This is a genomic window from Microbispora sp. GKU 823 (assembly GCF_002027145.1).
In the GTDB taxonomy this organism is placed as follows: domain Bacteria; phylum Actinomycetota; class Actinomycetes; order Streptosporangiales; family Streptosporangiaceae; genus Microbispora; species Microbispora siamensis.
On the sequence record NZ_MWJN01000015.1, the window covers coordinates 1 to 56,713 of the forward strand.

Sequence of the window (56,713 nt, forward strand, 5' to 3'; positions counted from 1 at the left end):
GACACGCTGTCGGAGAAGATCCTCTACGGCGAGCTGCGGCCCGGCCAGGTCGTCAAGATCGACGTCGAGGGCGAAGGCGACGCCGCGAAGTTCACCTTCGCCGGCGAGGCGAAGAGCCCGGAGGTCCCGGACTCGGCGGCCTCCATCGCCGAGGCGGTCCAGCGCTGATCCGCTCGCGATAACCCGTTCCACCCGAGGGGCGCTCCGTGAGGAGCGCCCCTCGGCGTTTTCCGCCGTACCTCGCTCTTTTCGGCCGTACCTGGGTCACGGTGCGATCACCTTCCGGCCGATAAGGCGAGAACCGGTATCACGCCACCGGACGTAGTACTACACTTTGTAGAGTCCGCTCGCGGTATGCCATGAGCGCGTGCGGACGGGATGTCATCCCTGCGGCGTACCGGACAATCCGCTGCTGGGTGGACGCGTAGGACCGGGCGCACGGGGGAAGCTCGGTCCGCCCGGGAGACATCCCGGTGGTAGGAGGACCGGAGTCCCATGCGGTCGGGACACGCCCTGTGGGCGAAATGGCGGTCCGGAAGTGCACAAGCCTTGGAGGCACCTGATGCGCCTGTTGCACGACGACGGGACGCTGGTTCACCTGGCCTACAACGCGGGCGTACATCCCGCCGAGGATCTGGAGAACCTGATCGCCCATCTCACGCGCTACGCCGTGCCGGTGCGCAGGAAGCTGGGGGTCGACCGGCTGGGCATCGGACTGTGGCTCGCGCCCGCCGTGGCGGACCACCTCATCGCCGATCGCATCGAGCTCGTACGGCTGCGCCGGTCGCTGGAGGAGCGCGGCCTGGAGTGCGTCAGCCTGAACGGCACCGGCGGGCGCAACCAGGAGGTTCCCGGACCCGACTGGGCCAAGCCCGAGCGCTACCGCTACACCATGGCGCTGGCGAAGATCCTCGCGTTCCTGCTCCCCGACGACGTGCAGTCGGGCAGCATCTCCACGATCCCGATCGGCTGGCGCCGCGACTGGCCCGCCGACCTGCACGCCATCGCCTCCCGCCGGCTCGAACGGCTGTCGCGTGAGCTGCGCGGCCTCTACAGCGTGACCGGCAAGACGGTCAGGGTCGGCTTCGAGCCCTGGCCGGGCTGTGTGCTGGAGACCACCGAGCAGGCCCTTGAGCGGGTCTGCGACATCGACTCCGATCACCTCGGCGTCTGCCTGGACGCCTGTCACCTGTCCTGCGGGGCCGAGGAGCCCGACGCGGCGCTGCGCGGGCTGGCCCTCGCCGGGGCGCCCGTGGTCAAGCTCAGCCACGTGCACAACCACAGCCAGGAGATCCCCAGCACCCAGCCGGTGATCGCCGACACGCTCACCGCGATTCTGTCCGGGGCGGTGAACGGCACCGCGCACGTCGAGGTGGAGGCCCACGACCTGACCTCCCCCAAGGCGAAGGGCCCCGCCGCCCTGGTGGCGAAGCTCGCCGACGAGCTCGACTGGACCCGCCGCAACCTCACCGCGCTCGGCCTCAAGCTCGCCGCCTGACCGGCGCCCGAGGCGGGGCGTCAGGAGGGCAACTGGTAGGTGCCGTCGGGGAGGACCTCGGCCAGGCCGTCGTCCAGGAGGCCGTCCAGTGCGCGCTCGCGCTGCACGTGGTCGGCCCAGACGGCGTCCAGCGCCTCCTTGGGGACCGGCCCGTGCGCCTCGCGGAGGACGGCGAGCAGGCGTCCGCGGCACTGCCGGTCGGTCCCCGCGTACGTCTGGCCCTGCCGCGCCGGGCCGTCGTGGGCCGGACGCCCGGCCAGCCGCCAGGCGCACTGCGCGGTGACCGGGCAGCGCTCGCAGCGAGGCGCCCTGGCCGTGCACACCAGCGCGCCCAGCTCCATCACGGCCACGGCCCAGCGAGGCGCGCCCACCGGGGGCACCAGCGACTCCGCGAGCCGCCGCTCGGCCGCTGTGGGCGCCTTCGGCGGGTACTCCTCGCCGCGCACCGCTCTGGCCAGCACCCGCCGCACGTTGGTGTCGAGCACCGCGTGGCTGCCGCCGTACGCGAAGCTGGCCACGGCCGCCGCCGTGTAGTCGCCGATCCCCGGCAGGGCCCGCAGTTCGTCGTACGTGGACGGCACGCGGCCGCCGTGGCCGGCCGTGATGGCCCGGGCGCACGCGTGGAGGTTGAGCGCCCTGCGCGGGTAGCCGAGCCGCCCCCAGTGGCGTACGGCCTCGCCGGGGGACTCCTTCGCGAGCGCCTCAGGGGTGGGCCAGCGCTCCATCCACTCGGTCCAGACGGGCAGCACCCGGGCGACGGGCGTCTGCTGGAGCATGATCTCGCTCACCAGGATGCCCCAGGGGGTCGCGTCGGGTCGCCGCCAGGGCAGGTCGCGGTTGTGCTCGGCGTACCAGTCGAGGATGGGCTCACGCAGGGAGGCGGACACGCCCCGACTGTACCTAGAGCCGCGTCGCCGAGCGTACGGCGCCTGATTGCGCAAAGACCCGGCGAGGCTGTGATCTGGTAAAGGACAAGGTTCAGCGAGGCGTTCCCTCTGACCCGCCAGGGCTCTCCATACTGTCCGTATGGATCCGGACACTTTCCGTGGTGACGTGGGCGTCGAGGGGGCGGACGTCTACTGGCGCCGCCGGGTGTCGGTGCTCACGGGGATGCTCGTCGTGGTGGCGGTCGTGGCATGGGCGTGCAGCAGCGCCTCCGGACGGCCGGACGAGACCGCAGCCGCCGTCAAGGCGACGCCCTCCGACCGGCTGGTCGTCTCGCTGCCCGCCGGCCTTGCTCCGCCGAAGACGCCGGCCGCCTCCGGCGCCGTTCCGGGGCAGCCGTCGCCGTCCGCCTCCGCGGGCGTCTCGCCCTCGCCGGGCAAGCCGCGGCGCCCCGGTGACCCCTGCGACGAGAAGGACCTCGTGCTCGCGCTCCAGTCCGGTCAGGAGGTGTACGGCAAGGGGGTCACGCCGACCTTCCTGCTGACGGTCGTGAGCACGGGCAAGGTCGAGTGCACCGTGGACGTCGGGCCGCGCACGCTGGAGATGCGGGTGCTGTCGGGCGGCGAGCGCGTGTGGTCGACGGCCGACTGCGTGGCGGGCGACGGCGTGGACAGGCAGTTGCTCGAGCGCGGCATCCCCTATGTCCGCTCGATCCGCTGGGACCGCCACCGCTCGGGAAGCACGTGCGCCGGCAAGCGGTCGCCCGCCGACCCCGGCACGTACGTCGCGACCGCGCACTCGGGCAGGCTGAAGAGTCCGAAGATCGTCTTCCACCTGCGCTGACGAGACCTACAGGTAGCGCTCCAGGATGGACGACTCGGCGAGCCGGGACAGGCCCTCGCGAACGCTGCGCGCCCGGGTCTCGCCCACGCCGCCGACGGCCTGGAGGTCGTCGATGCTGGCCGCGAGCAGCTTCTGCAGGCCGCCGAAGTGGCTCACGAGCCGGTCGACGATCGCCCCGGGCAGGCGGGGGACCTTGGTGAGCAGCCGGAAGCCGCGTGGGCTGACCGGCGTGTCGAGCGCGTCGCCGCCGTGATGACCGAGGATCTGGGCCACCTTCGACAGGTCGAGCAGGTCGCCGGAGGACAGCTCGTCCAGCTCCCGCATGGCGTCGGCGTCCCCGTACGGCCGGGCGCCGAGCGTGCCGGGCGCGTAGTCGCGGATGATCTGGACGCGGTCGGTCTCCACGCCCGCGAACAGCTCGTCGAGCTGGAGGGACAGCAGCCGCCCGTCGGTGCCGAGCTCGACGACGTATCCCTCGATCTCGCGGGCGATGCGGCGGACCATCTCCAGGCGCTGGACGACGACGGCCACGTCGCGGACCGTGACGAGATCCTCGATCTCCAGGGCCGACAGGTTGCCGGAGACCTCGTCGAGCCGCTTCTTGTAGCGTTCGAGCGTCGCCAGGGCCTGGTTGGCCTTGGACAGGATCGCGGCCGACTCCTCCAGCACGTAGCGGATGCCGTCGAGGTAGAGCGCGATGATCCGCATCGACTTGCTGATCGCGATGACCGGGAGCGAGGTCTGCCTGGCCACCCGCTGCGCCGTGCGGTGCCGGGTGCCGGACTCGTCGGTGGGGATGGCCGGGTCGGGCACGAGGTGCACGGCGGCCCGCACGATCCTGAGGTGGGCCGTGTCGAGCACGATCGCGCCGTCCATCTTGGCCAGCTCGCGCAGGCGGGTCGCGGAGAACTCCACGTCGAGCGTGAACCCCCCGGTGCAGATGTCCTCGACCGTGCGGTCGTATCCGAGGACGATCAGGCCGCCGGTGTGGCCGCGCAGGATGCGCTCCAGCCCGTCACGCAGCGCCGTCCCCGGGGCGAGCGCGGCGAGCACGGCCCTTCTGCGGTCGTCGATCGCCTTGTCGTTGTCCAGCACATGCACCCCAGTGGGCTCGCCCGGTCGTTATCCGTCAGATCGTCTTCCTACCGATCCCTTGTCGCGGCGAGATCCGCGAGGCGCTCCGCGGACGCCCTGTGAAGCCCCTCGGGGGCGCGGGGGCGAGGCCACGGCCGACGGGGCAGGCAACAGAGTTTACCGGCGTGACGCCGTGCTCACCGGTGTGACGGCCGATCACCTGGCCGATCTCATGAGGTTGAGCGCGTCCCACACGTTCTCCACCTCCGTGACCTCGAAGCCGGGCGCGAACGGCGTCGTACGGCCGGCCGGCGAGCGCAGCGCCACGAGGCGGCCGCGGCTCGCCGACGCCTCCAGGCGTGGGCCCTCCTCCTCCAGGGAGCCCGCGGGCACCAGCGCCCTGGTGAAGCCGAGCCGGGCCGCCTCGGCCAGCCGCCGCCGCACCTCACGCACGGGCCGCAGTTCGCCGGCCAGGCCGACCTCGCCCAGCGCGACGAGCCCGGTGGGCAGGGCCTGGTCGCCGGCCGCGCTGACGACCGACAGCATCAGCGCGAGGTCCACGGCGGGGTCGGTCAGGCGGATCCCGCCCACCGTGGCCGTGAAGACGTCGCACTTGCCGATCTTGGCGTTGAGCCGCCGCTCCATGACGGCGAGCACCATCGCCACCCGGTAGGAGTCGAGGCCGGAGGACGTGCGGCGGGGCTGGGGAGCCTCGGTCGGGCCGACCAGGGCCTGCAACTCGGCCGGGATCGGCCGGGTGCCCTCGATGGTCACGGTGACGCAGGTGCCCGGCACCGGCTCGGGATGGCGGGAGACGAACAGCCCGCTGGGGTCGGTGATCCCGGTGATGCCGCGCTCGTGCAGGTCGAAGCAGCCCACCTCGTCGATCGGGCCGAACCGGTTCTTCACCGCGCGCACCATCCGCAGCCGCGAGTTGCGGTCGCCCTCGAAGTGGAGCACGACGTCCACCAGGTGTTCCAGCACCCGGGGGCCGGCGATCGTGCCGTCCTTGGTCACGTGGCCGACGAGCACCGTGGACATGGCCCGCTCCTTGGCGAGGCGGACCAGGTTGCCGGCGACCTCCCTGACCTGGGTCACACCGCCGGGCACCCCGGTCGCGTCGGCCGAGCCGATCGTCTGGACCGAGTCGACGATGAGCATGCTCGGCTGCACCTTCTCGACGTGCGCCACCAGGGCCGACAGGTCGGTCTCCGCGGCCAGGTAGAGCCTGTCCTCGATCGCGCCGATGCGGTCGGCGCGCATGCGCACCTGGGCGGCCGACTCCTCCCCGGTCACGTAGAGGACGGTCTCGCCCCGCGCGGTGCGGGCGGCGGCCTCCAGCAGCAGGGTCGACTTCCCGATGCCCGGCTCTCCCGCGAGGAGCACGACCGCGCCGGGGACGAGGCCGCCGCCGAGCACGCGGTCGAGTTCGGGGACTCCGGTCGTCCGCGAGCTGACGACCTCGGCCTTCACCTGGCCGATCGGGACGGCGGGGGCGGAGACCGCGCCCGGCTTGACCACGTGGACGCCCTGCCGGGCCCCGGCCTCCTCGACCGTGCCCCACGCCTGGCACTCCCCGCACCTGCCGACCCACTTGACCGTGGTCCAGCCGCACTCGCCGCACCGGTACGCCGGTTTCGCTGCCTTGCTCACGTGCGGGAGGTTACCGGCCGCCGCCGACAATCCCTTCCGGAAAGCGGCGGCAGGGCGGAGAACTAGTCTTGCGGCTTCTCCGGCACGTAGAAGGCGGTGGTGCCGGCGACCGCGGCGGTCACCACGTCGTCCGGCGCGCCGGAGGCCCGGTAGGCGTCGCCCCACAGGTCGCTGCTGAGCCTCATGAGCTCCCGTGCCTCCTCCGACTGCTCCCACGCCGAGGGGTCGTCGATCATCTCGCCGCGCAGGTGCAGCCCGAGCCCGAGCACCGCCAGGTCCCAGCCGACGCCCGTGGCCCCCGGCCCGAACCGGTCCCAGAACTCCGGCGGCACCACGGCGACGTGCTCCAGTTCGAACACGGTGCGTCCGTCGCCCTGCGCGCTCAGCCGCACCTCGACCTCGCTGAAGCCGGGGTTCTCGCCGAACAGCCAGCTCACCCGCAGCAGCCGGGGCGGCTCGCACCGCAGGATCTCCCCGCCCGCGTTGCCCTGGAGCTGGTAGTGCCCGCCGAGCTTCAGTTCGCCGCTCACTGGAAGGAACCAGCGGCTGATCCGTTCGGGGTCGGTGCAGGCGTCCCACACGTCCTCGATGGGGGCGTCGTAGGCACGCCGCAGCAGCACCGTGCGGGCCTCGCCTTCCGCCAGGTCGCGCGTGCCGACCGCGCGGTGAACTCGGTTGATCTGGTCGATGAAGTCGCTCATGGCCGCTCTTCCTCGTCGGTCCGTCCGTCGTGGGCTGCGTGATGGGCAGCGTGATGGGCATCGCCGCCGCCGTGCCGCCGTCCGAGCCGCCGCTCCCGTCTGCCCGCGCCAGTTCGGTGTCGAGCGCGTCGAGCCGCTGCTCCCAGAAGCCGCGGAACCGCGCCAGCCAGGCGTCGACCTCCCGCAGAGGCGCGGGTTCCACGGCGTACAGCCGCCGCGTGCCCTCGGCCCGTACGGACGCCAGCCCGGACTCGCGGAGCACGCGCAGGTGCTGCGAGATGGCCGGCTGTGAGATCCCGAACTCGGCCCGGATGACCGAGGTGAGCGCGCCCGACGTCTGCTCGCCTTGGGAGAGCAGCTCCAGGATCCGGCGTCGCACCGGATCCCCCAGCGCGTCGAATGCGTGCACGCGCCCACTATGCCGAGGGCCGCTTATAAAAGTCAACGCTTATATAAGCGGCCCTCGGTGGACGGACGTGACTAGAAGTGGCCCGCGAGGTCGGCGAGCAGCAGGCGCTTGGGCTTGGCGCCCCTGATCTGCTGGACGATCTCACCGTCCCGATAGAGGTTCAGCGTGGGGAAGCCCAGGACGTTGTAGCGCTGGGCGATCTCGGGATGGTCGTCGGCGTTGATCTTGGCCACGGTGAGGCGGTCGCCGTACTCGGCGGCGATCTCCTCCAGGATCGGGGCGATCATCTTGCACGGCGGGCACCAGTCGGTCCAGAAGTCCACCAGCACGGGCTTGCCGCTGCGCAGCACCTGCTCGTCGAAGTTCTCCGCGGTCAGCGTGATCATGACTCTCCTCGTCGTGTCAGCAGGCAGCCGGGGCAGGCCTCGGCGAACTGGGCGGCCACCTCCGAGCGGCGGGCCAGCAGGTCGCGGATCTGCCGGTCGATGTCGGCGAGCTTGCGCCGGTAGACGGCGACCGACTCGGGGCAGGAGCCCCCGGACGGGTGCCCGGAGCGCAGGCAGTCCACGAACGGGCGGGCGTCCTCCAGCGTGAAGCCGACCGCCATCAGCTCGCGGATCTCGGTGACGATCCGGACGTCCGACTCGTCGTACTCGCGATATCCGTTCGCCGAGCGGCGCGACCGGATGAGCCCCCGCTGCTCGTAGTAGCGCAGCGCCCGGGTGCTCACTCCCGCGCGCCGGGCCAGCTCGCCGATCCGCATCGGCCCCTCCTCGGCTGTCCTGGTCACGACGGTAAAGGTTGACGCCGGTGACAAGGTCAAGCCCGGATTCAGAATTCCCGCCATCTCAGGACGTTCGGGTAGTCGATGTCCAGGCCCTCGACCTCCCGCAGCGCCTCGCCGGCCACCTCGGGCGTGAACTCGATGCGCAGCACCGCCTCCAGGTCGGCCCTGGACCGGAACGTCATCCGCAGGTCCAGGTCCGCGCGCCGCCAGCCCTGCCGCGACCAGAAGCGTTCCACGGCCTCGGGGGAGTACGACGGCAGCGATCGGCGGAACCAGCGGCCGAACGCCCCGCGCGAGGCGTCCACGTCCACCACGAAGGCCACGCCGCCCCGCCGCAGCACCCGTCCCAGCTCGCGCAGGCCGGGCTCGCAGCCGGGCCCGAAGAAGTACGCCCAGCGCGCGATCGCCACGTCGGCCGACGCGTCGGGGAGGGGCAGCGCCTGCGCGGTGCCCGTACGCACCCTGACGTTGGGCAGCGACGCGCAGCGGGCGGCTGCCTGGGAGGCCAGGCCGCCGTGCGGCTCGACGCCCACGACCCGCCCGGCGGACGTGGCGAGCGCGGGCAGGTGGAAGCCGCTGCCGCAGCCGATCTCGACCACGGTCGCGCCGTCCCAGGGCCGTACGGCCCGCATCGCCGCCTCGGCCGCGCCCGCGGGTCCCACCGCGAGGTTCTCCAGCTCGTAGATCTGGGGAGTGTTCCAGATGTTCGGACTGGGTACGGCCCCGCTCACGATCCGTGCCATGCGCCCCACATTAGTTCGCGACCTTGGGTAGTTGATTGTGGCGAAGCGGCGTACGGCGCGGGTGCGGCTTAGGCTGGATCCGTGAACGGGCGCAGGGAGCGAACGGACGGCCACGGCCACGGGACTGGAACGTGCCCGTGGGCCGCAAGGGGAGGCTGGCCTCATGAGTGACATCCGCGTGCCCAGCGGCAAGGTGGCGCTGTCGACGGCGTCGGTGTACCCGGAGCGTACGCCGGACGCCTTCGAACTGGCCGCCAGGCTCGGGTACGACGGCGTAGAGATCATGGTGGGACAGGACCCGGTCAGTCAGGACGTCGAGGTCCTCCAACGGCTGCGCGACCACTACCAGATCCCGATCCTGGCCGTGCACGCGCCCTGCCTGCTGGTGACCCAGCGGGTGTGGGGCCGCGACCCGTGGCTGAAGCTGCGCAGGGCCCGCGAGGCGGCCGAGCGGCTGGGCGCGCAGACCGTCGTCGTCCACCCGCCCTTCCGCTGGCAGCGCGACTACGCCAGGGAGTTCGAGAAGGGCCTGGCCCGGATGCGCGAAGAGACCGACGTCGTCTTCGCGGTGGAGAACATGTTCCCGCTGCGGGCCAGGGGCAACGAGGTCGTGCCGTACGCGCCGGACTGGAACCCCATCGACTACGACTTCCCCGACGTGACGCTCGACCTGTCCCACACGGCGGTGTCCGGGACGGACGCGATGGAGATGGCGACCAAACTGGGCGAGCGGCTGGCCCACCTGCACCTGGCGGACGGGGTGGGCACCACCAACAAGGACGAGCACCTGGTGCCCGGCCGGGGGTCGCAGCCCTGCGCGCCGATCCTGGAGCGCCTGGCCGGCAACGGTTACCAGGGCCTGATCGTCCTGGAGATCAACACACGCAAGGCCACCAGCCGCACCGAGCGGATCGAGGACCTGACCGAGGCGCTCGCCTTCGCCAGGCTGCACTACGCCGCCTCCTCCACGGCCTCATGAACGAGCGGCTCGCGGACAGCCACCGGATCTTCGACCGCGTCTCCCAGGAGTACGACACGGCGAGGCCGCACTACCCGGAGGCCCTCTACCTCGCGCTGGAGACCCTGTCGGGGGTCCGGCTCGCCGGGGCGACCGTGATCGACGCCGGAGCGGGCACGGGCATCTCGACCCGGGGCCTGCTCGACCGCGGCGCCCAGGTCATCGCCGTGGACCGCGGCGAGCGGATGCTGGCCCGCCTGCGCGCCCGTACGGCCTGCCCGGCCCTGCTGGCCGACGGGAACGACCTGCCCTTCCGTGCGGGCGCGGCCGACCTGGTGACGTACGCCCAGTCGTGGCACTGGCTCGACCCGGCGCTGTCGGTGGCCGAGGCCGTACGCGTGACCGGGGACGGCGGCGCGGTCGCGGGCTGGTGGAACACGGTGGACCCCGGCAAGGCCGACTGGCTGGCGGCCAACCAGGTGCGGCTGGCCGAGTCGTGCCCCGGCTACATCGGGCCGGTGCTGCCCGGATGGAGCATGCCGCCGATCGCCGCGGCCATGTCCGACGCGGGCCTCGCCGTGGCCGAGACCTGGGTCGACTGGACCAGGTCGGTGCGGCTGGAGGACTTCCTGACCGACCTGCGCTCCCACTCGTACATGGCGAGGATGGAGGGCGACCTGGTGACGGAACTGCTGGCCCGGGAGCGCGCCGAGCTCGGCCGCGTCTTTCCCGACGGGCGGCTGACCGTCCCCATGCGCGTGTATCTCGCGGCGGGCCGTAAGAGTCGACAGGGAGCGACGTGACAACGGAGGTGCCGGAGGTCTCGGGCGGCAGGCGGCGACCGGGGCGGCGGCCCGGCCGGCGTCCGGGCGCGGCGGACACCCGCGGCGAGATCCTTGCCGCGGCGCGCAGGGTCTTCGCGGAGAAGGGGTTCGACAAGGCGACGATCCGCGGCATCGCCAGGGAGGCCGGTGTCGATCCGGCTCTCGTGCACCACTACTTCGACAGCAAGGAGGGCATGTTCGTCGCGGCCATGCGGCTGCCGTTGGACCCCTCGTCGGCGATTCCGCTCATCCTGTCCGGGCCGCGTGAGGAGGTCGGCGAGCGCCTCGTCCGCTTCATCCTCACGATGACGGCGGACCCGGCGGCCAGGGAGCCGCTGCTGGGGCTGGTGCGGACGGCGATGGTCAACGAGCAGGCGGTCGGCATGATCCGGGAGTTCTTCACGACGGCCGTGCTCGGCCGGGTGGCCGAGGCGCTGGACGTTCCGCCGCTGCGGATGGAGGCCGCCTTCGCGCAGTTGTTCGGCGTGGTGATGACGCGGTACATCCTCAGGTTCGAACCGCTGGCGTCCGCGACGTCGAGGAGATCGTCGCGCTGCTTGGCCCCACCATGCAGCGTTACCTGGCCGGATAGATTACGGGCGCCCCTCTCATATCCCTTTATAGAGCTTTGTTCTAGTATCGTGCCGTCGGCGGGAGACGCAGTGACAAGTGCCACTCGCCGAGCGTGAGCCAGGACAAGTTACTCGCCGGTACCATTCGGGAAGTGTAGGCGTTATCCACAGGGCGGGACTCAACCGCCCGCGCGAGGGCGCCGCGCCCCTACGCTGGCCGCCGACGTTCGATATGGGAGGGACTCGTGCTCTGGGTAGCGATTGTGGGCCTCGTCGCGACCGCCGTGGCGGTCGCACTGGCGGGCCGTCGCGTGCTGTTCCTCTACCGGCTCGCCACCAGCGGCCAGCCGGCCCCGGAGCGGATCGAGTACGCCAAGGAGCACGCCGGCGCCGAGATCAAGGCCCAGCTGGTCGAGGTCTTCGGCCAGCGCAAGCTGTTGAAGTGGACCCCGTCCGGCACCGCCCACTTCTTCGTCATGTGGGCGTTCTTCATCCTGCTGACCGTCTACATCGAGGCGTACGGCGCGATCATTCAGGGTGCGATCACCGGGCACTCGGACTTCCATATCCCGCTCATCGGGACCTGGCCGGTGCTGGGCTTCCTGCAGGACTTCATCGCGCTCGCCTGTCTGGTCGGGCTGGTCGCGTTCACCGCCATCCGGATCAAGAACTCGCCGAAGAAGCTGGGGCGCGGCTCCCGTTTCTCCGGTTCCCACCTGGGCGGGGCCTGGCTGGTCCTGTTCATGATCTTCAACATCATCTGGACGCTGTTCCTCGCCCGGGGCGCCGCGGCCGCCAACGGTAACTTCCCCTACGACTCGGGCCTTCGCCAGCCTGGCCATCGGGAAGATCCTGCCGCACAGCGAGCTGCTGGAGCAGATCGCCCTCCTGCTGCACATCGGCCTCATGCTGGTGTTCCTGGTCATCGTGGTGAACAGCAAGCACCTGCACATCTTCACCGCGCCGCTGAACGTGCTGTTCTCCCGCCGGCCCGACGGGCTGGGCCCGGCCCAGCCGATGCGCAGCAACGGCGCGGTGCTCGACTTCGAGGAGGCCGACCCCGAGGTCGACGTGTTCGGCCGCGGCAAGATCCAGGACACGACCTGGAAGGGTTTCCTCGACTTCTACACCTGCACCGAGTGCGGCCGCTGCCAGTCGCAGTGCCCGGCGTGGAACACCGACAAGCCGCTGTCGCCCAAGATGCTCATCCTCGACCAGCGTGACCACGCCTTCGCGGTCGCGCCGTACCTGCTGGCCGGGGAGAAGGAGAAGGAGAGCTTTTCCGAGGACGTGCTGGCTCTGCTCGACAAGCCGCTCGTCGGCGAGGACGGGGTCATCCACCCCGACGTCCTGTGGTCGTGCACGAACTGCGGCGCCTGCGTCGAGCAGTGCCCGGTCGACATCGAGCACATCGACCACATCCTCGACATGCGCCGCTACCAGGTGATGATCGAGTCGTCGTTCCCGTCCGAGGCGGGCGTGATGCTCAAGAACCTGGAGAACAAGGGCAACCCGTGGGGCATGTCCGAGATGAAGCGCGCCGAGTGGATCGAGGAACTCGATTTCGAGGTCCCGATCATCGACTCGACAATGCCCGAGGACGTCGAGTACCTGTTCTGGGTCGGCTGCGCCGGCGCGCTGGAGGACCGGGCCAAGAAGACCACCAAGGCGGTGGCGGAACTGCTGCACATCGCCGGGGTCAAGTTCGGCGTGCTCGGTCCGATGGAGGCCTGCACCGGCGACCCGGCCCGCCGTCTGGGCATGGAGTTCCTCTTCAACATGCTCGCGCAGCAGAACATCGAGACCCTCAACGAGGCGGGGGTCAAGAAGATCGTGGCGACCTGCCCGCACTGCTTCAACACCCTCGCCAACGAGTATCCGCAGCTCGGCGGCACCTACGAGGTCGTGCACCACACCCAGTTGCTGGCGCACCTGGTCGAGGAGGGCAGGCTCACCCCGATCACCCCGATCGAGGAGAAGATCACCTACCACGACCCGTGCTTCCTCGGCCGGCACAACAAGGTGTACGCCCAGCCGCGCGACATCATGGCCAAGGTGCCGGGCGTCCAGGCCCAGGAGATGCACCGCTGCAAGGAACGCGGATTCTGCTGTGGCGCCGGCGGCGCGCGCATGTGGATGGAGGAGCGCATCGGAAAGCGCATCAACACCGAGCGCGTGGACGAGGCGCTGACCACCGATCCCGACACCGTCTCCACCGCCTGCCCGTTCTGCCTCGTGATGCTCGGCGACGCGATCAACGAGAAGAAGAACGCCGGTCAGGCCAAGGAGTCGCTCGAGGTCGTGGACGTCGCCCAGCTCCTCATCAAATCCATCAAGCAGGGGTAAAGAAATCTTTGCCGCGATCGTGAACTTTTTGTGGAAATCACGAGTCAAGGCGATGGAATGAACTGTGTTTCACAGAAGAGTGACAAAGGCTTTCTCCACATAACAGGAAAATCACGGTAACCTCAACGTTGGCTCAATCGACGGGGAGGGGGCTGGACGGTGGGTGTGGTCGTCATCGACGCGGAGGTCACCCTGGCGGACGTCCTCTCCCTGCGTCTGGCCATCACCGAGCCGCTGGCGGACGGCACCCGCCTGGTCCTGCGGAAACGGGGCGCGGGTGAGGAACGGCGGGTGACGCTCGGGGCCTCCGGCGGCCGTACGAGGGACGCCAGCGTCGCGGTCTCCCTCGCGCCTCTCGACCTCGGTCCGGGGCGCTGGGACGCCTACCTTGAGCACGACGGCGTCCGCGCCCGCATCCAGAGCGCCGATCCGGGATTCTCGCTCGACCGTCTCGACGCGTACGCGCTGGGCCGGCGGACGCTCGCCTACCGGGCCTACCGCACCCGCAACGGATTCCTGGCCCTGAAGATAGACCCGGCGGAGCCGGTCGCCGACGTCCGCGCGGTGTGGTTCCGCGAGGGGCGCTTCGAGGTGACCGGGCTGCTGGCCTACACCGGTCTGGACGACGACGACCAGCACCGCCACGCCACGCTCGCGCTGCGTCACACCGAGCCGGGCCGCGGTGATCGGGTTCACGGCGATCCGGCCGCGACCGTGCGGGTCGCCGCCACCGTCCAAGGGGTCCGGTTCCACGCCGCGCTCTCGCTGTGCGACGTGCTGGCCGCCACCCCCGACTCGCAGGGCTCCTGGGAGCCCTACCTGGAGGTGGACGGCGTCGACCGCGAGCTGCCGCTGGGCGCCAGGCTCGACGACGTCGAGGGCAAACGCCGCCGCGTCCACTATCCCCGCGCGCTGGTGGACGGCGTGCCGATCCGGCCCAGCTTCACTCCGGGCGACGAGTTGCTGCTGGAGGTGGGAGCGTGAGGATCGCGTTCCTGCTCCCCTCGGCGTACGGCATGCGCGGTGACGTGCGGGCGATGCTGAACCTCGCGGGAGGGCTGGCCGCACGGCACGAGGTGGAGGTCGTGAGCGTCCGGCGCACCAGGGAGACGCCGTTCTTCCCGGTCGACCGCCGGGTGACGCTGCGCTGGCTCGTGGACGCCCGGCCCGGTGTCCATCACCTGCTGCCCCGGGGACAGGTGCGCACCGAGGTGGCGCTCTGGCGGATGCTGCGCGGTCTGCGCGCCGATGTCCTGGTCACCACCCGGCCGACGCTGAGCGTGCAGGCCGCCAGGTATGCCCCGCGACATGTCGTCCGCATCGCGCGGGAGTGGGGCAAGCCGTCGGTGCCCGGCCCGGTGCGCCGGTTCTATCCCCGCCTCGACGCCGTGGTGGCGAGCACCGCCGGGCGGCGGGACGAGTGGGTGCGGCTGCTCGATGACGACCTGTCGGTCCACGTCATCCCCGACGCGCTGCCCGGGGCGCCCTGGCCGCGCTCCCGCATGGACAACCGCATCGTCAGCGCCGGGGGCAGGCTGGTGCCGGGCAAGTCGTACGACCAGCTCGTGCGCGCCTTCGCGATCGTCGCCGACAAGCGGCCCGACTGGCGGCTGCGGTTGTACGGCGGGGGACCGGAGGAGCGGCGGCTGCGCGCCCTCGTCCGCGACCTCGACTTGCACAACCACGTGTACTTCATGGGCACCACGCCCGACCTGCCCGGCGAGTTCGCCAAGGCGTCCATCGTCGCGGTGCCGTCGCGGCACGAGGTGCTGGGCATGACCGTCATCGAGGCGCTGAGCTGCGGGGTGCCGGTCGTGGGCTTCGCCGGATCCCGCGGGCCCGCCGAGTTTCTCCGTCCGGGCCGCGACAGCGTGCTGGTCCAGGAGGGGGAGGGCGGCGGCGATGCCGAGTCGCTCGCCTGCGCGCTGCTCACCCTCGTCGACGACGAACGCCGCCGCATGAAGCTGGCGGCCGGGGCGCTGGAGACCGCGTCCGCCCACGCCGCGCCGGCTGTCGCGGTCCGCTGGGAGGAGCTCATGTACGGCCTGCGCTCCCGCCCCTGACCCGTCACATCCGCCAGCGGATCACAACCGGATCACAAGGGCCTGTCGTGATGCTGGGGTCCCGTAGAAACGATGGTGATCGTGGAGATCGGGAGGGAACGGCATGACGAACACGGCTGTGCGTCTGGGACGTCCGGTGGCGGTGACGGCTCTGGCCGTCGGCGTCGCGCTGGGCGGTGCCACGTCCGCGAGCGCGGCGGAGAGCACGTCGGCGAGCGCGGCGGCGAGTGCGGCCACGCGGCTGGGGCCGTACGGCTACGGCGCCGTGAAGCTGGGGATGAGCGCCAAGCAGGCCCAGAAGACCGGAAAGATCGTCAAGAAGCTCGCCGGCGAAGGCTGCTCGGGCTGGGACCTGAAGGCGCACCCGACCGGCAAGGACAGGGTCGGCCTGTTCATCTCGAAGAAACTCGGCGTGGCCGCGATCTTCGGGTTCAAGGGGGTCAGGACTCCGGAGGGCGTCGGGATCGGCTCCACCCTGAAGCAGTTGAAGAAGGTTTACCCTCGCCTCAGGACGGCCGCCAGTGGTTTCCCCGTCGCCGCGGTCCCCGGCAACTCCAAGGCTTCCTACTACTTCCTGCTCCGCCACGGCAAGGTGTACGAGCTGGCCCTGACCCTCAACAACCAGGACTGCTTCAACTAGCGCTTCTCCGGGGGACGCGACTCCGCCGGGCTGATTCAGTCGCCGGGCTCGCTGAGATGCGCGGCGGCGACGGAGACCGAGTCGTGGATCGGCAGCTCCGTGTCGAGGCCGGTGATCCTGAGCATCCGGGCGAATCGCCCGTGGGCGCCGCTGAGCGCCAGGCGCCCGCCGGCCGCCCCGACGGCGGTCAGGGCTCCCATGAGGACGCTCAGCCCGGTCGAGTCGCAGAACTTGAGCCCCTCGGCGTCGATCACGATCCTGGGCGGCGTACGCAGCCCGACCGCCTCGGCCAGGCAGGCGCGCAGCGAGGAGGCGGAACCCAGATCCAGGTCGCCGAACATCCGGATGACGACGACGTCCTCGTCCAGGACGGTGAGCATGGAGAAGGTGTCGGGCTGTCCGTGCCTTCCCGGTTCCACTCGCGCTCGCCCCTGCTCACCTGGCCCTGCCGTCCGGCCGTCGCCTCACGGCCGGCCGGAGCTGTCCGTCAATGATTGCACATGGCAAATGATGCCTGGCCCAGGTCAGGGTCGTTCCCTGCGGACGAGCAGCATGGCGGCGTCGTCAGGGACGGGTCCGCCGACGTGCGCGACCAGGTCGCGTTCCAGCAGGTCGAGGGAATCCTGCGGATCGCCGGCCCGGAGCAGGCGGAGCACCCGATCCTCCAGTGGATAGAAGGCCCCGCTCCGGTCGCGCGCCTCGATCACGCCGTCGGTGTAGAAGAGGATCTGGTCGCCCGCGCGGAACGCGCATCCGTACGGCTCGGGGCCGGTGGAGGAGAGCGCGACCAGGCCGAGCGGCGGCGCCTCCTCGCGCGGTTCGATCCGCTGGACACAGCCGTCGCCCGTGAGCAGCAGAGGCGGCGGGTGGCCGTAGTTGAGCAGGCAGATCTCGTGCTCGCGCACCTCCGCGAGCACGGCGGTGACGAACTTCTCCCCGCCGAGCCGCAGCGCGAGGTGCTCCTCCAGGCGCCGGCCGACATCGGCGAGCGAGGGTTCGTCGTAGGCGGCCTCCCGGAAGGCGCCGAGCACCGAGGCCGCCGTCTCCACCGCGCCCAGGCCCTTGCCCTGCACGTCGCCGACGATCAGCCGGACGCCCCCCGGCGCCCTGGCGATGTCGTACAGGTCCCCGCCGATGCGGGCGTCCACGGCGGCGGACATGTAGGACAGGGCGATGCGCAGGTCGCCCGCGCGGCGGGGCACCGGGTGCAGCAGCACGCGCTGGACCGCCTCGGCGACGAGACGGACGTCCGCGAGCTTCCGCTCGCCCTCGGCCCGGAGCCGGCACGCCAGCATGGCGGCCGCGGTGACACCGACGATCGCGACCAGCGTGACGATGATCTGCGGGCGGCCGAGCAGGTGGTCGTGATAGGCCAGCGGCACGGACAGGACGAGCGCGGCCAGCCCGGCCAGCGCCGTGTGGCGCACTCCCCCCACCACCGCGGCCAGCGCGGGCCCGAGGGTCAGCAACGGCAGCAGGCCCAGGGACGGCCCGGCGAGCAGGTCGAGCACCACCACCGCCGCCATCGCGGCGAGCGGCAGCGTACGGAGGACATCCTGGATTCCCATCCGCGACTCCCGCGCCGCTACGAGCCCGTCCACGCATGCATTCCCGGGACCCCGCCTGCCCTACCTGGAGTATCGGAACGGCGACGCTGAATACCGGTAACGGGTATCGTTGAAGGATGCACGGGTACAGCGGGGACAAGCAGGCCTACCTCACCCGCCTGCGCCGGATCGAGGGACAGATCCGCGGGCTGCAGCGGATGGTGGACGAGGAGGCCTACTGCATCGACATCCTCACTCAGGTCTCGGCGGCCACCCGCGCCCTCCAGGCGGTGGCGCTCGGCCTGCTGGAGGACCACATCGCCCACTGCGTCGCCGACGCGGTCAAGAGCGGAGGCCCGGAGGCCGGCGAGAAGGTGAAGGAGGCCTCTGCGGCCATCGCCCGGCTCGTCAGGTCGTGACCCCGGTTCGTCACCGCCTGTTCGTCACCGCCATTTCGTGACGACCCGTTCGTGACGGCCTGGTGACGATCGCCCGCCAGGGCGGCCGGACGGATCATCCCGGGTGAGCAACCGTCCCGGGCCACCAGATGCCCGGGACGGTCCGTGCTCTCAGTGTCTTCAGCGGCTCGCCGAAGTCCGCAATCCGAGCGCGTTGTCGAGCTCTTCCAAGGTCAGTCGGTTCTCCGTGATGTTCACGGCCTCCAGCACCTCGGCGTAGAGCGCGATTTCGTCCAACGCGACACGGTCGTGGACCCGAGAGTCCAGGTCGTCGTGCCCCACCGCGTCGTCCTTCCTTCCGCAGCCCACACCCATCACGAGGTTACGTCCGGGTACCTTGCCGCGACATGGCCCATCGTGACCATTCCGACCCGCACCCCTCGTCCCTCCGGGACCATTTCCCCGATACCGAGATCACAATTCGATGAAAAAGACGGTCATGGGGGGAAGGGATTGCTAAAGCGGAGGTAAGGACGAAATATCCGAATTGGATGTTTCGAACAGCCACCCACCGGACTCGTCCAGGTCGGGCTTGCGCCGCTCCGCCACCTCCTGCGGGCGCGGGTCGTCCCGCTGGTGGATCAGGCACTTGACGGCCGCGGAGCATACCGCGAACCCCTCGGGCGGCGCGGGCGTGCCGGTCAGGGCGCACCAGGCCAGGCCGGTCGCGTACGCGGAGCCGAGCAGGGCGGCGGCCGCCCCGCGGTCGGGCGGGACCAGCCCGGGCGGCAGTTCCCCACCGGCCGGCCAGCAGCCCCGCAGCGGGTGGGCGGGCTCGGCGAGCGCGAGATAGAGGGCCTGCCGGAGTTCGTCGTCCATCCACGGATAGAGCGCGGTGACCACCTGCGCGGTGCGTGAGCTGCCCGGCGCCGCCCAGGCGGGCTCGGACACGCCGCACACGCCCGCCACGTCGGCGGCGAGCAGCGAGGCCGCCACGGCTCGCGGATCCATCCCGCGCGCGGCCGTGTAGCCCAGGGCCTCGACCAGGTCGTACAGGGTGTGCCGGAAGTGCTCGCCCGGCGCCCATTCGGGGAGCGTGGCCGGGACGAGGTGCGGCGGGCAGCGCGCCAGCCAGGCCTGCCGTACGGCGCCGCCGGGCATGGCGTGCTGGTCCAGCCAGGGGCTGCCGAGCAGCGGCTCGGCCATCGCGATCAGCGCGTCGGCGCGCGGCCGGAACCGGGGGTCGGCGCGCAGCACGGTGGCGGCCTCGGCCATCAGCCCGGCCAGGCGCAGGCCCGCCTCCCGCGCACCGGAGCGCATCCGCTCGGCGTACAGGGCCACGAGCGCGTCGAGCGAACCCATGGGCAGCCAGCGCACCCAGTCGTCCCCGGGCAGGGGCCGGGCCAGGAACTCGCCGAACATCGACAGCATGACCTCGTTGCCGTCGAAGGCGGGCGCGTAGGCGCACCACATGATCGTGCCCCACACGGCGGCCACCGTGGAGGCCACGTCGCGGGCGAAGACCTGCTGGTAGACGCTGCCGCCGAGGGGGAAGTCCTCCCGGCGCAGCCCGCGGTGGGCGAGCAGCAGCGCGCGGAGCCGTTCGGTGATCTCGTGCGGGACGTCCGGGCCGACGAACGCCTGCGTGGACCCGCGGTCGTACGCGAAGTCGGGACCCGCGGGGATCAGCGCGGGCGGGATCGCCACGCCCGGAGGGCTCGGCCGTGCGCCGGAGCGGACGGCCGGATGCAGCGGGGGCGCCGACAGGTGCCAGCGGCCGTCGACGCGGTCGAGGCGATACCAGCGGGCGTGCGCGCCGAACAGCCACCGAGCGCCGTCCGGCGTGACCAGCGCCCGCTGGGCCAGGGTGTGCGCCCGGGTGACCGGGGGGAGCAGCGTCCACCGGGGGTCGCCGACGACGGCGCGCACGTCGCGCTCCATCGTCGTGAACCCGTCCCAGTACACGCGGCAGTGACTCCTCCGGCCTCCTGAGAGGACGGCTTCTCGCTCATCCCGGTCGAGGCGACCGGAGTGGACGGCGGCCAGGCACTGACCGATGCCCCTCCGGGGCACACGTATGCCGGGACGAACTCCGGTGGTCCCCTCGCTGGATCCGATGGTAGCTCGCCGGTCCCGGAGGCGGCGGGAGCGCCCGGCACGCAGGCATGGTGCGGTGAGACCGTTGGTGAAAGTTTCACGCGTCGCGTGGCGCTGAGCAGTGCATATGCGTATTTCTCCGGGTTGGGGGGTATCTCGGGACGCGCCGGCCACTTGGCACGGGCTGCCGTGGCGTATTCCATAGGTGCTCGTGACGGAGATCCAGCAGGCCGGGGCCGCCCGCGAGCGGGGTGCGGACGAGGCATCGGAGAAGATGGCGCCCGTGGACACCTCTGGCGACACGGCGAGCGGCGAGCAGACGGAGCCGCACTCGGGCCGGAGCCGCTGGGCGGTGTGGTGGCTCGGCCATTCGCCCGACCGCACGGCCCTGCTCATCTGGTTCTTCTGGCAGGTCGCCTCGTACGTCTACCTGATCCTCGCGGCGCCCGGCCGTACGGAGGACGCGATCCTCGACCGGTTCAACCGGTACGACTCGTACAACTTCATGGACATCGCGCGGTACGGCTACGACGGCCGGCCGGACGACCCGGACGCGCCGCGGCTCGTCGCGTTCTTCCCGGGCCTGCCGCTGCTGCTGCGCGCCCTGCACCTGTTCATCCCGGACATGAGGCTCGCCCTCGTCCTGATCTCCTTCGTCGCGAGCGCCGTCGTGGCGGTGGCGCTGTCGCGGCTGAGCGAGTCGTACCGGGAGGGCAGCGGCCCCTGGGCCGTGCTGGCGTTCTTCCTCAGCCCGTTCGCGGTGTTCCTGCTCGCCGGGTACACGGAGGCGCTGTTCCTCGCGCTGGCCATCCCCGCGTGGCTGCTGGCGCGCCGGGGCCGGTGGGAGTCCGCCGCCGTGTGCGCCGCCTTCGCGTCGTCCATCCGCATCTCCGGGCTCTTCCTCGCCCTCGGCCTGGTCGTGCAGTTCCTCGTCTCGCGCGACGGGCTGCGTGCTCCGAGGGGATGGCGGAACGCCCCGTGGCTGGTGCTGCCGGGCGTGCCGGTGCTGGCCTACATGATCTACCTCTGGCACCGTACGGGTGACCTGATGGCCTGGAAGGCGGCGGAGGCGCAGTACTGGGGCCGCTACCCCGAGGCGCCCTGGAACGTGTTCATCAACACCTGGAACCGGTCACTCAACGAGCCCGTCCTGGCGACGTCGTACCGCGAGGAGATCCTCTCGGCGATCGTGCTGGTCCTGGTGATCGTCGCGCGGCTGGTCCGGCGCAACTGGGCCGACGTCGCCTATCTGGCGCCGCAGGCGGTGGCGCTGCTGGCGATGTCGTCGTTCTACATGTCGGTCGGCCGGGCCTCGCTGCTGTGGTGGCCGCTCTACATCTCCGTGGGCGTCGTCGGCAGCCGAAGGCCCTGGGTCCTGATGGCCTACCTCGCGGTCGCCGCGCCGGTGTGGGCAATCAATGTCGGAAATTTCACCACAGGTGCCTGGGTGGGTTGATCGTCCTCTGACTAGCTTCTCCATGTATGGGGGCATTTGTCGCAGGAGTGGCGGTTGTTGCGCTTGCGGTGGCCGGTCTGCCGTCGGCGGCCGACACCTACCGGGTGAACGTCCTCACCTACAACGTCTGCGCGGCGGGCAACAGCGCCGGCACCTGCGTACGGGACCTCACGGCCCAGCGCCGCAGGACCTGGGCGGTCAGGTCTCCGCGCTGATCCGGTCGAGGGACGTGGACGTCGCCTCGTTCACCGAGATGTGCTACGCCCAGGTGGGCCTGCTCCGGCGTGAGCTGCCCGGCTATCGCCTGGTCTGGTACGGCTACGCCAAGGGCGGCGGGCCGGGTCGCGAGGACCGCTGCCGCACGCTGTGGAGCGACCTCACCCCGGACACGGCCCCGCCGGACGGCAAGACCTTCGGCATGGCGCTGGCGTTGAAGAACGGCGCCGAAGGCCCGCCGCTGCGGCGGCTGTTGCGCGCCGACCACGCCCCGGCCGTGCCCGGCGAGACGATCCACCCGCGCGGCCTGCTGTGCGCCACCGGCCGGGTCGGCCCGCGCCGCTCGGTCTGCTGCGTGACCCACATCTCCGACACCGAGACCCCGCGGCAGGTCACCGGGCTGGTGTCGGCGTACGCCCGGAACGCCCCCGTGATCCTCACCGGCGACTTCAACCGCGAGCCCGGCCACGACCAGCTCACCGACGTGTACGGCATGGGCCTGGGCGACGGCGGCTACACCGAGGTCGACGCCGAATCGTGCGGGGTCGCGCGGCGGGGCGGCGAGCCCACCACGCGCGGCGGCCGGAAGATCGACTACATCTTCGCGACCGAGGCCGACTACCGCCCGGGCGGAGCCGAGGTCATCAGGACCGACCCGGAGCTGTCGGACCACCTGGCGCTGGCCGGCACGCTCATCGGGACCGAACCGAGGCCGCGGCGTGACGGCGGGCCTTGGCGAGGTAGTTGTCCGGCGTACGCGCGAAGGAGGCGCGGTCGTCGTCGGTGAGCTCACGGACGACCTTCCCCGGCACGCCCGCGACCAGCACGCCCGCCGGGACGCGACGGCCGGGCGGCACGACGGCCCCGGCCGCGATCAGGGACCCGGCCCCGACGACCGCCCCGCCGAGCACGACCGCCCCGATGCCCACGAGGGCGCCGGTCTCGACGTGCGCGCCGTGCACCATCGCCCGGTGGCCGAGGCTCACCCGGTCTTCCAGGATCGCCGGCTCGCCGGGATCGGCGTGCAGGCAGCACAGGTCCTGGATGTTGACCTCGTCGCCGACCTCGATGCGCTCGTCGTCGCCGCGCAGCACGGAGCCGTACCAGACGTTCGCGCCGCGTCCGAGCCGCACCCTCCCGACGACCACCGCCCCCGGGGCCACCCATGCCTCGGGATGGATGATCGGCGTGGCGTCGTCGTCCAGGTCGGCGATGTACGGCATGGCACCATGATCCCATGAGCCCCGTGCCGGGCTCGGCGCGGCCTCCGGTTTCGCCGGCCGCCTGACGCGTTCAGGTTGCGATGTGCGACGGATAGCAGGAAAGTCGTGTCCTGGCTGCGTTACCGTCGTTATCTCCAACCCCAGGGTTTCTCATGACGAATCAGACCGACAACTTCCCCGACCTGATGAGTGACGACTCCTTCGAAGTCGTGATGCGTGGGTACAGCCGCAGGCAGGTCCACGACTACATGGTCCGGACCCGCAACCAGATCCGGGACCTGGAGGAACGGCTCGCACGCACGATCGACCAGGCGGAGCAGAGCCGCCTGGAGCTGGCCGAGGCGCGGCGGAGGATGGCGGAGTCGCCGCAGAACCCCGACGAGCTGGGGGAGCGGCTGAGCCAGATACTCAAGCTGGCGCAGGAGGAGGCGGCGGCCAACAAGGAGGCGTCCGAGGCGGAGGCCAGGATGCTGCGCGAGACCTCGGCGGCCGAGGCCGAACGGCTGGTGACCTCGGCGCGTGAGCAGGCCGACGCGATCAGGGCCGCCGCCCAGGAGGAGGCCGAGCGCCGCGTCGCCGACGCCACCGCCACGGCGGAGCGGCTGCTGGCGCAGGCGGGCGCGGACGCGGAGGAGACGCTGGGCACGGCCCGCGCGGAGGCGGAGGAGACCCTGCGCTCCGCCCGCGCCGAGGGGGAGCGGCAGCTCACCGTCGCCCGGATGGAGGCGGAGCGGCTGCTCGTCGAGGCGCGCGGGCAGGCCGAGGCCATGCTCGCGGCGGCGCAGCAGCGGGTGAACGCTCTCGACGAGCACACCGGCCGCCGGGTGGCCTACCTCACCGACACCCACGCGGAGGTCGTACGCAGGCTCAACGAGATCGGCTCGGTGCTCGGCGACCTGATGCACCGAGAGGCCGCGGCCGGCCCGCTGATCGACGAGGCCGCAGTGCTGCCGCCCGCACCGCAGGTGCACGCCATCGCCGCGGGCGCGCCGGACCAGCAGCACGGCCAGCAGCACGATCTGCAGCACGACCAGCAGCACGGTCTGCCGCACGAGCCGGTCGAGGAGGACCCGAGGCAGGCCTTGGAGGCCGCGCCGTCCGGGCACGAGGCGCATGACGCCGTGGGCCAGGGGCGGATCGAGGGCGAGGAGGACGACGCGGTCCTGATCGTGGACGACGGACGCCACGAGAACGGCCACGACGCGACGCCGTCGCCCGAGGACACCGACGTCAACCTCGGCCGCGTGCGGCGTGCCCTGCCGGACGGGGAGTCCGTGGCCAACAACTGAGCCCGGCGTGGTGCTTCACGCGCGGGGTGCCGCGCCGGGGTGCCGGGCCGGTGCGAGGCTTCGAGATCGCACTGCTTCGCCCTCAGACTGGCCCGCCTTCGGACGGAGCGGGTGAGGACTGGTAGCGGAAGCCCCCGCCCCCGATCGGGTCGGGGGCTTCCGCGCTCATGGATCGGCGGCGCGGGCCTCCTGCTCGCGCAACAGCTCACGCAGTCCGTCGGGTTCGTCGGCGTCGATGGTCATCGCGCATCCCGCCGTCCGCTGCGCCGAGGTGAGCGGGTGGTGCCGGGTCGCCCACCACCGGCCCGCGTCACTCCGCCAGATCGTCCACTCCGGGAACTCCCGGGCGATCTCGGCGAGGCGTCGGTCCAAGGACATCCGTACACCTTCCCTCGCCGTATGCCCGGTGTTCTTGACGTCTCCTCCTCAAGGTGCGGGACATCTCTAGAGAAATCAATGATCGGGACAGTCAGGTCAACGTTGCCTCTTGACCTAGGCGTCGAAGTCGTACTGGAGTACATACGACGCCGCGTCCAGGATCATCTCGTTGACCTCGACCGGCACGCCCCCTTCCGCGAAGGCCACCCGGGTGACGGAGATCACCGGCGTGCCGGCCGGAAGGTTCAGCGACTCGGCCTCCCCGGGCAGCGGCATCCGCGCCCGCACCTCCTCGCTGAAGTGGACGGGAGGCCGGCCGAGCTCGCCCAGCCGGGCGTACACCCCGCCGGGACCTGTGTCGGGCAGGACGACCGCCGTGCCCTCCACGAGATCGGCGGGAAAGTGGGAGGCCGCGAGCTGCACCGGACGGCCGTCCACCGAGTAGCGGCGCCGGCGCACCCATACCTCGCCGGTGCCCAGCACGCGGGCGACCTGCTCGCTCGCCGGCTCGCGCAGGATGGTCACCTCGTCCACGACGTACGACCGCCCCCGGGTGTCGGAGTCCCAGATGGCCAGGCCCTGGGCCCACTGCTCCCGGGAGAGCCGGCGGGATCCGTGGCGGCGGATGGGGCGAAACAGGCGCACGTACACGCCCGATCCGCGCTTCGGCACGGCCAGCCCTTCGTTGATCAGCACGGCGAGCGCCTGCCGTGCCGTGGCCCGTGCGACGCCGTGCTCTTTCATGAGCGCGTTTTCGCCCGGTAGCCGGTCCCCATCACCGAGCGCTCCGGACAGGATCTGATCGCGCAGCCGATCGGCGATGCGGCGATAGATCGGGGACTCGTGATGCACCGGGCTTTCCGTCACGTTTGATCACCCTCTGTCACCAACGGGGGTTTGGCGTCTCCAGAGAACTTGCCCCGTCTTGTCCACGATCGCACAGAGTCTTGGGTGCGTCTTGTGCTTACTTTGAGCTGATCGTGCCGGTGTGGCGATCTCTGGGGGTTATAGCCGTCCGCTACCGTGGAACGGTCCCCTCCGGTATTGCCGGCACCGGGAACGCTCCGTCATCGCCATCACGACAAGATCGGATATTTCGGTACATAATGCGGTGACGAAGGAGTTGCCGATGGTTCTCAGCCGTGCCGAATGCCAGGACCTCGACGCCAAGGACCCGCTCGGGGGGTTCCGGGACGAGTTCTCGCTGCCTCCGGGGGTCGTCTACCTGCTGGGCAACTCGCTCGGCGCGCTGCCCAGGCGTACGCCGGAACGGGTGGCCCACACGGTCGAGACCGAATGGGGGGTGCATCTCGGGGCGAGCTGGAACACCGCCGGCTGGTGGGACATGCCGCAGAGCACCGGCGACCGCATCGCGCCGCTGATCGGCGCACGCCCCGGCGACGTGCTGGCCGGCGACTCCACCTCGGTGAACATCTTCAAGGTGGTGACCGCCGCCCTTCCGCTGCGGCCCGGCCGCCGTGTGATCGTCTCCGATCTCGACAACTTCCCCACGGACCGGTACGTCGTGGAGGGCGCCGCCCGGGCGCTCGGCGCGTACGAGATCCGGGACATCGGCGAGACCGGCCGTTCGCTGGAGGACGCCCTCGGCGAGGACGTCGCGCTCGTGCTGCTGTCGCACGTGGACTACCGGACCGGCGCGGCCAGGGACATGGCGGCGGTGACGGAGCTGGTCCGGGCGGCCGGCGCCCTCATGGTCTGGGACCTGTGCCACAGCGCCGGTGCGCTGCCCGTGCGGGTCGGCGAGGCGGACTTCGCCGTCGGCTGCACCTACAAGTACCTGAACGGCGGGCCCGGCGCCCCCGCCTACCTGTACGTCGCGCCGCGCCACCAGGACGCCGTCCACAACGTGCTGTCGGGCTGGCACGGCCACGCCGCGCCCTTCGACTTCGAACCGCACTACCGCCCCGCGCCCGGTGTGCGCCGATTCGCCACGGGCAGCCCGCCCATCCTGTCGTACGCCGCGCTGAACGCGTCCCTCGACATATGGGAGCGGGTGGACCTGAGCGAGGTCAGAGCCAAGAGCGTGGCCCTGACCTCGCTGTTCATCGATCTGCTCGACGATCTCGTCGATCCCGGGCTCGGGCTGACCCTGGCCACCCCGCGCGACCCGGAGCGGCGGGGAAGCCAGGTCAGCTACCTTCACCCGCAGGGTTACCCCGTGGTGCGCGCGCTCGCGGACCGGGGGGTGGTGGGCGACTACCGCGAGCCGGACTTCGTCCGGTTCGGCTTCGCCCCGCTGTACCTGCGCTACGTCGACGTGTACGACGCGGCGACGGCGCTGGCCGAGGTGCTCGGCAAGGAGCTGTGGCGGGACGAGCGCTACGCGCGGCGGCTCACCGTCACCTGACCTGCGTCAACGGCCGCGGCGGGCCAGCCCGGCGACGATGTCTCCGGCCAGTGCCACGCAGCGGTCGCAGATGCGCCCGGCCTCGCCGTGGACCATGTGGACGCGAGGGCCCGGCGGCCTGCGGCAGAAAGAGCAGGCGGCGTCGCGCTTCATGCGGCGGTTGACCAGGTGCCGGTGGGCGAAGGCGGGCGTGAAACGCCTGCGCGTGCTCCGCCTGATGTACCAGAACCGCTCACCGATGGCGGTCCAGGACGTGCCGGCCTCACGGGCCCGGCACACCGCGAGGTCGAGCAGGGCGTCCACCTCGCCGCCCGGTTCGCCGGGCAGTTCCCGGCACAGGGCGATCGCGGCGGACAGGACTTCGAGGGGGTCTTCGGGGTCGGATGCGCGCGAGCGGGCTCGCTCGAGTAACTCAGATGCCTCCATGGCGGACACCATAGGCCGCCGTACAAAGACGATCAAGCGCGCCCGGGGCGCGACCGGGGGCTCACGCTGCGTAGGCTGGGCCGGTGAGAATGCCCGAGGGGCGGGCGCGGGAGCTGTTCGAGGCGGCCCGGGTGGCCCGCCTCGCGACGGCGGGAGCCGAGGGCGCGCCGCGGCTCGTCCCCGTCACGTTCGCCGTGCTGCCGGACGGCGAGAAGGGCACCGTGGTGACGGCGGTGGACCACAAGCCGAAGGCCACCACCGACCTGCGGCGGCTGCGCGACATCCGCGATAATCCCCGCGTCTGCCTGCTGGCCGACCACTACGAGGACGACTGGGAACGGCTGTGGTGGGTGCGCGCCGACGGGCACGCCCACGTCGTGGAGGGCGGCGACGAGCGTGAGCGGGCCGTGGCGTGGCTGGTGCGCAAGTACGCCCAGTATCGCGAGCGTCCCCCGGCCGGGCCCGCGATCCTCGTCCGGGTCGATCGCTGGTCGGGCTGGTCGTACGGCGAGGTATAGCCAGGAAAGGCCTGGTCAGGCGGCCGGGAAGGGGTCGTCTCCCCGGGCGATCGTGTCGAGCATGCGGGCCGTGAACGCCTGGGCGGCGCGGTGGATGCCGGGACCGAAGCTGACCCTGGCGACGCCGAGGGCCGCGAGGTCGCGGATGGCCGGCACACCGGGCCGGAACAGCACGTTGATCGGGCCGCCGATCTCCCGGGCGAGCGTGCCGATCACCTCGGGGTCGCTCGCGAGGATCGGGTAGACGCAGTCGGCGCCCGCCTTGAGGTAGCGGCCGCCCCGGTCGAGCGCCTCCGCGAGCCTCTCGCCTGGGGTCCCCGAGCCGTGGATGAAGGTGTCCACGCGGGCGTTGATCACGAGGCCGGTTCCGGCCTCGGCCGCCGCCGCCCGTACGGCGGCCAGGAAGTCCGCCTGCTCACCGGGGTCGATCAGCGCTCCGGTCGCCGGGTCGGAGTCCTCCAGGTTGCAGCCCACGGCGCCCGCGGCGGCGAGCCGTTCGACGAGCTCGGCGGGCTCAAGGCCGTAGCCGCGCTCGACGTCGGCGGTGACGGGGACCGTCACGGTCCGGGTGATGCGGGCCACGGCCGCGAACATCTCGTCCACCGGCGTGTCGTGCCCGTCCTCGTAGCCCAGGACGGCGGCGACGGCGGCGCTTCCGGTGGCGACGGCGGGGAATCCCGCCGCCTCGACGGCGCGCGCCGACGCGGCGTCCCAGGCGTTGGGCAGCACGACGGGGTCGCCGGGCACGTGGAGCGCCCGCAGGGCCGCCGCCTTCTCGTGGATGTCAGCCATATGGACACACTAGAGAGCCCGGCAGGCAGGAACGCCACCGGTTGCCCGGTAATCAGGGGAAACCGCCGGTGGTTTGAGGGGTCGAGTCCGGTGTCGTGGCCCTCCTGCCATTGGATACGCTCGCGAAACCGGCCCCCCGATCCCCCGACCCCATCTCGTCAGGAGAGTTTCATGAGCGACATCGACAGCGCCGCCGACCAGGCCGGGGCGGACAGCCGTCCCCGAGTGGACTTCTACTTCGACCCCGTCTGCCCCTTCGCCTGGGTCACCTCGCGGTGGATCCTGGAGGTCGAGAAGCAGCGCGACATCGACCTGCGGTTCCGGGTGATGAGCCTTTCCGTGCTGAACGAGAACAAGAAGGACCTGTCCGACTTCTACCGCGAGGCGGTGCCCAGGTGGCGCGGCCCGGTCCGGGTGTGCATCGCCGCCGCGCAGCACCACGGCGAGGGCGTGCTGCGCGACCTGTACACCGCGATGGGCACCCGCATCCACAACCAGGACAACAAGGACTACGGGGTGGTGGCCAAGGAGGCGCTCGCCGAGGTCGGGCTGCCGGTCGAACTGGCCGACGCCGCCGGCACCGACGAGTACGACGAGGCCCTGCGCCGGATGCACCACGAGGGCATGGACCCGGTCGGCGACGAGGTGGGCACGCCCACGATCCACATCGACGGCGTGGCGTTCTTCGGCCCGGTGATGACCCGCATCCCGCGGGGCGAGGAGGCCGCCCGCATCTTCGACGGCGCCGTCGCCATGGCGAAGTTCCCCTACTTCTACGAGATCAAGCGCAGCCGTAACACCGACCCCGAATTCGACTGACACACTCGCGGCCGGGCGGCGCCCGTCACCTCGGCGGCTCCTCCTCCGGGGGCCGCCGGGGCGCCGCCTTGCCCGTGCTCCTGAACAGCGAACGCATGGTCGCCAGCGCGGGGGACCTGTCGTCGGACCGCCTGGCCAGGCTGATCGTCCGGTGCAGGCCCGGCGGGGCGAGGCGCCGTACGCCGAGGGGGTTCTCCGCCAGCTCGGCCACGGTCCTCGGCACGAGGGCGAGGCCCATCCCCCCGCTGGCCAGGGCGCACGACATGCCGTAGTTGCCCGTCTCGTACGCCACGACGGGCGGCGTCAGCCCCTCGCGGCGGAACAGCGCCTCCAGCGCCTCCCGGTTGGCCAGCCCGCGCGAGCCGCTGATCAGCGGCCGGCCGGCGAGCTCCGGCCACGGCAGCGGCTCGGCCGGATCGGTGAGCGCGTGCCCGGGGGCGGCCACCAGTACCAGCTCCTCCACCAGCAGCGCCTCGACGGTGACCCCCGAGGGCAACGCGGGGGCGGGCTGATGTTCGTAGGTGTGCGTGAGCACGAGATCCGCCTCGCCCGCCGCCAGCGCGGGCAGCCCGGACGGCGGTTCGTACTCCCTCACATTCACCTCCACGGCGGGGTGGGCCCGCCGGAACGCCGCGAGGACCGGCGGCAACAGGTGGATGCCGGCGGTCGTGAACGTGCCGATCGTGATGTGGCCGCCGGACAGGCCGGCGAGCGCGGCCAGGCCGTGCCGCGCCCGTTCCAGCTCGTCGAGCACCCGCCGGGCGTGCTCCACCAGCAGATCGCCGGCCGCCGTGAGCGTGGCGCCGCGACGGTGCCGGATCACGAGTACGGCTCCGGCCTCCCGCTCCAGCTTGGCGATCTGCTGCGACAGCGCGGGCGGCGTGTAACCGAGGCGGGCGGCGGCCCGGGTGATGGAACCGGCCTCGGCGACCGCCACCAGCGCCGCAAGGCGCGTCACATCGTGCATGAAGCAATGCTTAACACCGCCTCGCCAAATGTGACATACCTCACGAGGGCTCCGCTGCCGCATCCTCGACTCACGACCCGAGGGGAACTGGAGGAGCGGATGACCACAACACGATCGACCCGGCCGTTCGAGGTGTGCGTGATCGGAGCGGGGCCGCGCGGGATGTCGGTGATCGAGCGGCTGTGCGCCAACGCGCGGCGGCTGCCGCCGCGGGCCCGCGTCCTGCTGCACGTCGTGGATCCGTACCCGCCGGGGGCCGGGCAGGTGTGGCGCACCGACCAGCCGGGCCAGCTGCTCATGAACACCGTCGCCTCGCAGGTCACGCTCTTCACCGATCCCAGCGTCGACATCCGGGGGCCGCTGGAGACGGGCCCCAGCCTGTACGAGTGGGCGCGGCACCTGGTGCTCTTCGCGGACAGCGGGCTCCCGCCCGAGGGCGTCACGGAGGACGTGCTCGCCGAGGCGCGGCGGCTCGGGCCCGACACCTACCCCACCCGCGCCTTCTACGGCCGCTACCTGCGCTGGGTGTTCGAGCGGGTGGTCGCGCGGGCGCCCCGGCAGGTGGAGGTGCGGGTGCACGCCACGCGGGCGACCGCGCTCGACGACGTGCCCGGCACCGGCGCGCAGCGGGTGGTGCTCGAGGACGGCACCGTGCTCGGCGCGCTCGACGCGGTGGTCCTGGCCCAGGGGCACCTGCCGGTGGAGCCGTCGGCCGCCGAGCGGGAGGCGGCCGCGTACGCCGCCGCCCACGGCCTGGTCCACGTGCCGCCCGCCAACCCCGCCGACGCCGACCTGAGCGCCGTACGGCCGGGGGAGGCGGTGGTGCTCCGCGGGCTCGGGCTCAACTTCTTCGACCACATGGCCCTGCTGACGCTCGGCCGCGGCGGCCGGTTCGAGCGCGACGAGGCGGGCCGCCTCGTCTACCGGCCCTCCGGCCGCGAGCCCCGCCTGTACGCCGGATCGCGCCGGGGCATCCCGGTACCAGTCCCGGGGGGAGAACCAGAAGGGCGTCGAGGGCAGGCACGAGCCTCTGGTGCTCACGCCGAGCAGGATCGAGTCGCTGGCCGCGCGCTCGGCCGCCCGCGGCGGGCTCGACTTCCGCGCCGACCTGTGGCCGCTGATCGCCAAGGAGGTGGAGACCGTCTACTACGCCACCCTCCTGGCGCGGCGGGACTGCGCGTGCATGGCCGGCCGCTTCCGCACCGCCTACCTCGCCCACGCGTGGGGCGACGCGGGGGAGGCCATGGTGCTGGACGCCTTCGGCATCGGCCCGGCGCTGCGGTGGGACTGGGAGCGCGTGGCAGAGCCGTACCGGGGGATCGGCTTCGGCGGGCCGGACGACTTCCGCGAGTGGCTGACCGCCTACCTGCGCACCGACCTGGCGCAGGCCCGCGAGGGCAACGTCAGCGGACCGCTGAAGGCGGCCCTCGACGTGCTGCGCGACCTGCGCAACGAGGTCAGGCAGGTGGTCGACCACGGCGGGCTCACCGGGCGGTCGCACCGCGACGACCTCGACCGGTGGTACACGCCGCTCAACGCGTTCCTGTCCATCGGGCCGCCGGCCGAGCGGGTCGAGCAGATGATCGCGCTCATCGAGGCGGGCGTGCTGACCGTCGTCGGCCCCGACATGCGGGTCCACGCCCGTGACGGCGCCTTCGAGGCCGAGTCGGCCGCCGTGCCGGGCTCCGCCGTACGGGCCAGGGTGCTCGTCGAGGCGCGCCTGCCCGAGATCGACCTGCGGCGCACGGCCGACCCCCTGCTGCGCCACCTGCTCGGCACCGGGCAGTGCCGGGCGTACGTGATCGGCGGGCGGCGTGGCGAGGACGGCCACGAGACGGGCGGCCTCGCGGTCACCCGCCGGCCCTACCGGCTCCTGGACGCGGACGGCCGGGCCCACCCGCGCCGGTTCGCGTACGGCGTGCCCACCGAGTCGGTCCACTGGGTGACGGCCGCGGGCGTGCGGCCGGGGGTGAACTCCGTGATCCTGGGCGACTCCGACGCCATCGCCCGCAGCGTCCTCGCGCTGACGCCCGCGCGGGCCCTTCCGCGCCACCGCGCCGCCCGCGTGCCCGCCGGCCCGCGTACGGCTCTCGCCGCCTCCTGCGGCGCGACGCGGACGGGCGTCCGATGAGCGACCTCGATCTGGGCCTGCTGTCCCCGGTACGGGTGGGTTCGGCGGCGGAGCGGGCGACCGGCGACGGCGCGTGGCTGCGCGCGATGCTCGACGCGGAGGCCGCCCTGGTCCGCGCGCAGGCCCGGCTGGGGGTCGTCCCGATGGAGGCCGCGGAGACGATCGGCAAGGTGGCGGAGGCGGGCAACCTCGACCTGGCGGCCCTGGCCCTGCACGCCCGCGAGGCGGCCAACCCCGTCGTGGCGCTGGTCGAGGACCTGACGGCCGCCGTGGCGGTGGTGGACCCGGCCGCGGCCGAGTACGTGCACCGCGGCTCCACGAGCCAGGACATCATGGACACGGCCGCCATGCTGGTGGCGTCCGGACCCTCGACCTGATCACCGTCGACCTGGACCGGGCCGCGACCGCGCTCGCGGGGCTCGCGGCGCGGCACCGCGACACGTTGATGCCGGGCCGCACGCTGACCCAGCAGGCGGTGCCCACCACGTTCGGCCTGAAGGCGGCCGGGTGGCTGCACGCCGTACGGGCCGCCCTGGTGCGGCTGCGCCGGGTGCGCGCGGAGCTGCCCGCCGAGCTCGGCGGCGCGGCCGGCACGCTGGCGGGCTACGTGGAGTACGCGCGGATCGCCGGGGTGCCCGACCCCGGGGCGTACCCGGAGCGGCTGATCGCCGCGTTCGCCGCCGAGGTGGGGCTGGCCGAGCCGGTGGTCCCCTGGCACGTCCTGCGGGTCCCGATCGCCGACCTCGCCGGGGCGCTCGCCCTCACGTCGGGGGTGCTCGGGAAGATCGCCGTGGACGTGCAGTCGCTGTCGCGCACCGAGGTGGCCGAGATCGTGGAGCCGGCCGCCCCCGGCCGGGGCGTGTCGTCGGCGATGCCGCACAAGCGCAACCCGGTCCTCGCCACCCTCGTCCGGTCGGCGGCGATCCAGGTGCCCGCGCTCGCCGCGAGTCTCCACCAGTGCCTGCTCGCCGAGGACGAACGGCCCGCGGGCGCCTGGCACGCCGAGTGGCAGCCGCTGCGCGAGTGCCTGCGGCTGGTCGGCGGGGCCGCCGCCGTGACGGCCGAACTGGCCGAGGGACTCGTCGCGTTCCCCGAGCGCATGCGGGCCAACCTCGCGCTCACCGGCAGCCTGACCGTCACGGAACGGGCGGCCGCCGTGCTCGCGCCGGTCCTCGGGAAGGGCGCCGCCAAGCGGCTGCTCGGGGAGGCGTCCGCGATCTCGGCCGAGACCGGGCGTCCCGTGGCCGAGGTGCTGGAGGAACTCCTGCCCGTGCCCGAGGGGCTGGACCTGGCCGGGCTGTTCGACCCCGCCGAGTACACGGGGGCCGCCGGAGCGCTCGTCGACCGCGTTCTACGCTGCTGTCCAGACGAGTGAGGAGGTCTCGCGTGACCGGTCGCGCCCTTCCCTTCGGGCCGTCGAGCCCGATCATCCAGGCCCCCATGGCGGGCGGCGGATCCACCCCGGCCCTGGCGGCGGCGGTGTCCGGGGCGGGCGGCCTCGGGTTCCTCGCGGCGGGCTACCGTACGGCGCAGGACGTGCGCCGGGAGATCGCGGCGGTGCGTGAGCGGACGGACCGGCCGTTCGGCGTGAGCGTCTTCGTCCCCGCCTTCTTCCCCGGTTCCGGGGACGTCCGGGAGGAGCCGGGTGCCGCCGCGGCGGTGGCCCGCTATCGCGAGGAGCTCGCCCCCGAGGCCGAGCGGTACGGCGTGACGCTGCCGGAGGCCCCCGCGTGGGACGACGACGAGTGGGACGCCAAGATCGACCTGCTGGTGGACGAACGGGTGCCGGTGGCCGGTTTCACCTTCGGCTGCCCGCCGCCCGAGGTGACGGCCCGCCTCCACGACGCCGGTGCCGTGATCATGATCATGGTGAACACTCCGTGGGAGGCGGTCGCGGCGGCCGAGGCCGGCGCCGACGCCGTGGTCGTCCAGAGCTCCGGAGCGGGCGGGCACCAGGCGGCCTTCCTGCCCCCGCCGCCCTCCTGGGAGGCGCCGGACGACCTGCCGGAACTCGTGGCCCTCGTGCGGGAGGCGACCGACGTGCCGCTCGTGGCCGCCGGGGGAATCATGGACGGCGCGGACGTCGCCGCCGTCCTCGCCGCGGGCGCGGTCGCGGCGCAACTGGGCACCGCCTTCCTGCGCACCCCGGAGAGCGGGGCGCACCCCGTGCACAAGGCCGCCCTCGCCGATCCCCGGTTCACCCGCACCGCGTTCACCCGGGCCTTCTCCGGACGTACGGCACGCGGCCTGGCCAACCGGTTCATGGCCGAGCACGAGGCGTCGGCGCCCGCGTACTACCCGCAGGTGCACCACCTCACGAAGGGGCTGCGCCGGGCGGCGGCGGAGCACGGCGACCCCGAGGCGATGGCCCTGTGGTGCGGCCGGGGATACCGCCGCTGCCGCGACCTCCCCGCCGCCGCCCTCGTCGAGACCCTCATGAAGGAACTCGCGGCCGCCCGCGCCTGACCGCCACCCGTGCGTGGCTCGCGCTCAGCGGGGCACGACCTGCGCCCGCACCCCCGGCAGATCGTCGAAGACCGCGGACGAGTCCATCGTGACCACGGTTCGGGCGGTGGCCGCCGCCGTCGCCGCGATCAGCAGGTCGTAGGCGCCGCGCGTCTTGCCCTCGCGCCGCACGTGTGCCATCAGTCGCGCATGGACCCTGGCGACGTCGGTCGTGTACTCCTCGACGGGGATCAGCGCGAGGACCTGGTCCACGAACGCCTGCCGGGCCGGACGTCGTGCCGGATCGGCCAGTTCCACGCCGACGAGCAACTCGGCGATGGTGATCGCGGCGACGGCCACGTCGTCGGCGTCGCCGATGACGGAGTCCACCTCGGCTCTGCCCCGCTCTGCCGCTATCAGGACGCCGGTGTCGAGGATCAGGCGTCGGGCCACGTGGTCCTCATCTCGTCCCGGATGCTCTCCCGCGCCGCCGCGACGTCGGCCTCGAACTCCGCGTCGAGGGTTCCGGCGCTTCCGGCCAGGAACGCCTTAACCATCCGCCCCGGTGCGACGGGTGCGGGACCGATCACCGCGATCCGCTTGCCTCCGCGGGTCACGACGATCGTCTCTCCGTGCTCGGCCTCGTCCAGGACGGCCGCGAAGTTCCGCGAGGCCTCGGTTGCGGTCATCACCTTCATGGAATCAGATTATCTGAGGAGGGGCCGTGTGGTCGTTCGTTCAAGGGTCGGAGGAAGAGCGAGGCGATACGGCGGCTTAATGGGCGGGTAACCCGGAGATGCGACCGTGAAGAGGCCGGCAGAGGGCGGAGGTGCTTGTTTTCGCCTCTGAACTAAGATGACCCTGTCGCGACGGGGAGGGTGGGTCATGGCGAGGCCTCAGCGTAGGACGGTACGGGACATCCGCAGAGGGAACCGGGCCGTGTTGCTGCGCGCGCTCTACTTCTCCGGCCCGACCAGCCGCAACGACCTCACCGCGCGCACCGGCCTGAGCGCCGCCACGGTCAGCACGATGACCGCCGACCTGCTGGGCGAGAACATCGTCGTCGAGGCCGGCCAGGTGGAGTCCGACGGCGGCCGGCCCCGCGTGCTGCTGCGGGTCAACCCCGAGTACGGCTTCGCGGTGGGCGTCGACGTGGCCGAGACGCACGTCCGGGTGGGGTTGTTCGACCTGGAGATGACCGAGCGGGCCAAGGTGGACTACATGCTGCGGCCGGCCCGCCACGACCCCGAACTGGTCGCCCGGCACATCCTCGCGGGGGTCGAGGTCGTGCTGTCGGACGCGGGCGTGTCCCCCGAGCAGGTGCTCGGCATCGGCGTGGGGGTTCCCGGCATCGTCGAGCCGGGCGCCGACGGCGTCATCCACGCCAAGACCTTCGGCTGGGACGGCGTTCCGCTTGGAGCGCTCCTGCGGCGCGGGACCTCGCTCCCGCTGTACGTGGACAACGGCGCCAAGACGATGGGCCAGGCCGAGCTGTGGTTCGGCTCGGGCCGGGGCGCCTCGGAAGCGGTCATCGTGCTGCTCGGCGTGGGAGTCGGCGCGACCATCGTGGCCGACGGCACCACGTTCCGCGGGGTCAGCAGCAGCGCGGGCGAGTGGGGCCACACGAAGATCGTGGCGAACGGGCGGCCCTGCCGCTGCGGCGGACGCGGCTGCCTTGAGGCGTACGTCGGGATCGAGGCCATTCTCGACCGGGCGGGCGTCACCTCGCGGGGCGACTGGGAGGAGGACCTCGCCGGCGTGCTGGCGTCGAAGTCCCCGGTGGTCGAGGAGACCGTCACCTACCTGGGCGTCGGCCTGGCCAACCTGGTCAACCTGATCAACCCCGAGAAGATCGTGATCGGCGGCTGGGTGGGGGTCCAGCTCGGCGAGAGCCTGCTGCCCGACATCCGCCGCGCCACCGCGGCCAACTCGCTGGCCGAGCCGTACGCCGCGACGTCGATCGTCCTCGGCCGCCTCGGTCCCGACGCCGTCGCGCTGGGGGCCGCCACGCTGGTCCTGGAGGAGTTCCTGAACGCGCCCCAGGTGGCCAGGATCACCGCCGCCGGCTGACGGCAGGGCAAGCCGTGCGGAAAGACCCCGCACGCGACCGGTGACGCCGGACGTCCTCGACATCGGTCTCCCTGCTCGTGCGTTCAGGACTGGGAGAGCGCTCTCCAAGGGAGAGTACCACCACTGTTACAGAAACGGTCAATAGATATTTCTGATCGTGAACTAAGCCTTGACATAAGCGGAGCCGCAGGCGCACGCTCATGCCGCTGGACCTCTCTCATCCCCCGACCCTCGCCCGAGGGGCTCCGCACCAAGGAGACGTGCATGCCTCCCTCCTCCCCGCCTCACCCGCGCCCGGACGACTGCGCCGGCGGCGCAGACGCTCCGGCCTGGTCGCCGCCGCGCTCGTCGCGCTGTCCACCTTCGCGGCCGTGACCGGAGTCGTCCCCGCCACCTACAGCGCCGCGGCGGCGGCCTGCGGCACGACCAACGTCGCGCAGGGCAGGCCGTCGTCGGCCTCCTCCACGGAGAACGCCGGAACGCCGGCGTCGGCCGCGTTCGACGGCGACACCTCCACCCGCTGGTCGAGCGCGTTCAGCGATCCGCAGTGGATCCAGGTCGACCTGGGCAGCTCGCAGCAGATCTGCCGGGTCGTGCTCAACTGGGAGGCCGCCCGCGCCCAGACGTTCAAGATCCAGGTGTCGGCCGACGGCTCGGCCTGGTCGGACGCGACCGCCACGGTGAACGGCGCGAGCGGGACGCAGTCGCTCGACCTGACGGCCACCGGCCGCTACGTCCGGATGTACGGCCTCACCCGCGCCACCGCGTACGGCTACTCGCTCTGGGAGTTCGCCGTCAACGTCGCCTCCGGCGGCGGGACCACCTGCGGCACCGCGAACGTCGCGCAGGGCAGGCCGTCGTCGGCCTCCTCCACCGAGAACGCCGCGTCCCCGGCGTCCGCCGCCTTCGACGGCAACACCGGCACCCGGTGGTCGAGCGCGTTCAGCGACCCGCAGTGGATCCAGGTGGATCTCGGCAGCTCGCAGCAGATCTGCAAGGTGATCCTGAACTGGGAGGCCGCCTACGCGAAGACGTTCAAGATCCAGGTCTCGCCGGACGGTTCGGCCTGGTCGGACGCGACGGCCACGGTGAACGGCGTGAGCGGGACGCAGTCGCTCGACGTGTCGGCGACCGGCCGCTATGTCCGGATGTACGGGCTCACCCGCGCCACCGCGTACGGCTACTCGCTCTGGGAGTTCGCCGTGAACACCACCGGCGGTGACGACGGCGGCCCCAATCTCCCTGGCGGCGGCGACCTCGGGCCGAACGTGAAGGTCTTCGACCCGTCGATGTCGAGCGCGAGCATCCAGAGCACGCTCGACACCATCTTCAAGCAGCAGGAGTCGAACCAGTTCGGCAGCCAGCGCTACGCGCTGCTGTTCAAGCCGGGCACCTACAGCGGCCTCAACGCCCAGATCGGCTTCTACACCTCGATCGCCGGTCTCGGCCAGTCGCCCGACAACGTGACGATCAACGGGGACATCACCGTCGACGCCGGGTGGTTCAACGGCAACGCCACCCAGAACTTCTGGCGGTCGGCGGAGAACCTGGCGGTCGTCCCGGTCAACGGCACCGACCGGTGGGCCGTGGCCCAGGCCGCGCCGTTCCGGCGGATCCACGTGCGCGGCGGCCTGAACCTCGCCCCCAACGGGTACGGCTGGGCCAGCGGCGGCTACATCGCCGACAGCAAGATCGACGGCACGGTCGGCCCGTACTCCCAGCAGCAGTGGTTCACCCGCGACAGCACCATCGGCGGCTGGACCAACGGCGTCTGGAACATGGTGTTCTCCGGTGTCGTCGGCGCTCCGGCGCAGAGCTTCCCGAACCCGCCGTACACGACGCTCGCGACCAGCCCGGTCACCCGCGAGAAGCCGTACCTGTACGTGGACTCGGGCGGCGCCTACCGCGTGTTCGTCCCGTCGCTGCGGACGAACTCCAGCGGCGTGAGCTGGGCGAACGGCGCGACCCCGGCACGTCGATCCCGCTGACGCAGTTCTACGTCGCCAAGCCGTCCGACAGCGCCGCCACGCTCAACCAGGCGCTGAGCCAGGGCCTGAACCTGCTGTTCACGCCCGGCGTCTACCACCTCGACCAGACGCTGAACGTGACCCGGGCCGACACGGTGGTCCTCGGGCTCGGCTACGCCACGCTGATCCCGGACAACGGGGTCGTCGCGATGAACGTCGCCGACGTCGACGGCGTGAAGATCGGCGGTCTGCTCTTCGACGCCGGCACGGTCAACTCGCCGGTGCTGCTGCGGGTCGGCCCCGACGGCGCGTCCGCGAGCCACGCCGCCAACCCCACCTCGATCCAGGACGTGTTCTTCCGGATCGGCGGCGCGGGACCCGGCTCGGCCACGACCAGCCTGGTGGTGAACAGCAACAACACGATCATCGACCACATCTGGGCGTGGCGGGCCGACCACGGCGCGGGCGTGGGCTGGAACACCAACCCCGCCGACACCGGCCTGATCGTCAACGGCGACAACGTCACCGCGTACGGCCTGTTCGTCGAGCACTACAAGAAGTACGAGGTGATCTGGAACGGCCAGGGCGGCAAGACGATCTTTTTCCAGAACGAGCTGCCCTACGACCCGCCCAACCAGGCGTCCTGGATGAACGGCTCGACCCGGGGCTACGCCGCCTACAAGGTGGCCGACGGCGTGACCAGCCACGAGGCCTGGGGCATGGGCAGCTACTGCAACTTCAGCACCGACCCCTCGATCGTGGCCGAGCGCGGCTTCGAGGCCCCCAACAGGTCGGGCGTGAAGTTCCACGACCTGCTCACGGTGTCGCTGGGCGGCGTGGGGACGATCGCCCACGTCATCAACGACACGGGCGGCCCGGCCCAGGGCACGGCCACCGTCCCGGTCAACGTGGTCAGCTACCCCTGACGGTCCACACCCCCTGACAAGCGGGCGCGGCGGGAGGCTCATCGCCTCCCGCCGCGCCTCGCGCGTTCACGGGGACCGTCACATCCGGGCGCCGGCGGGTTCGGGGGCGAGCGTGTGGATCCGCACGGCGTGCCGTACGCGCATTTCGAGCTCGTCCAGCTCGGACGGGGTGGCCGCGTCGATGAGGAACGTCACGGCGCGGTCGTCCGAGCTGTGCAGCGGCCCGAGCTCGGCGCCCCGGTCCTTGAGCACGAGCACGGCACGCAGGGTGGGCGGGTCGTTTGGGCGCCGGGCTCGATCTCGGGCCACAGGCCGCCCTCGCCCACCCAGGCCGGTGAGATCCCCGGCCAGTCCACCGTCACGTCGCCGAGCAGCCCGGGCTCGTGCTCCAGGTAGACCTGGCGGGCGTACCGGCGCGGCGCGGGATAGGCGGCGGGCTCCCCGAGGGCGATGCGGATGATTTCCGGCTCCATCGGGACGCCGGTCGCGAGCGAGTAGAGGATCGACAGGCCGTCGCCGGGAGTGCGCGCGGCCACCTCCATCAGGTAGGTCCGTCCCGCGCCGTCCACCCGCCACTCGGCGTGCGCGATGCCGCTTCCGAAGGCCAGCCGTTCGAGCATGCGCCGGTTGGCGTCGAGGATGACCTCGTTCACGCCGTCGAGCTCGTTCGGGACCGAGTGGGACAGCTCGACGAAGGTGCGGGTGCCCGACTCGGTCGTCTCCTTGCGGGTCACCGAGGCGAAGACGACCCGGCCGTCCTGCACCAGGCTCTCCACGGAGAACTCCTGGCCCGTCACCTTCTCCTCCACCAGCACCGTCTCGTGCGGCAGGTACGCGTCGAGTTGGGCGCGCAGCTCGGCCGGGTCGCGCACGGTCTCCACGCCGGAGCTGGAGTGCCGGCTCGCGGGCTTGACCACGGCGGGGAACGACACGCCGGCGTCGGAGAACGTCGCGCGCGCGGCCGGGGGGGACGACCACCGAGGCCGGGCTGAACTCCGGCAGGTACCACCGCTGGAGGTACTTGCTGCGGCAGGCGCGGGTGGCCCGGAGGCCGGGGGAGGGCAGCCCCAGGGCGTCGGCGAGCAGGCCGGTCGGCTCGACCAGCGTCTCGCCCACCGCGTAGACGCCGGCGATGTCGTAGCGGTCCCGCCAGGCCCGTACGCCGGAGATCACGCCCGCGGTGAACGAGTTGTCCGTGTTGACGTCGCCGTCGGTGAAGGCGATCTCCTCGATGACCGAGGCCGGGTGCGAGGGATCGCGCATCTGGGCCAGGGCCTGCTCCCGCCAGGAGGCCGGCGTGACCACGAGGATCCGCAGCCCCCGGCGGGACAGTTCGCGCAGATAAAGAGGGGCCCGGCAGATCACCAGGAATGATCCGGTAAGTACGAATGCTCGAGGTTTCACTTTCGTCACCGCCGTTTCTCGCACGTGCTCACAGGCACTTCGCGATCGGAGATTAGTTCCCCCATTTTCGGACGGTCAATGAAATTTCCCGATCATTCGGGATGAGCCGTTTCCCGATAGGGGTGAACCGGGGTCGCCGGCCGCTCTTCGTCCACGCGGCCTCGGGGGTACCGAGAAGTCCGAGGTCATCCCGGATTGTCCGGCTGTGCTGTGGGGCCGTTAGGGGTTGTGACAAATGCGCGCCGGATCGAATCCTGAATTAGTGCCGCGACCGCCAAGATTTGCCCGAACGGAGCGGTGTCCAGAGTGGTGCATCGCAAGGCGGAGGAGGAGCTCGTAGCGGAGCTACGAGCGACGACGACAACGCAGCGAGGTGCCGCTCTGGGCGACGCGACGGGGCAAAGATTGGCGGGAGGGGCATTAGCCCGAGAGGGCCGGAACATCCGTGCACCCCCGATTGGAGGGCTGTTCACATGGCTGGCAACGGCGCCGGAGAAGACGGTCTGGAGACGCTGCGGGCCTCGCTCGACCGTATCGACGAGTCGCTGCTCGACACACTGCGCAGGCGCATCGAGTGCTGCGTGGAAATCGCGCATTTCAAGCGCGAGCACAACGTCCCGATGATGCAGCCCCACCGCATCGGCATCGTGCAGCGGCGGGCCGCCCGATACGCGCAGGACCACGGAATCGACCCCGATTTCCTGCGCCGCCTCTACGAACTCGTCATCGCGGAGACCTGCAGGGTCGAGGACCTGGTGATCGGCGATGTCGCCGCTCGGTGAACGCGGCGCCGGCGGCTCACCCGGCTATTCCGACACGGCTTGGAGGAACCCCGGAATGAGAACGATCCTGATCGACAATTACGACTCGTTCACCTACAACCTCTATCAGCTCCTGGGTGAGGTGAACGGGCAGCCGCCGGTCGTGGTGCGCAACGACGCCGACTGGTCCCAGGTGCCGATCCACGAGTTCGACAGCGTCGTGATCTCCCCGGGTCCCGGCCGGCCCGAGCGGGCCCGCGACTTCGGCGTGAGCGCCCGGGCCATCCGCGAGAGCGGGCTGCCCGTGCTCGGGGTCTGCCTCGGCCACCAGGGCATCTGCCACCTGTTCGGCGGGACCGTCACCCACGCGCCGCAGCCGATGCACGGCCGCGTCTCGCAGGTGCGCCACACCGGCGCCGACATCTTCGCCGGCCTGCCCTCGCCGTTCTCGGTCGTGCGCTACCACTCGCTGGCCGCCACCGACCTGCCGGACGAGCTGGAGGCCGTGGCCTGGACCGACGACGGCGTGGTCATGGGAGTGCGGCACCGCACCGAGCCCATCTGGGGCGTCCAGTTCCACCCCGAGTCGATCAGCAGCGAGCACGGCCGCGAGCTGCTGGCCAACTTCCGCGACCTCGCACTGGCCCACCGCAGGGCCAGGCAGGAGCGCGCCGCCGCCGCCCGCTCGCCCTTCCAGGTGCACGTGCGCAGGCTGCCGCTGCTGCCGGACGCGGAGAGCGCCTACCGGGAGCTGTTCGCGGGCAGGGAGCACGGCTTCTGGCTCGACAGCAGCTCGGTGATCGAGGGGCTGTCGCGGTTCTCGTTCATGGGCGACGGCTCAGGCCCGCTCGCCGAGTACGTCACCTACCGGGTGGCGGAGGGAACGGTCACCGTACGCCGGTCCGACGGGTCGCGGCAGCGGGTCGAGCAGCCGTTCTTCGAATACCTGGACGAGCGGTTGCGTGAGCGCGCCGTGCCGGCGCCCGAGGGCCTGCCGTTCGACTTCAACCTCGGGTACGTCGGCTACCTGGGCTACGAGCTCAAGGCCGAGGCGGGCGGCCAGGCCGCGCACCAGGCCGAGGAGCCCGACGCGGCGCTGCTGTTCGCCGACCGGATGCTCGTGCTCGACGACGTGGAGGGCGTCTGCTACCTGCTCGCGCTGGCCCCGAACACGGACGAGGGCGCGGACGGCGGCGCGCTCGCCTGGCTGGACGAGACCGCCGCGCGGCTGTTCTCCCTGCCCAGGCGTGAGCCGGCCGAGCCGGTCGCGTTCGCGGGGGTCGGCATGACCGACCCGGCGATCGCCGGCGCGGTGGAGATGCGGCACGACAAGCAGGGCTACCTCAGCCGGATCGGCGACTGCCTGGAGGAGATCTACCACGGCGAGTCCTACGAGATCTGCCTGACCAACGCCGTCACCGTCCGCGCCGAGATCGACCCGCTGCGGACCTACAGCCACCTGCGGAAGATCAGCCCGGTGCCGTACGGCGCGCTGCTCGACTTCCCCGACGTCGCGGTGCTCAGCGCCTCGCCCGAGCGGTTCATGACGATCGGCCCCGACCGGGTCGCCGAGTCCAAGCCGATCAAGGGCACCCGGCCGCGCGGCGCGACGCCGGAGGAGGACGAGGCGCTCCGCCACGACCTGCTCAGCCGCGAGAAGGACCGCGCCGAGAACCTCATGATCGTGGACTTGATCCGCAACGACCTGAACACGGTCTGCGAGGTCGGGTCGGTGCACGTGCCCCGGCTCTTCCACGTCGAGACGTACGCGCCGGTGCACCAGCTCGTCTCCACGATCCGCGGCACGCTGCGGCCGGAGGAGTCGGTGGTGAGCTGTGTGCGGGCCGCCTTCCCCGGCGGTCGATGACCGGTGCTCCCAAGATCCGCACGATGGAGATCATCGACCGCCTGGAGGAGGGCCCGCGCGGCGCCTACTCCGGCGCGCTCGGCTGGTTCTCCCTGAGCGGGGCCACCGACCTCAGCATCATCATCCGCACCCTCGTCGCCACCCGGGACCGGGTCAGCTTCGGCGTCGGCGGCGCGATCGTGGCCCTGTCGGACCCCGAGGAGGAGTTCGAGGAGACGGTCGTCAAGTCCCGCGCCATGATCACCGCGGTGCTGGCCACCGCGGCCCAGACCGTGGGGGCCTGACGATGACTCGCGGGGACCACACGACGGACCTGCTGCGGCGCTGCGTCGTCGTCGGCGGCGCGGGCGCCGTGGGCGGCCTGTTCGCCGAGCACCTGCTGCGGTCCGGGGCCGAGGTGCTCGTCGTCGACCCCGGCGCCGGGGCGGCCCCCGCCGGCGAGGCGAGGTTCCTGCGAGGCGACATCACGGACATCGGGCCCGATCTCCGCGAGGAGATCGGGCGGGCCGACCTCGTCCTGCTCGCGGTGCCCGAGCAGGTGGCGCTGGCGGCGGTGAAGCAGGTGGCCGCCGCGATGCGGCCGGGCGCGCTGCTCGCCGACACGCTCTCGGTCAAGGGCCCGATCGCCGACGAGATCCTGGCGCACGCCGGGGACGTCGAGGCGGCCGGTCTCAACCCGATGTTCGCCCCGTCGCTCGGCTTCGCGGGACGGCCGGTCGCCGCCGTCGTGGTCCACGACGGTCCCCGCACGAGGGCGCTGCTGCGGCTGGTCGAAAGCTGGGGCGGCCGTGCCGTACGGCTCGGCGCGCACGAGCACGACCGGCTGGCCGCGGCGACGCAGGCGCTCACCCACGCGGCGGTGCTGTCGTTCGGGCTCGCGCTGGCCCGCCTCGGCGTCGGCGTCGCGGAACTGGCCGCGGTCGCCCCGCCGCCGCACGCCACGATGCTCGCGCTGCTGGCCCGGATCGCCTCGGGCACCCCGGAGGTCTACTGGGACGTCCAGTGGGCCAACCCGCAGGCCGCCGCCGCCCGCCAGGCCCTCGCCGAAGGCGTACGCACGCTCGCCGGTCTCCTCGACGGCCGGGCGGACCGGGGAGGCGGAGTTCGCGGCGGCCCTGGGCGGGCTGGCGCGACCTCCTCGGCCCCGACCCTCGGCTTCTACCGCGACACCTGCGCCGAGATGTTCGGCGCACTGCGCCCCTACAGCTGAGCCCCTTCGAGCACCCCCCGACCCCGTACGAGCCCAGCCCCACCACGAGCACGTCACCTCCCGTCACGACCGAAAGGTGAGACCGATGACCATCTCCATCTCCCACGAGACCGTCCTCACGCCGGAGCAGCGCGCCAGGTTCGCCGCGGACCCGGACCTCGGCGGCGGCAACCTGCTGACGAAGGCCATCGAGGCCAACCCCCACCCGGAGTTGCCGTTCATCCACCTGGGCAGGCCGCTGACCAACACCAAGGGTGAGCAGCAGACCGAGTTCAGCCTGCTCGAACTGGACGAGCTGGCCCAGAGCTGGTCGGTGTGGTACCTGCGCCAGGGCGTGCGGCCCCGCGACCGCGTGGCCATCTACCTGGAGGACTCCTTCGCCTACTCGCTGCACTTCTACGCGCTGGCCCAGATCGGCGCGGTGGCGGTGCTGGTCAACAGCAAGGCGTCGCGGTACATCGCCACCGAGCTGTGCCGCCAGACCAGCCCGGTCGGCATGTACACCGACCTCGCCCACCTGGAGATCCTCGGCGAGGAGTTCCACCTGCTGCCCGGCCTGCGGTGGACGCAGGTGGCCGAGGAACTGCCCGCGCCCCCGCCGGCCGTGCTGCCGCAGGAGGCCCGCTTCCGCCACGTCGGCGAGGACCCGGTCTCGATCCTGCACTCCTCCGGCACCACCGGGCGGCCCAAGCCGGTCATCCAGACCCACCGCTCGTGCGTGGCCGGGCCACGCTTCCGCCTCGTGGACCACCACGAGCAGCCGGGCGCCGTGATGATGACCGCGCTGCCGCAGTCACACCTCGGCTGCATCGCCTACACGACGTACGCCGTGCTGGGCGGCACGCCCATCGTGCCGTGGTACGACACCAGCGGCCCGGAGCTGGCCAAGGCCGTCGAGAAGTACCGCCCGACGACCGTCATGGCCTTCGGCCACGCGTACGCCGAGCTGGCGGGCGCGGACCTGCCGGCCGGGGCGATCGACTCCGTCAATGTCTGGATCTCCATCGGCGACGCGGTCCACGAGAAGCACATCAAGGGGATCCTGGCCAAGCGCGACCCGTCGCTGCCGCCGGCCGCGTTCTTCGACCGCCTCGGCACCACCGAGCTGGGCTGGGGCGTCCTGCTGAAGGTCCGCACGCTGGCCGACGAGCGCAACGACCGGTGCGTGGGCAAGCCGGTCGGCGTCGCCGAGGTCGCCGTGCTGCGCAGGGACGGCACGATCGCCGACGTCAACGAGGTCGGGCTGCTCGGCGCGAAGGGCCCGGCGATCACCGCCGGATACTGGAGCGACTCCGACACCACCTACCGCAGCAAGCTGTCGGGCTACTGGCTGACCGGCGACATGGCCTACCGCGACGAGGCGGGCAACTACTTCCAGGTCGACCGGGCGGTGGACGCGATCGAGACCCCGACCGGCACCGGCTACTCGGTCTTCATGGAGGAGCTGCTGCTCAACGACCTGCCCGAGATCCTCGACTGCGCCGTGGTCGCGGGCATCCACCGCGGCCGCACGGTCCCGGTGGCGGTCGTGACGTCCAGCGCCGCCAGGCCGGACGCGCAGAAGCTGCTCAACGAGGCGAACGAGAAGCTGAAGGCCGCCGGCCACCCCGAGCTGACCATGCTGGAGGTCGCGCGCACCGAGGAGGACTTCCCGGTCGGCGTCACCGGCAAGGTCCTCAAGCGCCGGCTGCGGGAGAAGTACAGCTCGCTGTCCACCTACATCCGGGAGAACAGCGGCAGGCAGCTCGGCACGATCCTCACCGACGTCTTCGTCTGATCCCGCCCGGCCCACGCCCCCCGATTCCCGCGACCCGCACGCGGATCAACGGCGATCCGCACCCGATCCGCGCCGCCGGGCCGGAGGTTCCCCCCCAAGGCCCGGCCCGGCGGCGCACACGCAGAAGACGCTCCGACCCGACCACACGGATGTGGAGGAGATTCCCATGACCGACGCCGAGCTGTTGCTGGTGTTCGACTCGACGATCGATCCTTCCGGCATCGCCGGATGGGCCCAGCACTTCGACTCCACCGGCACCACGGCCACGACGTACCGGCTGGGCGGGGCGTACGTGATGGTGGCGCAGGGGCCCGGCACCCTGCTGCCTCTCCCGGCCGACCTGCCCGGGCCCCGGCAGACGGCACGGGCGAGCGGCGGCTTCCGGCTCGGCCGGCGCGAGCTGTTCCCCTCGGGCACGGCCGTGACGATCGGCTCCGCCGTGATCGGGGACGGGGACATCGCCGTCTTCGCCGGACCCTGCGCGGTCGAGAACCCCGGGCAGATGATGTCCACGGCCAGGGCCGTCGCCCGGCACGGCGCGGTCGGCCTGCGCGGCGGCGCGTTCAAGCCGCGCACGACGCCGTACTCCTTCCAGGGCCTCAAGTGGGCGGGCCTGGACCTGCTGGTGCAGGCCAGGGAGGAGACCGGCCTGCCGATCCTCACCGAGGTGGTCGATCCCCGGCACGTCGACCGGATGGCCGAGGTGATCGACGGCTTCCAGATCGGCACCCGCAACATGCAGAACTTCGAGCTGCTGACCGAGGTGGGCCGCAGCGGCATGCCCGCCGTGCTCAAGCGCGGCTTCGGCTGCACGGTGGACGAGCTGCTCACCGCCGCCGAGTACATCCTCGCCGAGGGCAACGACCAGGTCGTGCTGTGCGAGCGGGGGATCAGGACGTTCGAGGGGGCCACCCGCTTCACGCTCGACCTGTCGGCGGTGGCGCTGCTCAAGCGGCGCACCCACCTGCCGGTGATGGTCGACCCCAGCCACTCGCTCGGCATCCCCGAGCTCATCGAGCCGCTCACGCTGGCCGCCGTGGCGGCGGGCGCGGACGCCCTGCTGATCGACGTGCACGTCCAGCCCGAGCAGGCGCTGTGCGACGGCAAGCAGGCGCTGCTTCCCGAGGACTTCGCCCGGCTGATGAGCCGCCTGGAGATGCTCGCGCTCGGTGTCGGCCGCCGGCTGGCTCCGGCCCCGGCCGCCGACTACTCCGAGATCCACGACGCCCTCACCCCCGACGTCGTCTAGCTGCGTACGAGTGCCGGTCGAGGAGGTGGAGCGATGCGCGCGGCGACGAGCACGCGCCCGGCGGACGCCGCTGTCGGTGCCGTCGACACTCACTGCCCCTACTGCGCGTTGCAGTGCGGCATGACCCTCAGCCCGGCGGGCCGCGCCTCGGTGCGGGTGCGGCCCCGCGACCCGTCCGCGGCGGCGACTGTGCCAGAAGGGCTGGACCGCCGCGGCCCTGCTCGGCTCGCCGGCCCGGCTCACCACCCCGCTCGTCCGGGACGGCGGGACCCTGCGCTCGGCGAGCTGGGACGAGGCCCTCGGCCTGGTCGCCCGCAGGATCAAGGAGATCACCGCGGAGCGCGGGCCGGACGCCGTCGCGGTCTTCGGCGGCGGCGGGCTCACCAACGAGAAGGCGTACCTGCTCGGCAAGTTCGCCAGGGTGGCGCTCGGCACCTCGCAAGTGGACTACAACGGCAGGTTCTGCATGTCGTCGGCGGCGGCCGCGGCGCACCGCGCCTTCGGCCTCGACCGGGGACTGCCGTTCCCCCTGGCCGACCTGGAGGGCGCGGACGCGGTGCTGCTCGCCGGCGCCAACCCGGCCGAGACGATGCCGCCGTTCCTGTCACACCTGCGCCGCGCCATGGACGCCGGGGGGCTGATCGTGGTCGATCCCCGGCGCACCCCCACGGCCGAGCGTGCGGCGCTGCACCTCGCGCCCGCCCCGGGCACCGACCTCGCGCTGGCGCTCGGCATCCTGCACGCCGCCGTGGCCGACGGCCGTCTCGACCACGGGTACGTCGCCGATCGCACGACGGGCTTCGAGGAGGCCTGGCGGGTGGCCGCCGCCTGGTGGCCCGAGCGGGTCGAGCGGGTGACCGGCGTCGCCGCCGCCGACCAGCGCAGGGCGCCGCGATCCTGTCCGAGGCCGCGAGCGCGTACGTGCTGACCGCCCGGGGGGCGGAGCAGCACGCCACGGGCGTGGACACGGTCGGGGCCTGGATCAACCTGGCGCTCGCGCTGGGCCTGCCCGGCCGCCCGGGCTCGGGCTGGGGCTGCCTGACCGGCCAGGGCAACGGGCAGGGCGGGCGCGAGCACGGGCAGAAGGCCGACCAGCTTCCCGGCTACCGGCGGATCGACGACCCGGCGGCCCGCGCGCACGTGGCACGGGTGTGGGGGGTCGAGCCGTCCGCGCTGCCAGGGCAGGGACGGTCGGCGTTCGAACTGCTCGACGCGCTCGGCACCTCCGGCGGCCCGTCCGCGCTGCTGGTCTTCGGCAGCAACCCGGTCGTGTCCGCGCCGCATTCGGCCCGGGTCGCCGACCGGCTGGCCGCGCTCGACCTTCTCGTGGTCGCGGACATCGTGCTGTCGGAGACCGCCAGGGCCGCCGACGTGGTGCTGCCGATCACGCAGTGGGCCGAGGAGGACGGCACGCTGACCAACCTCGAAGGGCGCGTGCTGCTGCGCCGTCGCGCGCTGGCCCCGCCGCCCGGGGTGCGCACCGACCTCGAGGTCCTGCACGACCTGGCCGTACGGCTCGGGCAGCCGCCCGAGCGCTTCCCCTCCGACCCCGAGACGGTCTTCACCGAGCTGCGGGCCGCGTCGGAGGGCGGCCCCGCCGACTACTCGGGCGTGACCTGGGACCGGCTGCGGGCCGGGGAGCGGCTCCATTGGCCCGTACCTCGAACGCCGGGACACCAGGGGACGCCGCGGCTGTTCCTGGACCGGTTCGCTCATCCCGACGGGCGGGCCAGGTTCGCCGCCGTGGACCACAAAGGGCCGGCCGAGCCGCCGGATGAGGAGTACCCCCTCTACGCGATCACCGGCCGGGTGCTCCAGCACTACCAGTCGGGCGCGCAGACCCGGCGGGTGGAGGAACTGCGCGCCGCCGTGCCCGAGGCGTACGTCGAGGTGCACCCGGACACCGCGCGGCGGGCCGGGCTGCGCGACGGCGCGACGGCGGCGGTCGCCGGCAGGCGCGGGCGGGTCATCGCGACGGTGCGCTGCGTGCCGTCGATGCGGCCCGACGTGGTCTTCCTGCCGTTCCACTTCCCGGGCGCCCAGCGCGCCAACCTCGTGACGAATCCGGCGCTCGATCCCGTCAGCCGGATGCCCGAATTCAAGGTCTGCGCCGTACGGCTGTCGCCGGCGGGGGAACGGGAGGCGCAGTGAGCACCAGAGTCGTGATCGCCGGCTACGGCATGGCCGGCGCCCGGCTGGCGGAGGAGATCCGCCGCCGGGATCCGGCGGGGGAGCGGGTCGCGATCGTCGCGATCGGGGACGAGCCGCACCCGCCGTACAACCGGGTCCTGCTGTCGAACGTGCTTGCGGGCGCGATGCCCGCCGAGTCGGTGCGGCTGCAGGAGGAGGGTTGGGCCGCCGCGCACGGCGTCGAGGTGCTGCGGGGCCGCGAGGTCGTCTCGATCGACCGCGCCGGACGCCGCGTCGCGCTCGACGACGGCACGCGGGTCGGCTACGACGTGCTCGTGCTGGCCACCGGCGCCCGCGCGTGGGTGCCGCCTGTGGAGGGGCTGACCGGCGACGACGGCGGTCTCGCCCCCGGCGTGGCGACGTTCCGCACACTGGACGACTGCGCCGCGATCGCGGCCGGAGCGCGCGGCGGCGTGCGGGTGGCCGTGCTCGGCGGCGGCCTGCTCGGCCTGGAGGCGGCCCGGGGCCTGGCGGCGTGCGGCAACGCGGTCACCGTCGTCCACCCGCGCGGCCACCTGATGGAGCGCCAGCTCGACCACGGCGCGGGCCAGGTGCTCGCCCAGGTCCTGCGCGGCCTCGGCGTGCGGGTGCTGCTGAACTCGCGGGCGGCCCGCTACCTGCCCGGCGACGGGCTGAAGCTGGACGACGGCCGGCTGGTCGCGGCCGACCTCGTCGTCGTGGCGGCGGGGGTGCGCCCGCAGACCGCGCAGGCGTCGGCGGCCGGGCTCGACGTCGACGGCGGCGTGCTGGTGGACGACGACCTGCGCACGAGCGACCCGCTGATCCACGCGATCGGCGACTGCGCCCGGCACCCCGGCACGGTCCCCGGACTGGTGCAGCCCGCCTGGGAGCAGGCCGCCGCGCTGGCGGCGCTGCTCACCGGCACGCGGTCGCCGTACCGCGGCACGAAGGTGGTGACCCGGCTCAAGGCGAGCGGGGTGGACCTGGCCTCGCTCGGCGACGTGCACGCCGGGCCGGACGACCCGCGCGCCGAGGTGCTGTGGCTGAGCGAGCCGGCCCGGGGGCGCTACGCCAAGCTCGTCGTCCGCGACGAGCGGGTCGCGGGGGCCATCGCGCTCGGCGTTCCCGACGCCGCCGCCGCGATCACCCAGTTCTACGACCGCGGTCTGCCCGTGCCGCCCGACCGGCTCGCGCTGCTGCTCGGCCGGGCCATGCCGTACGGCGAGGGCGCGGCCCCCGGCGGCGCGAACGCGGCGGCGCTGCCCGGGACGAGTGTGGTGTGCCGCTGCAACGCGGTCAGCAAGGACAAGCTGGTCGCCGCGTGGCGGTCCGGAGCCCGCGACCTGACCGCCCTCGCCTCGGCCACCCGGGCGACCACGGGCTGCGGCACCTGCACCGACGCGGTGTGCGGCATCGCCCGCTGGCTCGCCCGGGCGGAGAAGCAAGAAGCCGCCGGGGTGGCGCATGCCCAGTCCTGAGACCCCCACGCCGACGAGGAGATTCGCATGAGCGGAACGACGGCGGCCGCCCGGCGCGGCCGCGGATGGATCGAGCACTGGAATCCTGAGGACGAGGAGTTCTGGGAGACCACAGGACGCCGGGTGGCCCGGCGCAACCTGATCCTTTCGGTCTTCACCGAGCACCTCGGCTTCGCCATCTGGGTGCTGTGGTCGGTGGTGGTGCTGAGCCTGCCCGCCGCCGGGCTGCCGATGAGCGTGTCGGAGTCGTTCTGGCTCGTCTCCGCGCCCAACCTGGTGGGCGCGGCGATCCGGATCCCGTACACGTTCGCGGTGCCGCGCTTCGGCGGCCGACTGTGGACGACGATCTCGGCGGCCCTGCTGCTGGTCCCGTCCTCCCTGCTGGCGTTCGTCGTGCCGAGCGGCTGGCTGGCCGCGCAGGACCACGACACGAGGTTCTGGATCCTGCTCGCCTGCGCCGCCGTGGCGGGCGTCGGCGGCGGCAACTTCTCCTCGTCGATGGCGAACATCTCGTTCTTCTATCCCGAGCGGCGCAAGGGCTTCGCGCTCGGCCTCAACGCGGCCGGCGGCAACCTCGGCGTCGCGGTCGTCCAGCTCCTGGTGCCGCTGGTGGTCGTCGCCGGCGTGCCCGTGGCGGCGTCGGGCACGCGGGTCCACCTCGCGTACGCCGGTCTGGTCTGGATGCCGTTCATCGCGGTGGCCGGGATCGGCGCCTGGCTGTTCATGGACAGCCTCGCCGAGGCCAAGGCCGACCCCCGGTCGTACGCCGCGGCGCTGCGTCACGGGCAGACCTGGATCGTGTCGCTGCTCTACGTCGGCACGTTCGGCTCGTTCATCGGGTTCTCCTTCGCGCTGCCGCTGGTGACCAGGACGACGTTCCCCGAGTTCCTCGCGCAGCACCCGTTCGTGCGCGACTACCTCGCCGGGCTCGGCTTCGTCGGGGCGCTGGCCGGGTCGGTCGCCCGGCCGCTCGGCGGCCGGCTGTCCGACCGGTACGGCGGGGCCAGGGTCACGCTGGCCGTCTTCGGCGGGATGGTCGCGGCGACCGTCGCGGCGGCGGCCGGGGTGATCCGCCACGACTTCGGCCTGTTCTTCTGCGCCTATCTGGTCGTCTTCGCCTGCTCCGGCGTGGGCAACGGGTCGACGTACCGGATGATCCCGGTGATCTTCGGCGAGCTGGGGCGCAGGGAGGCGGCCAGGCGCGGCCTCGACCCGGCGCTGACCGCGACGGACTACAAGCGCAAGGCAGCGGCCGTGATCGGCATCGCCGGGGCGATCGGCGCGTTCGGCGGGTTCCTGATCCAGCAGGTGTTCCGCCTGGCGAGCCTGGACGCGGCGAGCGCGATGAAGGGCATGACCGGCGCCGCCGCGGCCCGCGTCGCCCAGGAGCACGCGGGATGGTCGCTGCCCGCCCTGTGGATCTTCGTCGGCTCCTACGTGCTGCTCGCCGGGCTCACCTGGTGGACCTACCTGAGGCGCGGGCCGAGCCGTGCGCCGAGCTTCGCCTACGCCCAGGTGTGAATTTTCGTAGCACTCCCGCGTAACCAAAGTTGTAGGCCGTCTGCCCCTTCCGTCATCAGGCCCGGTCATTAGGGTGCGCGGCCGTTGTAGGGCCCTGTGCCCGTGCCTAGCGTGCTGGTCGGAGGGCCCGTGAAACGGCTCGTACGGGATCTGGAGGGATTTCGATGGCACGTCGCATCCGCGTGAGCAAGCCGACCAGGAAACCCCAGTCGAACTCGCCCGATCTCCGCACGCCGTCGGGCCGCGAACTGCCCTACTGACTTACCCGCTTCAAGCGGAAAGAAGGGAGGATCCCGGTGAGCGATCTCGTCATGGTCATGCCCTACCGGGCGTTCGTCATCAAGGCCCGAGAGGAGGGGCACCGGATCTGCGCGGTCTGGGATCCCACCCTGCAGACGCCCGACTACCTGGCCGGCATCGCCGACCTGGCCGACGCCTTCGTGCTCACCGACTTCGCCGACCCCGTCGCGTTCGACCGGGCCGTACGGCAGGCCGTGCGCGACTTCGGCGCCGACCTCGTCTACCACATCGGGGCCGAGGAGAGCATGCTCGCGACCTACCGCATCGCGGAGGACCTCGGCAAGGCGGTCAACCCCGCGCGCTCGATCGAACTGCTCAACGACAAGCTCCAGCTGCGGCGGCTGCTCGCCGAGCACGACCTGTCGCCGGTGCGGTTCGCCCACGCGGCGCGCTGGCAGGACGTGCCCGCCCTGCTCGGCGGCTTCGACCTGCCCGTGGTCGTCAAGCCGACCGAGCTGGCCGGCAGCCGGGGCGTCTACCTGCTGCGCGAGCCCGGCCAGGTCGCCGAATGGGGCGCGCTGCTCGACTCGTACGGCTACGGCGGCCCGGTCCTGGTGGAGGAGTACCTGCGCGGCCCCGAATACAGTGTGGAGTCCCTCAGCGACCACGGCCGCCACCAGGTGGTGGGCGTCACCCGCAAGGTGCTCGGCCCGCCGCCGCTGTTCGTCGAGGCCGGGCACGTGCACCCCGCGCAGGCCGGGCCCGACACGGCGGCGATGGCCGAGCTGACGGTCGAGATGCTGCGGCTGACCGGTTACCAGACCGGCCCGGCCCACACCGAGATCATCTGGACCGCCGCCGGTCCCCGGATCGTCGAGTCGCAGGCGCGGCTCGGCGGCGACCAGATCCCGCGCCTGGTGCAGCTCGCCACCGGGCTCGACATCGAGCGGGCCGTCTTCCGGATCCTCGACGGCAGGCCGCCGGGCACGGTGGAACGCCGGGCGGTCGCCCACATCTCGTACTTCAGCCTGACCCCCGGCGAGGTCCGCGCCGTCTCCGGTGTGGAGGAAGCAAGGGCGCTCGACTTCGTCGACATGCTGGAGTTCCCGTTTCGGCCGGGCGACCGGATCCCGGAGACGGTGGACTGGCGCACCCGGCACGGCTTCGTCGTCGTGACCGGGGAGACCGAGGAGCAGGCCGTCGCGCGGGCGCGGCACGTCCACTCGCTCGTACGGGCCGAGGTGGGCGAGCCCGTCGCGGCCGGGGCAGGCGTGACGTCGTGAACCTGGCCGCGTTACACCCGAACCTGCGGGTCCGCATCGCGGTCGGCTTCCTGCAGCGGCTGCTCGACTCGATGGTCATGTCGTTCATGGCCATCTACCTCGCCTTCGAGTACGGCGTGGCGGTCGCGGGCGTGCTGGTCGTGACCGTCATGGTGCTCGGCGTCGTGGGCACGCTGGCGGGCGGGCACATGTCCGACGCGCGCGGGCGGCGGCGCACGCTGCTGCTCGGCGAGACCGGCGTCTGCCTGACGTTCGCGCTCATGGCGGTGGCCGACTCGCCCGCCTGGCACAGCCCGGCGATCGTCTACTGCGGCTATCTCGTCAACAAGTTCGCCGCGAGCTTCGCGATGCCGGCGAACGACGCGATGATCCTCGACGTCACGACCCCCGAGAGCCGCAAGCTCGTCTACACGATCAACTACTGGTCGATCAACCTCGCGCTGGCCATCGGCGCGCTGCTCGGCGGCTTCCTCTACAACGGCCACTTCACGTTGCTGCTGGCCCTGGCCGCCACGGGCACGGTCGCGATCGCCGCGGCCACGTTCTTCCTCATCGCGGAGACCAGGCCGGAGGAGACCGAGCAGGCGGAGTCCGGCGCGGCGGCCGAGCCGCGCGGGTCGATCCTGCGGGACTTCGCCAACGGCTACCGGCTGGTGCTCCAGGACCGCGCCTTCGGCCGGCTGCTGGTGGCGGCCACGCTGTTCATGTGCATCGAGCTGCAACTGATCAACTACATCGGCGTACGGCTGGCCAGGGACCTGCCCGCGCAGGACCTGCTGTCGATCGGCTCCTGGGCGGTCCGGGTGGACGGCGTCGAGATGCTCGGCATCCTCCGCGCGGAGAACACCGTGCTGGTCGTGGCGCTCGCGCTCGTCGCCCACCTGGTGCTGCGCCGCGTGCCCGACCGGGTCCGGCTGTACGCCGGGGCGGGCCTGTTCACCGCCGGATACATGGTGCTGGCCGTCAGCGACACCGGCTGGGTCCTGCTCGTGGCCGCGCTGGTGCTCACCGTGGGTGAGCTCATGGACGTGCCGGTGCGGCAGGCCCTGCTGGCCGACATGGTCCCGGCCGCGTCCCGCACCCGCTACATGGCGGTCTACAACCTCAACATCCGGGTGGCCCTGGTCGTCGCGTCGCTGTGCATCACGATCGGCTCGGTCCTCCCGCCGTGGGGCATGGCCGCGCTGTACGGCGTCTTCGGCCTGGTGATCATCTGGCAGTACCACGCGATCCTCACCCCCTCCGCCGCCCGCGCGGAACTCGCGCGGGCGTGACCAGGGAGAGACCCCATGAACCTGACCACGCAAGGGATCGGCACGCTGCTGCGGGGCGCGGACCTGGAGTATCGGCGCCATGGCGACTGCTGGGTGAGCCCGGTGGCCGGCCCGCACATCGGCGCGCGGCACGCCGCCGTCGACGCGGTCCGCATCCCCGCGGGCCGTCAGTGGTCGCCGCCCGGCGCGGCGGCGGCCGAGCAGGTCGCGGTCGTGCTGGCCGGCGCGGGCGTCGGCACCGTCGGCTACGAGATCAGCCGGATGCGCGCCGCCTCCGCGCTGTACTCGCCCATCGGCAGCACGTACTCCCTGTCGGCCGGCGACCGGGAGATGACGGTCTACATCTGGAGCGCCGTGCCGTCCGAGGGCGGCACGGTCCGCACCATCCCGCCTCGCACCGGCCCGGTTCGGTTCCGCTCGCTGTGGAGCGGCGAGACCTGGCTGACCCCGCCTGCCGCGAACGTCCTGT

53 protein-coding genes and 5 pseudogenes (1 of these 58 cut by a window edge) are annotated in these 56,713 nt (G+C 72.2%); 37 read left to right on the forward strand and 21 right to left on the reverse strand.

Features of this window, described 5'->3' with window-relative positions; all coding sequences use genetic code 11:
- Positions 1 to 562: 562 nt before the first annotated feature.
- On the forward strand, positions 563 to 1,498 hold the full coding sequence (locus tag B1L11_RS10755; RefSeq protein ID WP_079314347.1) for a TIM barrel protein: 936 nt from the start codon (positions 563 to 565) through the stop codon (positions 1,496 to 1,498).
- A gap of 20 nt (positions 1,499 to 1,518) precedes the next feature.
- Here B1L11_RS10755 and B1L11_RS10760 read toward each other — a convergent pair whose 3' ends face one another.
- Complete coding sequence (locus B1L11_RS10760; protein ID WP_079314348.1) at positions 1,519 to 2,385, reverse strand: A/G-specific adenine glycosylase; 867 nt, start codon at positions 2,383 to 2,385, stop codon at positions 1,519 to 1,521.
- Positions 2,386 to 2,524: 139 nt separating this feature from the next.
- Between B1L11_RS10760 and B1L11_RS10765 the strand changes: the two genes are divergently transcribed.
- Positions 2,525 to 3,226, forward strand: a complete 702-nt coding sequence (locus B1L11_RS10765; RefSeq protein WP_143737178.1) for a hypothetical protein — start codon at positions 2,525 to 2,527, stop codon at positions 3,224 to 3,226.
- 6 nt (positions 3,227 to 3,232) lie between these two features.
- On the opposite strand, the gene disA is transcribed toward B1L11_RS10765, so the two are convergent.
- The 7 genes and pseudogenes from disA to B1L11_RS10800 form a co-directional block, all read right to left on the reverse strand.
- Positions 3,233 to 4,321, reverse strand: coding sequence for a DNA integrity scanning diadenylate cyclase DisA (disA, locus tag B1L11_RS10770; protein ID WP_218671019.1), 1,089 nt, complete (start codon positions 4,319 to 4,321; stop codon positions 3,233 to 3,235).
- Between the two features lie 195 nt (positions 4,322 to 4,516).
- Entirely contained in the window at positions 4,517 to 5,953 is a 1,437-nt protein-coding gene (gene radA, locus B1L11_RS10775; RefSeq protein WP_079314418.1) for a DNA repair protein RadA, read from the reverse strand.
- Positions 5,954 to 6,015: 62 nt separating this feature from the next.
- Entirely contained in the window at positions 6,016 to 6,654 is a 639-nt protein-coding gene (locus B1L11_RS10780; protein WP_079314350.1) for an SRPBCC family protein, read from the reverse strand.
- Between the two features lie 235 nt (positions 6,655 to 6,889).
- Positions 6,890 to 7,063, reverse strand: a pseudogene (locus B1L11_RS54715) (ArsR/SmtB family transcription factor); the annotation flags it as partial.
- Positions 7,064 to 7,134: 71 nt separating this feature from the next.
- Positions 7,135 to 7,449, reverse strand: coding sequence for a thioredoxin (gene trxA / locus B1L11_RS10790; protein ID WP_079314351.1), 315 nt, complete (start codon positions 7,447 to 7,449; stop codon positions 7,135 to 7,137).
- Positions 7,446 to 7,853 (reverse strand): MerR family transcriptional regulator, encoded by a 408-nt coding sequence (locus B1L11_RS10795; RefSeq protein ID WP_306291630.1) that lies wholly within the window; start codon positions 7,851 to 7,853, stop codon positions 7,446 to 7,448. The genes trxA and B1L11_RS10795 overlap by 4 nt, the downstream gene beginning before the upstream one ends.
- Positions 7,854 to 7,894: 41 nt before the next feature.
- A complete protein-coding gene (locus tag B1L11_RS10800; RefSeq protein ID WP_079314353.1) occupies positions 7,895 to 8,593 on the reverse strand; it encodes a class I SAM-dependent methyltransferase in 699 nt (232 codons plus the stop codon).
- Between the two features lie 163 nt (positions 8,594 to 8,756).
- On the opposite strand from B1L11_RS10800, the gene B1L11_RS10805 reads away from it, so the two are divergent.
- The 7 genes and pseudogenes from B1L11_RS10805 (at position 8,757) to B1L11_RS10835 (ending at position 15,996) form a co-directional block, all read left to right on the forward strand.
- Positions 8,757 to 9,572 carry a sugar phosphate isomerase/epimerase gene (locus B1L11_RS10805; protein ID WP_079314354.1) on the forward strand — a complete coding sequence of 272 codons (816 nt, stop codon included), beginning with the start codon at positions 8,757 to 8,759 and terminating at the stop codon, positions 9,570 to 9,572.
- Positions 9,569 to 10,354, forward strand: coding sequence for a class I SAM-dependent methyltransferase (locus B1L11_RS10810; protein WP_079314355.1), 786 nt, complete (start codon positions 9,569 to 9,571; stop codon positions 10,352 to 10,354). Before B1L11_RS10805 ends, B1L11_RS10810 begins: the two co-directional genes overlap by 4 nt.
- On the forward strand, positions 10,351 to 11,064 hold the full coding sequence (locus B1L11_RS10815) for a TetR family transcriptional regulator (RefSeq protein ID WP_256862408.1): 714 nt from the start codon (positions 10,351 to 10,353) through the stop codon (positions 11,062 to 11,064). Before B1L11_RS10810 ends, B1L11_RS10815 begins: the two co-directional genes overlap by 4 nt.
- Before the next feature lie 128 nt (positions 11,065 to 11,192).
- Positions 11,193 to 13,293: pseudogene (locus tag B1L11_RS10820) on the forward strand ((Fe-S)-binding protein).
- A gap of 159 nt (positions 13,294 to 13,452) precedes the next feature.
- Positions 13,453 to 14,277, forward strand: a complete 825-nt coding sequence (locus B1L11_RS10825; RefSeq protein ID WP_079314356.1) for a hypothetical protein — start codon at positions 13,453 to 13,455, stop codon at positions 14,275 to 14,277.
- Positions 14,274 to 15,356 carry a glycosyltransferase gene (locus B1L11_RS10830; RefSeq protein ID WP_079314357.1) on the forward strand — a complete coding sequence of 361 codons (1,083 nt, stop codon included), beginning with the start codon at positions 14,274 to 14,276 and terminating at the stop codon, positions 15,354 to 15,356. Before B1L11_RS10825 ends, B1L11_RS10830 begins: the two co-directional genes overlap by 4 nt.
- 103 nt (positions 15,357 to 15,459) lie before the next feature.
- Complete coding sequence (locus tag B1L11_RS10835; protein ID WP_256862409.1) at positions 15,460 to 15,996, forward strand: hypothetical protein; 537 nt, start codon at positions 15,460 to 15,462, stop codon at positions 15,994 to 15,996.
- A 35-nt stretch (positions 15,997 to 16,031) separates the two neighbouring features.
- On the opposite strand, the gene B1L11_RS10840 is transcribed toward B1L11_RS10835, so the two are convergent.
- Positions 16,032 to 16,376: an STAS domain-containing protein gene (locus B1L11_RS10840; protein ID WP_079314358.1), complete on the reverse strand. Its 345-nt coding sequence runs from the start codon at positions 16,374 to 16,376 to the stop codon at positions 16,032 to 16,034.
- A gap of 144 nt (positions 16,377 to 16,520) precedes the next feature.
- Positions 16,521 to 17,564 (reverse strand): PP2C family protein-serine/threonine phosphatase, encoded by a 1,044-nt coding sequence (locus B1L11_RS10845; RefSeq protein WP_218671020.1) that lies wholly within the window; start codon positions 17,562 to 17,564, stop codon positions 16,521 to 16,523.
- Between the two features lie 116 nt (positions 17,565 to 17,680).
- Between B1L11_RS10845 and B1L11_RS10850 the strand changes: the two genes are divergently transcribed.
- Entirely contained in the window at positions 17,681 to 17,962 is a 282-nt protein-coding gene (locus tag B1L11_RS10850) for a metal-sensitive transcriptional regulator (protein WP_079314359.1), read from the forward strand.
- A gap of 159 nt (positions 17,963 to 18,121) precedes the next feature.
- Here B1L11_RS10850 and B1L11_RS46710 read toward each other — a convergent pair whose 3' ends face one another.
- Positions 18,122 to 18,283 (reverse strand): hypothetical protein, encoded by a 162-nt coding sequence (locus B1L11_RS46710; RefSeq protein ID WP_167538777.1) that lies wholly within the window; start codon positions 18,281 to 18,283, stop codon positions 18,122 to 18,124.
- A 174-nt stretch (positions 18,284 to 18,457) separates the two neighbouring features.
- Complete coding sequence (locus B1L11_RS10865; RefSeq protein WP_179155079.1) at positions 18,458 to 19,906, reverse strand: hypothetical protein; 1,449 nt, start codon at positions 19,904 to 19,906, stop codon at positions 18,458 to 18,460.
- A gap of 343 nt (positions 19,907 to 20,249) precedes the next feature.
- On the opposite strand from B1L11_RS10865, the gene B1L11_RS10870 reads away from it, so the two are divergent.
- The 3 genes from B1L11_RS10870 to B1L11_RS10875 are packed head-to-tail and all read left to right on the forward strand — an operon-like array spanning position 20,250 to position 22,497.
- Positions 20,250 to 21,494 carry a mannosyltransferase family protein gene (locus B1L11_RS10870; protein ID WP_079314361.1) on the forward strand — a complete coding sequence of 415 codons (1,245 nt, stop codon included), beginning with the start codon at positions 20,250 to 20,252 and terminating at the stop codon, positions 21,492 to 21,494.
- 26 nt (positions 21,495 to 21,520) lie between these two features.
- Positions 21,521 to 21,709, forward strand: coding sequence for a hypothetical protein (locus B1L11_RS45065; protein WP_143737179.1), 189 nt, complete (start codon positions 21,521 to 21,523; stop codon positions 21,707 to 21,709).
- A 14-nt stretch (positions 21,710 to 21,723) separates the two neighbouring features.
- Positions 21,724 to 22,497 carry an endonuclease/exonuclease/phosphatase family protein gene (locus B1L11_RS10875; RefSeq protein WP_079314362.1) on the forward strand — a complete coding sequence of 258 codons (774 nt, stop codon included), beginning with the start codon at positions 21,724 to 21,726 and terminating at the stop codon, positions 22,495 to 22,497.
- Here the strand turns inward: B1L11_RS10875 and B1L11_RS10880 are convergent.
- A complete protein-coding gene (locus tag B1L11_RS10880; RefSeq protein ID WP_079314363.1) occupies positions 22,403 to 22,933 on the reverse strand; it encodes a gamma carbonic anhydrase family protein in 531 nt (176 codons plus the stop codon). The two genes, B1L11_RS10875 and B1L11_RS10880, sit on opposite strands and share 95 nt — an antisense overlap.
- 152 nt (positions 22,934 to 23,085) lie before the next feature.
- Between B1L11_RS10880 and B1L11_RS10885 the strand changes: the two genes are divergently transcribed.
- Entirely contained in the window at positions 23,086 to 24,222 is a 1,137-nt protein-coding gene (locus B1L11_RS10885; RefSeq protein ID WP_079314364.1) for a hypothetical protein, read from the forward strand.
- A gap of 165 nt (positions 24,223 to 24,387) precedes the next feature.
- On the opposite strand, the gene B1L11_RS10890 is transcribed toward B1L11_RS10885, so the two are convergent.
- Positions 24,388 to 24,600, reverse strand: coding sequence for a hypothetical protein (locus B1L11_RS10890; RefSeq protein WP_079314365.1), 213 nt, complete (start codon positions 24,598 to 24,600; stop codon positions 24,388 to 24,390).
- 114 nt (positions 24,601 to 24,714) lie between these two features.
- Entirely contained in the window at positions 24,715 to 25,467 is a 753-nt protein-coding gene (locus tag B1L11_RS10895; RefSeq protein WP_079314366.1) for a GntR family transcriptional regulator, read from the reverse strand.
- Between the two features lie 262 nt (positions 25,468 to 25,729).
- Between B1L11_RS10895 and kynU the strand changes: the two genes are divergently transcribed.
- Positions 25,730 to 26,968 carry a kynureninase gene (gene kynU / locus B1L11_RS10900; protein ID WP_079314421.1) on the forward strand — a complete coding sequence of 413 codons (1,239 nt, stop codon included), beginning with the start codon at positions 25,730 to 25,732 and terminating at the stop codon, positions 26,966 to 26,968.
- A 6-nt stretch (positions 26,969 to 26,974) separates the two neighbouring features.
- Here the strand turns inward: kynU and B1L11_RS10905 are convergent, their stop codons facing one another.
- Entirely contained in the window at positions 26,975 to 27,394 is a 420-nt protein-coding gene (locus B1L11_RS10905; RefSeq protein ID WP_179155080.1) for a ClpX C4-type zinc finger protein, read from the reverse strand.
- 89 nt (positions 27,395 to 27,483) lie between these two features.
- Between B1L11_RS10905 and B1L11_RS10910 the strand changes: the two genes are divergently transcribed.
- Entirely contained in the window at positions 27,484 to 27,912 is a 429-nt protein-coding gene (locus tag B1L11_RS10910; protein ID WP_079314368.1) for a TIGR03668 family PPOX class F420-dependent oxidoreductase, read from the forward strand.
- Positions 27,913 to 27,927: 15 nt separating this feature from the next.
- Here the strand turns inward: B1L11_RS10910 and B1L11_RS10915 are convergent, their stop codons facing one another.
- The gene (locus tag B1L11_RS10915) at positions 27,928 to 28,704 is read right to left on the reverse strand and encodes an isocitrate lyase/phosphoenolpyruvate mutase family protein (RefSeq protein WP_079314369.1); all 777 of its coding nucleotides are present in this window, start codon (positions 28,702 to 28,704) and stop codon (positions 27,928 to 27,930) included.
- A gap of 171 nt (positions 28,705 to 28,875) precedes the next feature.
- Here B1L11_RS10915 and B1L11_RS10920 point away from each other — a divergent pair, with 171 nt between their 5' ends.
- On the forward strand, positions 28,876 to 29,523 hold the full coding sequence (locus B1L11_RS10920) for a DsbA family protein (protein ID WP_079314370.1): 648 nt from the start codon (positions 28,876 to 28,878) through the stop codon (positions 29,521 to 29,523).
- Positions 29,524 to 29,548: 25 nt separating this feature from the next.
- On the opposite strand, the gene B1L11_RS10925 is transcribed toward B1L11_RS10920, so the two are convergent.
- Complete coding sequence (locus B1L11_RS10925) at positions 29,549 to 30,490, reverse strand: LysR family transcriptional regulator (protein WP_079314371.1); 942 nt, start codon at positions 30,488 to 30,490, stop codon at positions 29,549 to 29,551.
- A 162-nt stretch (positions 30,491 to 30,652) separates the two neighbouring features.
- Between B1L11_RS10925 and B1L11_RS50295 the strand changes: the two are divergent.
- From B1L11_RS50295 to B1L11_RS10940, 5 genes and pseudogenes are all read left to right on the forward strand, one after another.
- Positions 30,653 to 31,123, forward strand: a pseudogene (locus B1L11_RS50295) (FAD/NAD(P)-binding protein); the annotation flags it as partial.
- Positions 31,124 to 31,523: 400 nt separating this feature from the next.
- Positions 31,524 to 32,621: a hypothetical protein gene (locus B1L11_RS50300; protein WP_256862422.1), complete on the forward strand. Its 1,098-nt coding sequence runs from the start codon at positions 31,524 to 31,526 to the stop codon at positions 32,619 to 32,621.
- On the forward strand, positions 32,618 to 32,998 hold the full coding sequence (locus tag B1L11_RS50305) for a lyase family protein (RefSeq protein ID WP_256862410.1): 381 nt from the start codon (positions 32,618 to 32,620) through the stop codon (positions 32,996 to 32,998). Before B1L11_RS50300 ends, B1L11_RS50305 begins: the two co-directional genes overlap by 4 nt.
- Positions 32,999 to 33,009: 11 nt before the next feature.
- Positions 33,010 to 33,996: a lyase family protein gene (locus B1L11_RS10935; RefSeq protein WP_256862419.1), complete on the forward strand. Its 987-nt coding sequence runs from the start codon at positions 33,010 to 33,012 to the stop codon at positions 33,994 to 33,996.
- An 11-nt stretch (positions 33,997 to 34,007) separates the two neighbouring features.
- Positions 34,008 to 35,087 carry a nitronate monooxygenase gene (locus tag B1L11_RS10940; RefSeq protein ID WP_306291631.1) on the forward strand — a complete coding sequence of 360 codons (1,080 nt, stop codon included), beginning with the start codon at positions 34,008 to 34,010 and terminating at the stop codon, positions 35,085 to 35,087.
- Positions 35,088 to 35,111: 24 nt separating this feature from the next.
- On the opposite strand, the gene B1L11_RS10945 is transcribed toward B1L11_RS10940, so the two are convergent.
- Together B1L11_RS10945 and B1L11_RS10950 are read right to left on the reverse strand one after the other, a co-directional pair.
- Positions 35,112 to 35,519, reverse strand: a complete 408-nt coding sequence (locus B1L11_RS10945; RefSeq protein WP_079314372.1) for a PIN domain-containing protein — start codon at positions 35,517 to 35,519, stop codon at positions 35,112 to 35,114.
- Entirely contained in the window at positions 35,504 to 35,755 is a 252-nt protein-coding gene (locus B1L11_RS10950; protein WP_079314423.1) for a type II toxin-antitoxin system Phd/YefM family antitoxin, read from the reverse strand. Before B1L11_RS10950 ends, B1L11_RS10945 begins: the two co-directional genes overlap by 16 nt.
- A gap of 250 nt (positions 35,756 to 36,005) precedes the next feature.
- On the opposite strand from B1L11_RS10950, the gene B1L11_RS10955 reads away from it, so the two are divergent.
- From B1L11_RS10955 to B1L11_RS48040, 3 genes are all read left to right on the forward strand, one after another.
- Positions 36,006 to 37,136, forward strand: coding sequence for an ROK family protein (locus tag B1L11_RS10955; protein WP_239108639.1), 1,131 nt, complete (start codon positions 36,006 to 36,008; stop codon positions 37,134 to 37,136).
- A 260-nt stretch (positions 37,137 to 37,396) separates the two neighbouring features.
- Positions 37,397 to 39,124 (forward strand): discoidin domain-containing protein, encoded by a 1,728-nt coding sequence (locus B1L11_RS48035; protein WP_218671021.1) that lies wholly within the window; start codon positions 37,397 to 37,399, stop codon positions 39,122 to 39,124.
- Positions 39,125 to 39,240: 116 nt separating this feature from the next.
- Entirely contained in the window at positions 39,241 to 40,029 is a 789-nt protein-coding gene (locus tag B1L11_RS48040) for a hypothetical protein (RefSeq protein WP_218671022.1), read from the forward strand.
- A 191-nt stretch (positions 40,030 to 40,220) separates the two neighbouring features.
- Here B1L11_RS48040 and B1L11_RS48045 read toward each other — a convergent pair whose 3' ends face one another.
- Positions 40,221 to 40,961 carry an acetyl-CoA carboxylase biotin carboxylase subunit family protein gene (locus B1L11_RS48045; protein ID WP_218671023.1) on the reverse strand — a complete coding sequence of 247 codons (741 nt, stop codon included), beginning with the start codon at positions 40,959 to 40,961 and terminating at the stop codon, positions 40,221 to 40,223.
- Positions 40,962 to 41,209: 248 nt separating this feature from the next.
- Between B1L11_RS48045 and B1L11_RS48050 the strand changes: the two genes are divergently transcribed.
- The 12 genes and pseudogenes from B1L11_RS48050 to B1L11_RS11020 all read left to right on the forward strand — a co-directional run.
- Positions 41,210 to 41,374 carry a hypothetical protein gene (locus B1L11_RS48050; protein ID WP_218671024.1) on the forward strand — a complete coding sequence of 55 codons (165 nt, stop codon included), beginning with the start codon at positions 41,210 to 41,212 and terminating at the stop codon, positions 41,372 to 41,374.
- 532 nt (positions 41,375 to 41,906) lie between these two features.
- Positions 41,907 to 42,215 carry a chorismate mutase family protein gene (locus tag B1L11_RS10970; protein WP_030509683.1) on the forward strand — a complete coding sequence of 103 codons (309 nt, stop codon included), beginning with the start codon at positions 41,907 to 41,909 and terminating at the stop codon, positions 42,213 to 42,215.
- A 55-nt stretch (positions 42,216 to 42,270) separates the two neighbouring features.
- Positions 42,271 to 44,345: pseudogene (gene pabB / locus B1L11_RS10975) on the forward strand (aminodeoxychorismate synthase component I).
- Between the two features lie 2 nt (positions 44,346 to 44,347).
- The gene (locus B1L11_RS10980) at positions 44,348 to 45,271 is read left to right on the forward strand and encodes a prephenate dehydrogenase/arogenate dehydrogenase family protein (RefSeq protein ID WP_079314374.1); all 924 of its coding nucleotides are present in this window, start codon (positions 44,348 to 44,350) and stop codon (positions 45,269 to 45,271) included.
- 85 nt (positions 45,272 to 45,356) lie between these two features.
- Positions 45,357 to 47,048, forward strand: coding sequence for a class I adenylate-forming enzyme family protein (locus B1L11_RS10985; protein WP_179155081.1), 1,692 nt, complete (start codon positions 45,357 to 45,359; stop codon positions 47,046 to 47,048).
- 166 nt (positions 47,049 to 47,214) lie between these two features.
- Entirely contained in the window at positions 47,215 to 48,297 is a 1,083-nt protein-coding gene (aroF, locus tag B1L11_RS10990; protein ID WP_079314375.1) for a 3-deoxy-7-phosphoheptulonate synthase, read from the forward strand.
- Positions 48,298 to 48,330: 33 nt separating this feature from the next.
- A pseudogene (locus tag B1L11_RS10995) lies at positions 48,331 to 50,448 on the forward strand (molybdopterin oxidoreductase family protein).
- A complete protein-coding gene (locus B1L11_RS11000; protein WP_079314376.1) occupies positions 50,445 to 51,926 on the forward strand; it encodes an FAD-dependent oxidoreductase in 1,482 nt (493 codons plus the stop codon). The pseudogene B1L11_RS10995 and the gene B1L11_RS11000 overlap by 4 nt, the downstream one beginning before the upstream one ends.
- A gap of 27 nt (positions 51,927 to 51,953) precedes the next feature.
- Positions 51,954 to 53,447: an MFS transporter gene (locus tag B1L11_RS11005; RefSeq protein ID WP_079314377.1), complete on the forward strand. Its 1,494-nt coding sequence runs from the start codon at positions 51,954 to 51,956 to the stop codon at positions 53,445 to 53,447.
- A 296-nt stretch (positions 53,448 to 53,743) separates the two neighbouring features.
- A complete protein-coding gene (locus B1L11_RS11010) occupies positions 53,744 to 54,970 on the forward strand; it encodes an ATP-grasp domain-containing protein (protein ID WP_079314378.1) in 1,227 nt (408 codons plus the stop codon).
- The gene (locus B1L11_RS11015) at positions 54,967 to 56,244 is read left to right on the forward strand and encodes an MFS transporter (protein WP_079314379.1); all 1,278 of its coding nucleotides are present in this window, start codon (positions 54,967 to 54,969) and stop codon (positions 56,242 to 56,244) included. The genes B1L11_RS11010 and B1L11_RS11015 overlap by 4 nt, the downstream gene beginning before the upstream one ends.
- Positions 56,245 to 56,259: 15 nt before the next feature.
- Positions 56,260 to 56,713, forward strand: partial view of a cupin domain-containing protein gene (locus B1L11_RS11020; protein WP_079314380.1) — the 5' portion only. The gene runs 323 nt beyond the window's last position; 454 of the gene's 777 nt are visible here — the first part of the coding sequence; it begins with the start codon at positions 56,260 to 56,262; the stop codon falls past the right edge of the window.

Bases quoted from the DNA above. Each gene is read 5' to 3' on its own strand.
- B1L11_RS10755 (WP_079314347.1), top strand. From the start codon at position 563: ATGCGCCTGTTGCACGACGACGGGACGCTGGTTCACCTGGCCTACAAC.
- B1L11_RS10765 (WP_143737178.1), top strand. From the start codon at position 2,525: ATGGATCCGGACACTTTCCGTGGTGACGTGGGCGTCGAGGGGGCGGAC.
- B1L11_RS10780 (WP_079314350.1), bottom strand. From the start codon at position 6,654: ATGAGCGACTTCATCGACCAGATCAACCGAGTTCACCGCGCGGTCGGC.
- trxA (WP_079314351.1), bottom strand. From the start codon at position 7,449: ATGATCACGCTGACCGCGGAGAACTTCGACGAGCAGGTGCTGCGCAGC.
- B1L11_RS10800 (WP_079314353.1), bottom strand. From the start codon at position 8,593: ATGGCACGGATCGTGAGCGGGGCCGTACCCAGTCCGAACATCTGGAAC.
- B1L11_RS10805 (WP_079314354.1), top strand. From the start codon at position 8,757: ATGAGTGACATCCGCGTGCCCAGCGGCAAGGTGGCGCTGTCGACGGCG.
- B1L11_RS10810 (WP_079314355.1), top strand. From the start codon at position 9,569: ATGAACGAGCGGCTCGCGGACAGCCACCGGATCTTCGACCGCGTCTCC.
- B1L11_RS10835 (WP_256862409.1), top strand. From the start codon at position 15,460: ATGACGAACACGGCTGTGCGTCTGGGACGTCCGGTGGCGGTGACGGCT.
- B1L11_RS10840 (WP_079314358.1), bottom strand. From the start codon at position 16,376: ATGCTCACCGTCCTGGACGAGGACGTCGTCGTCATCCGGATGTTCGGC.
- B1L11_RS10845 (WP_218671020.1), bottom strand. From the start codon at position 17,564: ATGGGAATCCAGGATGTCCTCCGTACGCTGCCGCTCGCCGCGATGGCG.
- B1L11_RS10850 (WP_079314359.1), top strand. From the start codon at position 17,681: ATGCACGGGTACAGCGGGGACAAGCAGGCCTACCTCACCCGCCTGCGC.
- B1L11_RS45065 (WP_143737179.1), top strand. From the start codon at position 21,521: ATGGGGGCATTTGTCGCAGGAGTGGCGGTTGTTGCGCTTGCGGTGGCC.
- B1L11_RS10880 (WP_079314363.1), bottom strand. From the start codon at position 22,933: ATGCCGTACATCGCCGACCTGGACGACGACGCCACGCCGATCATCCAT.
- B1L11_RS10885 (WP_079314364.1), top strand. From the start codon at position 23,086: ATGACGAATCAGACCGACAACTTCCCCGACCTGATGAGTGACGACTCC.
- B1L11_RS10890 (WP_079314365.1), bottom strand. From the start codon at position 24,600: ATGTCCTTGGACCGACGCCTCGCCGAGATCGCCCGGGAGTTCCCGGAG.
- kynU (WP_079314421.1), top strand. From the start codon at position 25,730: ATGGTTCTCAGCCGTGCCGAATGCCAGGACCTCGACGCCAAGGACCCG.
- B1L11_RS10905 (WP_179155080.1), bottom strand. From the start codon at position 27,394: ATGGAGGCATCTGAGTTACTCGAGCGAGCCCGCTCGCGCGCATCCGAC.
- B1L11_RS10910 (WP_079314368.1), top strand. From the start codon at position 27,484: ATGCCCGAGGGGCGGGCGCGGGAGCTGTTCGAGGCGGCCCGGGTGGCC.
- B1L11_RS10915 (WP_079314369.1), bottom strand. From the start codon at position 28,704: ATGGCTGACATCCACGAGAAGGCGGCGGCCCTGCGGGCGCTCCACGTG.
- B1L11_RS10920 (WP_079314370.1), top strand. From the start codon at position 28,876: ATGAGCGACATCGACAGCGCCGCCGACCAGGCCGGGGCGGACAGCCGT.
- B1L11_RS10925 (WP_079314371.1), bottom strand. From the start codon at position 30,490: ATGCACGATGTGACGCGCCTTGCGGCGCTGGTGGCGGTCGCCGAGGCC.
- B1L11_RS50305 (WP_256862410.1), top strand. From the start codon at position 32,618: ATGAGCGACCTCGATCTGGGCCTGCTGTCCCCGGTACGGGTGGGTTCG.
- B1L11_RS10950 (WP_079314423.1), bottom strand. From the start codon at position 35,755: ATGACCGCAACCGAGGCCTCGCGGAACTTCGCGGCCGTCCTGGACGAG.
- B1L11_RS10970 (WP_030509683.1), top strand. From the start codon at position 41,907: ATGGCTGGCAACGGCGCCGGAGAAGACGGTCTGGAGACGCTGCGGGCC.
- B1L11_RS10980 (WP_079314374.1), top strand. From the start codon at position 44,348: ATGACTCGCGGGGACCACACGACGGACCTGCTGCGGCGCTGCGTCGTC.
- B1L11_RS10985 (WP_179155081.1), top strand. From the start codon at position 45,357: ATGACCATCTCCATCTCCCACGAGACCGTCCTCACGCCGGAGCAGCGC.
- aroF (WP_079314375.1), top strand. From the start codon at position 47,215: ATGACCGACGCCGAGCTGTTGCTGGTGTTCGACTCGACGATCGATCCT.
- B1L11_RS11005 (WP_079314377.1), top strand. From the start codon at position 51,954: ATGAGCGGAACGACGGCGGCCGCCCGGCGCGGCCGCGGATGGATCGAG.